Origin of the sequence: Amycolatopsis sp. NPDC001319 (assembly GCF_042896185.1) — a bacterium.
Classification (GTDB): domain Bacteria; phylum Actinomycetota; class Actinomycetes; order Mycobacteriales; family Pseudonocardiaceae; genus Amycolatopsis.
In genome coordinates this window covers 224,125-278,528 of the sequence record NZ_JBIAWY010000009.1, presented here as the reverse complement: position 1 = coordinate 278,528, position 54,404 = coordinate 224,125, and the positions used below count along the sequence as shown (strand labels likewise).

The following is a 54,404-nucleotide window of genomic DNA, read 5'->3' as shown; positions in this document are numbered from 1 at the left end:
GACGCCGATCAGGATCAGCGGCGGGTCCAGCGAAACGCTGTGGAACGACTGGCAGGTGAACCCGACGCGCTGCCCGTCGTCCGCGGTAGCGCCGACCACCACGACGCCGGAGGCGTAGCGCCCCACGGCGTCGCGGTACGCGCGGGAGTCGTCGAAGCTCGTCAACTGCCGCGTCACGGGATCCGCACCCCCTCGGCCAGGCGGGCGAGCTGCCCGATCGTGCGGGCGTAGCGCGCGGCCGCCTCTTCGGCGAGGGTGTCCAGCGCGTCCATCGAGGACGTCTCGAAGTACCACCCGGCGCCGGGGACCACGGCGCCGAGCTCGGTCAGCAGCGGCGCGAGGTGGCTGTCGACGCCCATCGCGTGGGCGGGGCTGCCCCCGGTCATCACGGGGATCGCCGTCACCCCGGTCAGCGCGCCCGCCGCGTAGCGGTCCAGGAACGCCTTGACCAGGCCGGTGTAGGTGGCCTTGTAGGTCGGGCTCGCGATCACCACGAGATCGCTGCCGGCGACGCGCTCGTTCAACGCCGACATCACGTCCGAGGGCCACGTGAAGATCTCGGCGGAACAGTCGGCCAGGTCGATGACCTGGCGGTCCGCGTCGTCCTTCACCAGCCGGTCGAGCAAGGCTTCGGCGACCTGCCTCGTGCGCGAAGCGGGCTTCGGATTTCCAACGACAATGGTGGTTTTCATAGCTGCTCCGTTCGGCCCCGAAGGCCTCGGGCTTCGTCACGGCAACGCCGACGCTGACGAACTTCCTGCAGCTGGTACGAGATCTTGTGGCCCGTACAGCCCCGCGACAGCTCTTGTCACGGGCCGCGTCTTGGCGCGGAGTGACGATCACCTTAGCGCGGAGCGAGAATCCGTCACAATAACACCGAGGGGTCATGGCCCGGCCGGTGTTCGCCCGCAGAAACTGTCGATCAGGTCATCTCCGGCGGCTCGCCGCGCGGGCGCCAGTTCGCCGCGGAGCACGCCGAGGTGGCGTTCACCATTCCCGACGACGCCGATCCCAGGCCGTGAAAGCGCGGGCCGCGGAATACCGCGAAGAGGCGCGCAACAAATTCAGCAAAGAGATCCAGATCTGGCTTTCCACGTAGGTCGTGCAAAGGACACCACCGCCGAAGCCGAGGCCTACGTCCACTACGTCGTGACGCCGGGATCGCTTGCCGCACAGGCGATCCCGGCGGCTTCGGATCAGGGCGTCACGAGGTTGTGCTCCTGCAGGTACCGCAGGGCTTCGAGCCGCGAGCGCACGCCGAGTTTGTGGAAGCTGTGCTTCATGTGCTGCTTGACGGTGTTGAGCGCGATCCCGAGCTCGGCGGCGATCTCCGCGTTGCTCAGCCCGCTCGTGGCCAGCGCGAGCACCTGGCGCTCCCGCTCGGTCAGTCCCCCGTCGGCGCCCGCGGACGGCGCGGTGCCGGCCTGGGGTGCCCCGGAGGGCTCGGACAGGTCGATCGTGTCGATGTCCAGGTTCGTCGCGACGGGTCCCTCGAGCGGCGCCGCGGGTGCGCGCCGCTCGTAGGCCGCGGCGTTGGCCAGGCCGATCGCCAGGAACTTCGACAGCCGGTGGGCCATCTCCTGCTCCCGGGTGGTGAACGCCGGACGGCCGGTCCGGCGGGCGAAGGTCGCGGTGCCGACGGGCCGGCCCTCGGCGACGAGCAACGCGTAGAGGCAGTGCTCGAACCCGTAGTCGGCCAGGAGCCGGCCCACCGGCGAGCGCAGGTGGTCGGTGCGGCGGCCGTACAGGACCGCGTCGTGGACCGGGAACCGTGATGTGGTCGAGCGCTTGAAGTACGGGTTCGCCGGCCCGGAGATGGGCGCGAACTCGAGGAGCATCTTCACCGGCGCGCCCGTCAAGGACGCCACCCGGCCCCGGCAGCGGCGGTCGAGCTGGTGGATAGCGCCCGAGTCGCAGCGCAGGACGCGGACCAGCTCCGGCAGGGTCCGCTGCTGCACGGTGGCCGCGCGCAGCGAGCCGCAGGCGAGCTCGCCGAACCGCGCCACCTCCTGCCAGTCGAGACCGGTCATCGCGTGCTCCTCTCGCAGGCCGGCCTCGGTGCCGTCCCGGTTCGAGATGGTACGTACTCGGTGCAAGCGGCGGCCCTGGTGCGAACACGATGGTGTCAGCGAAAAAGGGCCGCCGCTGCGCTCAGTGACCGAAGGCTTCGTGCAGCCACCAGGCCCCGCCGTCGGACGTGATCTTGGCGTCGAGAACCAACGGCCGCCGCGGCGAAGACGAAACCCAGTCCTTGACCGCGGCGAGGTCGTCGGCCGAGCGCACGGTCAGGCCCGCGCAGCCGTGGCCCCGGGCCAGCGCGGCGAGGTCGCCGTCGGGGAAGGTGACGTTGTCCAGTCCCGCGGTGCCGGCGCCGAAGTGGTGCACTTCCGCGCCGTACATCGCGTCGTTGTAGACGACGACCAGCAGCGGAAGTCCCAGGCGCACGGCCGTTTCCAGCTCGGAGATCCCCATCAGGAACCCGCCGTCGCCCAGCGCCGCGACGGGCACGCGGTCGGGCTGCGCCAGCGCGGTGCCGATCGCACTCGCCAGCCCGAGCCCGACCGACTGGAACGCCTGGGTGAAGCAGAACCCGTACTCGTCCGGCACGTCGAGGTACATGCTCGGGTAGCCGAGGAAGTTGCCGGAGTCGACCGACACCGTCCGCTCGGCCGGCAGCAGCTCGTTGAGCCGCGCCGACAGCGTCCGCGGGTCGATGCGGTCCTCGGTGGACGCGTCGTCGAACGGGAGCTGGTTCCAGCGCAGCCCCGTGCGGAGGCGCTCGCCGAGCTCCGTGCGCCGGTAGCCCGTCTTCGGCTCCGCACCGCCGGAGCGGAGCAGGGCCGTGGCCGCGCGGGCGGTTTCCGCGACGCCGCCCCACAACCCGAGGTCGACGGCGCGGTGCCGGCCGATCGCCGCCGGGTCCAGGTCGACCTGAACCACGCGGGCGTCGGCCCCGATCAGCGCGCCGTGCCGCGTCGTCCACATGTTCAGCGCGCACCCGAACGCCACGACCAGGTCGGCCCGCGACACCAGTTCGATCGTCAGCGGGGAGGCGAAGCCGCCCGAGACGTCGATGCTCCACGGGTCGTCGTGGAACAACCCGCGGCTCACCGCCGACGTGGCCAGCAGCGCGCCCGCACGGTTCCCCAGCTCCCGGATCGCCTCGCCCGCCCCGGGCGAACGGCCGCCGCGGCCGACGATGAACACCGGCCGCGACGCCTCGCTCAGCAGCCGGACGAACTCCGCCAACGGCTCGGGCGCGGGCTGCGGCGCCGCGACCTCGGCCGGGACCGTCCCGTGCTGCTGCTCCGGCAGCTCCAGCTCCTGGACGTCGATCGGGACGTTGAGCACCACGGTCCGCCGCTGCTGCGCGCAGATCGCCAACGCGCGGGCCACGTCCCGCAGGGCCGTGCGCGCCGAGCCCACCCGCAGCGGCACGGCGCCGACCCCGGCGGCGAGCCCGGGCTGGTCGATGAAGAAGTTGGACGCGGGGTCGCCGGCTTCGGCCGTCAGCACCAGCAGCGGGGTCCGGCTCTTGGCCGCCTCGGTGATCCCGGTGAGCGCGTTGGTGTAGCCGCAGCCCTGGTGCAGCGACAGCACCGCGACCTCGCCCGACATGCGGGCGTAGGCGTCGGCCATCGTCGCCGCGCCGCCTTCGTGGCGCGCCGCCACGAACCGCGCTCCCCCGGCCACGAGTGCCTGGGTGAAGTGGAAGTTGCCGCTGCCGACCACGCCGAACGCGGCGCGCACGCCGTGCTCGGTCAGGTACCGGCCGATGGCCTCGTGCACCAGCATGGTCAGTTCGCTCCGTTCTCGACGATCGCCAGCACGCGGGCCGGGCTCCCGGAACCGCCGACGATCCGCAGCGGCGCCACGATCAGCAACGTGCCCGTCGGTGGCAGCAGGTGCAGGTTCTGCAGCTGGGTGATGCCGTACTTGCCGGCGCCGAGCAGGTACGAGTGCACGGGGAACTCGGGATCGAAGCCGAATGCCTGCCCGGCGTCGGTGCCGACGGTCTCGACGCCGAACCCGAGGATCGGGGTCTCCCGCGCCAGCCAGCGTGCGCACTCGGGATCGACGCCGGGGGTGTGCGGCCCGTCGTCGCCGGCGTTGAGGAACAGCTCCTGGTCGTGGGAGCGCGCGGCCCAGCCGGTGCGCAACAGCAGCCAGCCCTGCGGCAGGGAGCCGTGTTCGCGCTGCCATTGCTCGACGTCGTCGCGGCGCAGCAGGTAGTCCGGGTCGGCGGCGGCCTCGCACGACTTGTCGATCACGACGGCCGGCGCGACCAGGCGGGCCGGCGGCACGGACGCGACGTCCTCCAGATCGGCCCCGGTGACCCAGTGGCGCGGCGCGTCGAAGTGGGTGCCGACGTGCTCGCCGGTGTGGATGCCGTTCTGGTACGACGTGCGGCCGCGCTCGTCGTACTTCGCCAGCTCCTCCAGTCGGAATCGGGGAATCGGCGCCATGTCCGGGGGCAGGTCGAGCACGGGGGTGGCGGACGAGAGCGGCGCGGTGAGCTCGACGATCGACGCGTCACCGCGAGCGAGGGCGCCGACCAGCGCGGAAACGGATCCGGTGGTCTCAGGCGAAGAAGACATGAATTCATCGTGTGCGCGCGGGCACCGGCGCACCAATGCCTATCCCGGCCTGGTTATGCCTGTCTGGTTATACCGGGGCCGATCTGCTATACCTCGCCGGAAGAAAGGGTGAGGGCAGTGGACCAGCAGCGTTTCCTCGACGGCCGCCTCAAGATCCGGCACCTGGTGCTGGTGATCGCGATCGCCGAGAACGGCTCCCTGCTCGGCGCCGCCAAGGATCTGCACGTGACGCAGCCGGCGGTGACCCGGGCGCTGCGCGAGACGGAGTCGATCGTCGGGGTGGAGCTGTTCGTGCGCGGGCCGCGCGGGGTGCGGCCCACCGCGTTCGGCGAGATCCTGCTCGACCACGCACGGGCGGTGGTGAGCACCATGGCCTCCGCGCAGGACCGCATCGACGGGCTGCTGCGCGACGGCGCGGAGCCCGTGCGCGTCGGCACCAACCTCGCCGGCGCGTACGTGCTGCTCCCCTCGGCGCTCGTCCGGCTCAAGGCCGAGCACCCGACCCTCACGGCGACCGTGGTCGAAGGCCTGGGAGCCGATCTCGACGTCCGGCTCGCCCACGGCGAGGTCGACCTCCTCGTCGGCCGCCCGCCCGCCGGCACCGCGAGCCGGTTTCACCACGCGCCGCTGTACGAGGAACCCGTGGGCCTCGTCGCGCGCCGCGACCACCCGGCCATCGCCTCCGGACTGTGTTCCCTGGCGCAGTTGCAGGAGTTCCCCTGGATCCTGCCGGGCCGGCCCACCGCGCTGCGCGACGAGCTCGACGAGCTGTTCGCCCGCCACGAGGTTCCCTTGCCCCGCAACGTCATCGAGTGCTCGACGATCCTGACCATGCGCTCGATCCTGCTGCACACCGACGCGATCACGCCGCTGCCCCTGCTCATCGGCGCCGACGACGACGCCCTCGGCTACCTGCCGATCCGGCTGGAGACCGTGCCCCGCGCCATCGGCATCACCACGCTCGCCGGCCGCACGCCGTCGAAGAGCGCCCAGCTCCTCATCGGCCACCTCGTCGCCGAGGCGCAGCGGATCTCCGCGGAAATCGCCCGGCTCGATTTCGGATAATCCCAGGGGTTTATGGCCGCGGCGCCGTCGGCGGAAAACCCGGTTGACGTCCGCGGGCGCGCCGGAGAGGATGAGTCCACACCAGCGAACAAAGGGGCAGTCATGACGAACACGCGAGAGCGAGGGACGCAGCGCCGGAAGCCGGCCGCCGCGATCGTCGCCGTGTGCTCGTCCGGCCGGAAACCCTGGACTGCCAACGGCATCACCGTCGGCTCCCCACCCTGATGTGACACTTCGTCAGGTCGAGGGAGCCGCCCGTCGGGAAACCGATCCGGGCGGTTTTCTCTGTTTCGCGCGATCGATTTACCGGTGAGCTTCCGGAGAGAGCGCGGCGGTCTCCAAAACCGTTCGCCGAAGGTTCGACTCCTTCCACCGGTGCTTCGCGCCCCCATTTTTTCGGTGGCGTGTTCTTTGAAACTTTCACAACGGAGAGACACCTTTCACGCCGCTTGCCCGCGGCGTCGCGCGGTCGTGGTGAACTCGGCGGACACGTCGGTCTTCCAAACCGAAGCAGAGGGTTCGATGCCCTCCGGCCGCTCGCAGCAGCAGTTCGCCTCTTCAGCTCACCAGGCAGAGCACCCGTCTCGTAAACGGAAGGACCGGGTTCGAGTCCCGGAAGAGGCTCGTGACGACTCGCACGGCACCCGGTGCCGCGCAAGGGGATCAGCCTCGTAAGGGCTTACTCCCCGCTTCCGGATCGCTGGCTCAACGGCAGAGCAGCCGACTCTTACTCGGCGGGTTCGGGGTTCGACTCCCCGGCGATCCACTTCGCGCCGCGGGTCCGAGCGACCCGCGGTACGAGGGCCGCTAGCTCAACCGCGCAGAGCAGCCGACTTTTACTCGGCGGGTTCAGGGTTCGACTCCCTGGCGGCCCACCCTTTCCCCTGAGGCGCACCAGGCTGCGCACCCGACTGTTACTCGGGAGGTACCAGGTTCGAGTCCTGGCAGGGGAGCTCCCCGGGAGACGCGCCGGAGCGCAGACGATCCTTGCAAGATCGCCGCGGTGGGTTCGACCCCCACGTCTTCCACTCCGCACCACCTGCCCGGCCCCGCTCGGGAAGCCCGGATTCAACCCCCGGCAAGCAGGTCTCAACCAGCCGCACCCGGCTTTGCCGCTTTGTCGACGTTCGCCGGCCGCCGAAACCCGCCCCCGGGCCAGCACCGCGTTCGCCGTAACCGCCGGAAGTGTTGGGGCGCCCTCAGTCCTGCCGGAGGTCTCGTTCGAACCAGTGGTGGGCGTAGGACTCGTCGTTGAACGCGGCGACTTCGGCGAAGCCCGCGGTTTCGTAGAGGCGCCGTGCTTCGACGAGGGCCTTGTTCGTCTCCAGCCGCAGCGTGTGCGTGCCCCGGGAGGAGGCCTCCTGCGCCAGGGAGTCGAGCAGCCGGCGGCCCAGGCCGAGGCCCCGGACCGTCGGGGAGACCCACATGCGTTTGATCTCGGCGATCCCGGTGCCGGCGTGGAGCTTGAGGGCGCCGCAGCCCACCGGGGAGCCCTGCAGGGCCGCGACGAGCAGCAGGCCCGAGGGCAGGGTCATCTCGTCGTCACTGGCCGAGATGCTCCGCGCCGGGTCGAAGCCCGCGTCGAAGCGGTCGCCGAGCTCGGTGAAGTAGGACCGCAGGCAGTAGCGGGCGTCGGGGCTACGCGGGTCGGTGATCTCGATGCGGACGAGCGAGGCCGTGACGAGGTGCTCGACGTCGGCCATGGCGCGCACCAGACGTTCGCGCTGCGCGACGGTCAGCGGAGCCAGCATCGACTCGGCCAGCTCGTCCGACGCGTGGTCGAGCAGCTCGCGCTCGGCCAGACCGGCGGCGGTGAGCTTGGCGGTGCGCACCCGCCCGTCGCGGTCGCCGGGATCCGTGGTCACCAGACCCTGCGACTCCAGCAGCCGCAGCTGACGGCTGACATACCCGGAGTCCAGCCCCAGCCGGGCGCGCAGCACCCGGATTTCCGACCCGTCCGGCCCGATCTCCCACAACAGCCGCGACAGCCCGAGCGAGCGCTCCCGCGACAAGTACGCGTCCTCCAGCGCACCCACCCGCTGCGTGACGACGCGGTTGAACCGCCGGACGGCCCCGATCTGCTCCTCCATTCTCTGACCATAGTCAGAGAAATTCGAAGAGGGCAAGTCCGGGTTCGGCAAGGGAGGCCCCGTCAGGCCACCGAATGTCTACAGTGGATAATCGTCTCCGCCGGCACACGACCGAACAAAAGCAAGCCCTGGTCCCACCCCCTGAGAACCCTTGTGCCCGCCCGGACCGGCTCCTATGGTCCGTCAGACGTCTGACGTCTGAGGAGGCAGCGGATGGTGGCGAACCGTGTCGGCGGCTCGGCCGGCCGAACCGAGCGTGACGGACCAGCGGACTCCCAGGACGACCGCGACCGGCGGGCCGACCGGCGCCACCGGTGGGTGGTCCGCGGCGGGCAGTGGGGCGTCGGCGTGCTGATCGTCGTGCTGTGGCAGCTGGCCGGGCAGGTGTTCGGGGCGTTCACGGTGAGCAGTCCGTGGCTGATCGTCCAGCGCATCGTCGAGCTGGTCACCGGGGGCACGCTCTGGCCGGACCTGGGGACCACGCTGGCGGAGACGTTCGCCGGGCTGGCGATCGGCATGGTGATCGGCGTGGCGCTGGGCGTGCTGATCGCGCCGTCGAAAACCGTCGGACGCTGGTTCTACCCGTACATCATGGCGCTCTACAGCCTGCCGCGTGTGGCGCTCGCGCCACTGTTCATCGTGTGGTTCGGGATCGGCCTGGAATCCAAGATCTTCATGGTCGTGACCATGGTCGTGTTCGTCGCCTTCTACAACACCTACCAGGGCATGCGCGGCATCGAGCCCGACCTGATCGAGATGACGCGCAGCTTCCGCGCGCCGTGGACGGCCCGGCTGCGCTGGGCCATCCTGCCCTCGATCGCGCCCTGGATCCTGACCAGCCTGCGGCTGTCGATCGCGCTGGCGCTGATCGGCGCGGTGATCGCCGAGCTCGTCGGCGCGAGCCAGGGCCTGGGCTACTACATGGGTTACGCCGCCAACGTGCTCGACACCACCGGAGTCTTCGCGGGCCTGGTGATCATCACGGTGATCGCCATGCTCGCCGAACAGCTCGTCGCGCTCGTCGAGCGACGGGTCCTGCGTCACCGCGCCACCCGCTGAGGTCCCCTCCGAAAACGTCACAGATGAGGACACCACCGATGACCAAGCTCTCCCGCATCACGGCCACCGTGGCCGCGCTCGCCCTGGCCGCGACCGCCACCGCGTGCGGCAGCTCGTCGGCCGGCAGTGGCGGCGACACCAAGACGATCCGGGTCGAGCTGTTCTGCAGCGGCCTGGCGCCCATCGCCGCCGAGCTCGCGCAGAACAGCGGGATCGCGGCGCAGAAGGGCATCACGATCAAGCCCATGTGCGTCACCAGCGGTTCCACCGCCACCAACGCCCTCATCGGCGGCAGCGCCGACGTGTTCATGGGCGACATCGGCCACGTGGTGCTGGCGCAGAAGAAGGGCGTGAAGATGCGCGCCTACGGCGTGGCCAACGACCGCTTCTCCTACCTCATGGTCGCCCGCAACGACATCGCCTCGGTCAAGGACCTCGCCGGCAAGAAGGTGGCCGTCACCGCGCCGGGCACGTTGTCGGACACCGAGATGCAGAAGGCGGCACTGGACGCGGGGCTGAACCCGAAGAAGGACCTGACCGTCGTCAGCGGCGGGGCGGGCGCGACGATGCAGGCCGAGCTCAACGGCGGCCAGGTCGTGGCCGGGATGACGAGCCAGCCCGACACGCTGCAGCTGCTGCGGACCGGGAAGTTCAAGGTTCTGTGGCAGGAACCGGACTACCACTACGTCGACATCGTCGCGATGGCCGACCAGGACTGGGTTTCCGGGCACCAGGACCTCATGAAGACCTTCCTCGCCGCGATGGACGAGGCGTCCACCCAGGCCAAGGCCAACCCGGACCAGGCCACGACGTGGATGAAGAAGCAGGGCTACAAGATCAGCGACGCCGACCTCAAGACCATCGTCACCGAGGCCATCAAGAGCGTGCCCGACGGCCTCAAGGCCCAGGACGCGGTCGTGAAGTCCTCGACGGACTTGTTGGTGCGCACCGGCTTCCTCACCGACCCGGTTCCGTCCACTCAGGACATCTTCGACTACAGCCTGTTGCCCGCGAAGTAGCCGGGAGGACCACGATGACCGAAACGCTGACGTCCTCAGTCGAGTCCACCGCGGCCACGCCGAAGCTCAGCCTGCGCGGGGTCGGGCTCGGCTACCGCACCCCCAAGGGCCGGTTCGTCGCGCTCGAGGACGTGACCCTCGACCTCGCGCCCGGCGAGTTCGTGGCGCTCGTCGGGCCCAGCGGCTGCGGGAAGTCCACGCTGCTCAAGCTGATCGCGGGCCTGCTGCCCACGACCACCGGCGAGATCCGGCTCGACGGCGCGCCGGTGCCCGAAGGCGTGCCGGAAGGCGTGGGGCTGGTTTTCCAGTCCGACGCGCTGTTCCCGTGGCGCACGGTCGCGGACAACATCCGCTTTCCCTTGGCGATCAAGGGAGTCCCGGCCGAAGAGCAACGCGCCGAGGTGCGCCGGCTGGTCGAGCTGGTCGGGCTCACGTCGTTCGAGCAGAGCTACCCCAACCAGCTCTCCGGCGGCATGCGCAAGCGCGTCGGCATCGCCCGCGCGCTGGCGTACGACCCGGACGTCTACCTGATGGACGAACCGTTCGGGCCGCTGGACGCGCAGATGCGGATCCGCCTCGGCGGCGAGTTCCTCTCCATCTGGGAGAACCTCGGCAAGAGCGTGGTCTTCGTGACCCACGACGTCGAGGAGGCCGTGGCGATGGCCGACCGCGTGCTCGTGATGAGCCGCGGTCCCGGCACGATCAAGGAGGAGTTCCGCATCTCCCTGGACCGGCCGCGGCACTTCCAGGAAGTCCGGTTCGAACCCGAGTTCCAGCGCCTGCAGCGGGCGATCTGGCGAAGCCTGGCCGAGGAGTTCGACGAGTGATCATCGACTGCCACAACCACGTACTGGCCACCGCCCTGCCGCCCGGCCACGACCGGTTCGTGCGCGAGATGCGCGCGCCCGGGCACCGGCGGGCGGGCCGGCTGCCCGCGTACCGGCCTGCCACGGACGAGGACTGGGCCGGGCTGGAGGGCGACCTGGACCCCATCGACCCGGGCACGCTCGTCGACGACCACGTGAGCGCGGGGGTGGACCGCGCGACCGTGCTGGCCGTCGCGCCCTCGACCTACACCACCTACGGGGAACGCGGCACCATCGACCTCGGCCGCGTGACCGATGTGGACGGTCCGCTGGAAGTGGCCAAGAGCAACGACTACATCGCCTCGCTCACCCGGCGCCACCCCGAGCTGATCGGCATGAGCGCCGTGAACCCGAAGTTCCGCGGGGTCGAGTGGGCCCGCGACGAGCTGACCCGCGCCGTCGGCGAGCTGGGCCTGCAAGGGCTGAAGCTCTACCCCATGTACGACCACTACGCGCCCGCCGACCGCGACCTCGCCTTCCCGATCTACGAGCGCGCGGTCGAGCTCGGCATCGGCGTGATGGTCCACATGGGAACGTCTTCGGCCAAGGACACCGTGCTGGACTACGGCCGGCCCGGCGCGCTCGACGAGGTCGCCCGCCACTTCCCCGACCTGCCGCTGCTGGTGTGCCACGCCGGGTTCCCGTGGGTCGACGAGTGCCTGGCCATGGTGGCCCGCCACGACAACACCTACCTCGACATCAGCATGTTCGCCACGAAGTCCACGCAGCGCCAGCTCTACGAATTCCTCCTGCGCGCGCAGCAGCTGGGCTGCCCGCTGTCGCGGATCTGCTGGGGCACCGACTACCCCGGCGGCGGCAAACCGGCCGTCCTGCTGCCGAAGCTCACGCTCGTCAACGACGTCGCCGACCCCGGCGCGCCGATCTCGCGCCTGGACGTGGCGAACATGGTGGGCGGGAACTGGGCGCGCTTCGCCGGGCTGACCGACTGGAGCGAGCAGGAGACGCTGGAGCAGCTGGAGGAGTGGGAACCTCGGTGGCGCGCGTCGTGACAGCTCGTGATCACCCGTCTGCCTGGCCCAGGGTGGGTTCAGGACGCGGCGTGAGGTCATTACGCTCGGAGGGTGCCGATCGACTGTGCGTGTCGGCAGCGTTGCCGTACGACGGGCCGTGAGGCCGCCCCGGGGAGGACAACCGATGGTCATGCGTGAGCCGGAGCTGACACCCGTCTCCATCCAGACGGTCGCCGCGGACTCCTACCGGCAGGCCAAGGAGCGGATGCGCGAGGCGATCACGCGCTACGCCGCCGAGGGCCGCTACCGCCTGCCGTCGGAGGAGGAGCTGAGCACCGCGCTCGGCGTCAGCCGCGCGACGCTGCGCTCGGTGCTGCAGTCGCTGCAGAAGGAAGGCCGCATCCGGCGCCTGCACGGCAGCGGCACCTTCATCAACCGCCACACGATCGGCCTCGCCGCCAACCTCGCCGAGGCCAGCCCGTTCGTCGACCTGCTCACCCAGGCCGGCTACCGCCCCGCCGTCCGCACGCTCGACCAGCACCTCATCGCCCTCGACGAGGAGCTCGCCACGTCCCTCGAGCTCCCCGCCGGCGAGCGCGCGCTCCGGATCGAACGCGTCTTCGACGCCGACGGGAAGCCCGCGGTCCACAGCGTCGACCACGTCCCCGCCACCTTGCTCGGCGAACACCCGGAGGACAGCGACCCGCGGCGCTCCACCTTCGAGTTCGTCGAAACCGACACCGGCACACCGGTCTGCTACTCCGTCGCCGAGATCCGCCCCGTCCTGCCACCCGCCGCGATCGCCACGGCGCTGGGCCTCCCCCGCACGCGTCCCGTGCTGCGCCTGCGCCACACCCACATCCGTGCCGACGAGCTCCCGGTGGCCGTGACGGTGGTGCACGTGAATGACGATTACCTGCGGTTCTCTGTGATCAGGACGTATCTGGACCAGTGAGCCGAGCGCGCAGCCGCCTTCGGCCGAGCAAGGTGAGGGGGCTCAGGCCGGGTCGAGCACGAAGTCGTACCGGACCTGCTCGCCGCGGCCGTCGTCGGTCGCGGTCGGTGCGAGGATCAGCTCGTCCTTGACCGCCATGGCGATGTCGTCTTCGACGTGGTCACTGCCCTCGAAGTACAGCTGGGTGGTGATCGTGTGGTAGCCCTCGGCCGACACCCGGATGTGCAGGTGCTCGGGACGCCAGGCGTGCCATCCCGCCGCGGCGAGCAGGATGCCCGTGGCGCCGTCGATCGGGATCTCGTAGGGCGACGGGTGAACCGTGTCGATGGCGAAGTTGCCCTCGGCGTCGGTGGTGAAGCGGGCCCGCAGGTTCCATTCGGGGATACCGGGCGCGAAGTGCGAGTACAGGCCGTCGGCGTCGGCCTGCCAGAAGTCCACCACGGCGCCCTGGACCGGTTCCCCGGCCACGGTGCGGACCTGACCGAAGAAGTGCAGCGGCGTGCCGGGCTCGCCCTCGCGCATCGGCGGGGTGCCGGCCGAACCGAGTTCGGGCGCGTTTTCGACGTAGTACGGGCCCTCGATGCTGCCGACGGAGCCCTCCCGGTCCTCGGTCGCGATCTTCTCCACCTCGTGTTCGATGAACACGTCGAGGAACAGCGGCCATTCGCCGTCCTCGCCGAGCTTGATCAGCCACGCCTTGACCGCGTGGTACTCGGCGTAGGTGAGCTGGTACTTCCGGATCACCGCGCGCAGGGCCTCCAGCGCTTCGGTCGCCATGGCGTCCACCCGGGCCGTGTCGGCGGGCGTGGCCGAACCGCGGGCGCGGTCTCGCTGCTGGAACTGTTCCGTCGCCGACGAACCGGAGTCGGCGGCGGTGGGCGTGACGACGTCAGTCATCGCATTTCCTCTCTTCGGGGGCGGGCGTCGGCCTTGACGCCCGTTGCGGGTGCCGGTCCCGGCATCGGGACCGGGTGGGCCTAGGCGGGAACCGGGCTGCGTTTCTCGACCAGCACCGAGATCGTGGCGACGCCGAGCCCGAGGAGCGCGAGGCCGGCGGCGACGACGTTGGGAGCGGTCAGTCCGAAGCCCAGGCTGATCGCCAGGCCGCCGAGCCAGGCGCCCAGGGCGTTGGCCAGGTTGAACCCGGCGTGCATCGAGCCGGCGGCCAGGTGCGGAGCGCCGGCCGCGCCGTCGATGATGCGCAGCTGGGCCGAGGGAACCAGGGAGAACGTGGTGACGGCGAAGAGAAAAAGCACGATCGCGGCGCTGACCGGGTGGTGCATCGCCGGCACCAGAGCCAGCGCGATCACGATGTCGGCGACCAAGGCGCCCCGGATCGTCCGCATCGGGTTGAGGTCGGCCAGGCGCGCGCCGATCGCGTTGCCGGCCGTCATCCCGACGCCGAACATCGCGAGCAAAAGCGTGACCGCGGCGGCGGGATAACCCGCGACGTCGGTGAGCATCGGGGCGATGTAGCTGTAGCTGGCGAAGAGCGTCGCCCCGCCGAGGACGACGATGAGCAGGGTCAGCCAGACCGGGCGCCGTGCGAGAGCACGGAATTCGTCGGCCAGCCGGGGCCGGCCGCCCTCGGGACGAAGATCCGGGACCACGAACCGGATCGCGAACGCCGAGGCCAGGCTGATCACGCCGACCACCGCGAGCGTCCACCGCCAGCCGAGCAGCTGCCCGAGCAGGGTGGAGAGGGGGACGCCGAAGATGTTGGCCACCGTCAGGCCGGCGAACATCGTGGCCATCGCCCGGGCCCTCCGGTCCGGCTGCGCGAGCGAGCCGGCGACGATGGCCGCGATGCCGAAGTAGGCCCCGTGCGGCAGCCCGGACAGGAATCTCCCCAGCAGCACGAGCGGGTAACCCGGCACGATCGCGGTGAACAGGTACGCGGCGCCGTAGAGCGCGATCATGACGATGAGGGCCCGCCGCCGGGGCAGCCGGGTCGCGGCGGCGATGAGCAGCGGCGCCCCGACGACGACGCCGATCGCGTACGCCGAGACGAGGTGGCCGGCTTCGGGGATCGACACCCGCAGATCGTCGGCGACCTGCGGAAGCAGACCCAGAATGCTGAACTCGCCCGTACCGAGGGAAAACGCCCCCAGTGCCAGCACGAGCAGCGCGACGCGCACCGAGCGCACGTTTTCCCCTTTCCCATCACGAATCTCGGACCACGGTGTCGTGGACCGGCGACGCGGGCGGATTCGCCTTCCGCCCGAACGCTACTCAGCCGGCGGCGATGGCGTCGATCTCGATGCTGATCCGGTCGTCGAAAAGCCGGGCGACACCGATGAACGTGCTCGCGGGGACGTGGCCGGGATCGACCCACCGGTCCCGGACTTCCCGGAACGTGCGCAGCTTGTCCGCGTCGAGATCGGTCACGTACACGTTGATCCGCACGAGATCGTCGAACGTGACACCGGCGGCCGTCAAAGCGCGGTCCAGCTCCTTCAGGACCAGCTCGACGCCTTCCTCGAAGCTCTCGGGAGCCCCGCCGCCTTCGGGGAACCCGACCGCCCCCGAGATGAAGACCAGATCACCGGCCGCCACCCGGACGCTGTCGGAGATTCCCGGGATCTTCGGCGCTTTGACCCTGGTGATGCGTTCTTCGGACATCGGTCCGCCTTTCCGTGATCGATCTTTGCGTCTTCCCGTGCCGGTCTCAAATGACCGGAAGCACGACCCTGGCTTCCTTTTCGAGGCCGAGCAGGATTTTTCCGTAAGCGTCGAGCCCGGTCGCCGGCAAAGTGTGCGCGTGGCTCGCCGCCGTGGTCTGGTCGCGCCAGAATCGCTGCACCAGGCTCGACTCGGCGAACCCGCTCGATCCGTGCGCGAGAACGAGTGCCCCGACCGCCTCGGTGACGCATTCCACCGCGTAGCCGATCTTTCCCCGGACCCCGACGCGCTCGGGGAATCCCGGATATTCGCCGGCCTCGGCCCAGGAATAGAGCTGCTGCCCGATTTCCCTCGCCACGAGCTCGGCGGTGTCCAGCAGCAGAGCCGCGCGAGCCGTCGTCAGCTGGAAACCCACCGAGTCCGCCTGACGCGTGTACCCGGAATAAGCGATTCCCCGCGTCGACGCTTTCCCGACCACCGTGTCCAGGACAGCTCGCCCCATTCCCAGGTGCGGGCCGACCAGCTGCAACGCCAGGGCCGGCACGAACGCGGGTTTGTAGGACGCCTCGGGGTTCACCCCGGATCCCGGGTACTTTCCTTCGACCGCCTCGGCGAGCGGGAACACCCGGTGGTCGGGGACGAAGACGTCGGTCGCGACCTGGGTGTCGCTGCCCGTCCCCTTCATCCCGGCGACGAACCACGTGTCTTCGATCCGCAGATCGGCGGCCGGGATGAGGCCCATGGCCGCGCCGACCGTCTCACCCCGGTCGTCGACGAGCGGCATGCCCAGCAGCGACCAGTCCGCGTGGTGCGAACCGGTTCCGTAGCTCCAGCGCCCGGTCACCCGGTATCCCCCGTCGACCTTTTCCGCGGTCGAGGTGGGCGGCAGCACCAGTGAGATGACGGCGTCCGGGTTGTCCGCCCACACGTCTTGCTGCGCCTGCAGCGGCAGCAGGCCGACCACCCAGGATCCCGAGTTCACGACCCCGTAGATCCACGCAGCGGCGCCGTCGCCGTACCCGATCTGCCGCGACACCGCGGTCGACTCGACCGAGTTGGCGGCGTATCCGCCGAAGCGGGTCGGCACGGAAACGCGAAACGCCCCGGCTTCGCGCAGGCCGTCGACGACGCGCTGCGTGAGCTGCCTGCCCGCTTCCGCCTTGGCGCCGTCCTCCCGAAGGATCGGTTGCAGCGCCTCGATGTTGCGGACAACGGTGTCGATCTCAGGGGAAAGCCGGGACTCGCTCATGGGTCGATGCCCTCTCGGGAAAACAGGCGGGGAACCGCTCGACAGATGTGGCTAAGTGGCATAGCCACATTGACTTTAAGAGTGCGCCCACAACCCAGTCAAGGAGCCTGTCCGCCCCACCCGGACACCCCGGCCGCTCCCGGCGAGCGCGCGCCGATCGGCAACCCGGGGCCGGCCGAAAGTCAGCGGTGAAGCCAAAGTGCGCGCCGCCTGCACGCAAGGTCAGCGCGAAGCCGCCAGTCTCGCCCGTCGCCGCACGTGACCGGGATCAGCGCTTCAGGCTCGACTCGATCGCCTCGTTGAGGTGCTCGGCCATCCGCTGGTGGTGGGCGGCAACTGCCTTTCGCGCCGCTTCCGGATCACGGTCGAGCACCGCGCGCGCGATCGGCTCGTGCAGCGCCCGCTGCTCCTCGGCGCCGGTGGTCTCGAGCCACGACGGCGCGGACTCGGTGTCCACCCACTGCTGGAACTCGAAGGAAAGAACGGCCGTGTGCACGCTCTCGTACATCGCCGCGAGGTAGGGGTTGCCGGAGCTGCGGACCACCGTCGCGTGGAAGACCGTGTCGGCCGCGATCCACTCCGACATGGTGCCCGCAGACGACGTCAGCCGTGTCAGGGCCGAGAGCACCTCGGCGCGTTCCTCGGGATCGGGCGCGGTCGTCCGCCGCGCCGCCTCCTCGACACCGAGCGTCTCCAGCCAGAGGCGCAGCTGCATCAGGTCGCCGACCGAGCGGCGGTCCAGGTCGAGCATCAGGTTGACCGAGGCGGTCACCATCGACTCCGGACGGCGCACGACGTAGGCCCCGGAGCCTCGCCGGATCTCGACCAGCCCCATCAGCGACAGGCTCCGCAGGGCCTGGCTCACCGTCGGCCGGCTCGCGGCGAAGCGCTCGGCGAGCTCGCGTTCCGAGGGCAGCCGGGCCCCCTCCTCCACGTCCTCGCTGATGATCAACGCGCGAATCCGAGCGGCGACTTCGTCGGCAAGGCGGGTGGTCGGCAGCGGCGTGATGCCCTCCAGCGGCACCGGCGACGCGCGCCGCCGGTACGGGCGCTTCGGCGAAGGCTCGCTCACTTTTCTCCTCCCTGCGGGCCGGGACCCACGAGTCCTGCGGCTGTTGACAGTACCGCTCAATGACCCTCAGTATGTGGCATAGCCAATTGGCCACTTTTCCACTTCGCACGGGAGCCGTGATGCCAGCACCGCTGCACTTCTCAAGCCCCGGGGCGGCGTGGTCGGTGCGCGACCCGGCCGAACTCGCGCTGCGGATCCGCCTCCAGGCCGTCCGGATGGTGGCTCCGCAGGGGTTCGGCTATCTGGGGCAGGCCTTGTCCGCCGCGGAACAGGTCGCCGCGGTGTTCGCCGCCGCCCGCCCCGGCCGCGACCGGCTCGTCTGTTCCCCGGGCCACTACGTCATCGCGCCCTTCGCGGCGGCGACCGCGCTGGGGCTGCTGACCGAAGAGGCGGCGGCGACGTACGGGCGCAACGGCTCGGCGATCGAGGCCATCGGCACCGAGCGCTCACCGGTGGTGGACTACACCTGCGGCTCACTGGGACAGGGCCTGTCGGCGGCGGCCGGGTTCGCGTTGTCCGACCGGCTCCGCGGCGCCGACCGGCGGACCTACGCACTGGTCAGCGACGGCGAGCTGGAAGAGGGACAGCTCTGGGAAGCCGCGATCTTCGCCGCACACCACCGGCTCGCGTCGCTCACCGTCCTGCTCGACGCGAACAACTCGCAAGTCGACGGCCCCGTCGACACCATCACGACGCTCGAGCCGATCGCCGGCAAGTGGACGGCTTTCGGCTGGCACGCCGTGGATCTCGACGGCCACGACGTCGAGGCCGTGCTGGCCGCCCTGCGCGCGGCCGAGGCCGACGACCGCCCGAGCGTGCTGGTCTGCCGCACCTCCACCGGGCACGGCCTCGACTGCCTTCCCGACGACGCGGACGGCCATTTCATCAAGCTCCCGCCCGAGCTGGCCGAGGCCGCCGAGGCGGAGCTCACCGCGAAGCTGGAGGCCCACAGTGCGTAAGCCGCCCTACCCGATCGAGCTCAAGCCCTACGGCCGCGCGCTGCTGGCCCTCGCCCGCCGCCGCGAGGAAATCCTATGCCTCAGCGGAGATCTCACGCGGCAGACCGAGATCGACCTGTTCCGGGCCGAGCTGCCCCGGCGGTTCATCCACGCCGGCATGGCGGAGGCGAACATGATGGGACTCGCCGGCGCCCTCGCCCGCGAAGGACACCTCCCGTTCGTGCACACCTTCGGCGTGTTCGCCACGCGCCGGCCCTACGACCAGATCGCCAACGCGATCGCCTACCCGAACCTCCCGGTGCGGATCATCGGGTTCATGCCCGGGGTGTCCACTCCCGGTGGCCCGAGCCACCAGGCCATCGACGACGTCGCCCTCATGCGGGCGCTGCCGAACATGACCGTCCTCGACGTGGCCGACGCCGTCGAGGTCGCTCAGGTCGCCGAGGCCATTGTGGACCTTCCCGGCCCGGTCTACGTCCGGCTCAAACGCGGTGAGGTCCCGGTCGTCTTCGACGACGACCACGTCCTCGACACCACGCGGGCCGCCGTCCTCGCCGAAGGCAGCGACCTCGCCCTGATCGCCGGCGGCATGATGCTCGCGGCCGTTCTCGGTGCCGCACAAGCCCTCGGCGACGCCGGCGTCTCCGTCTCGGTGGTGAACGTCCCGGTGATCAAGCCGCTCGACACCGCCACGATCCTGGGTGCCGTCGCCGGCGCGAAGGGGGTCGTCACCGCCGAGAACCACTCGATCATCGGCGGGCTCGGCTCCGCCGTCGCCGAGGCGATCGCCGAAGCCGGCCTCGGCGGGCCGCTGCGCCGGGTCGGCATCCTCGACACGTTCGCGGAGGGTTCGCTCACGGCCCCCTACCTGTTCGACAAGTACGGCCTGTCGACCCAGCACGTCATCGACGCCGCCTGGTCGGTGCTCGCCCGGCCCGGCCCGGCTCCACGGGCGCCCGTCACCGAGGCCGAGACCGGCGAGTACTCGCCCGTCTGACCCACCGCCCGGCCCGAACCACCGCAGCACACCGCACGGAGGTACCTTTCCCATGCCCACCAACGATTCTTCGCCGTCGCCGGCCACGGGATCGCCCGCGTTCTACCACGCGAGCGAAGGCCCGACGCCGATCGGCTCGCCCGGTGCGACCGGCACCGTCGACTGGGAACGCCGCGTGGATCCCGACCGCCTGCGCCACGCCCGCCTGGCGCGCGCCCGGGCCGAGCTGGAGAAGTCGTCGCTCGGCGCGCTGATCCTGTTCGACATGAACAACATCAGGTACGTCACCGGGACCCACATCGGCAACTGGGCGCGGGACAAGTACTTCCGCTGCGTGCTGCTGATGCGCGGGCAGGACCCGATCCTGTGGGACATCGGCTCGGCCGCGAAAACCCACCAGATGTTCGCGCCCTGGCTGCCCACGGGGAACTGGCGAGCGGGCGTCTCGACGTGGCGCGGCGCGGTGCCGACCGACGTGGGCATCGAAGCCGGCAACGCCAAGCGGCTGGCCGACCTCCTGCGCGAGCACGGTCTCGCGGACGAGCCGGTCGGCGTCGACGTCGTCGAGCTGCCGGTGCTGCGCGCGCTGGAACGCGAAGGCCTGCACGTCGAGGACGGCCAGGCATTGTTGCTCGACGCCCGCGCGATCAAGTCGGCCGACGAGATCGCCCTGCTCGACCACGCGGCCGCGCTGGTCGACGGCGCCTACGAGGAGCTCTACCGCACCCTGCGGGCCGGGATCCGCGAGAACGACTGCGTCGCGCTGGTCAGCCGGTACCTCTACGAGAACGGCTCCGAGGAGGTCGAGGCCGTCAACTCGATCTCCGGTGAGCGCTGCAGCCCGCACCCGCACGTGTTCTCCGACCGCCTGATCCGGCCCGGCGACACCGCGTACTTCGACATCATCCACAGCTTCAACGGCTACCGCACCTGCTACTACCGCACGATGAACGTGGGCAGCGCGACCGCGGCGCAGCGAGCCGCCTACGCCCGTGCCCGCGAGTACATGGACAACGCGATCGCCGAGGTGCGGCCGGGCGCCAGCTCCGCCGACATCGTCCGGCACTTCCCCGCCGCCCAGGAATTCGGCTTCGCCACGGAGGAAGAAGCGTTCGGCCTGCAGTACTGCCACGGGATCGGGCTCGGGCTGTGGGAACGGCCGCTGATGAGCCGCTACCACTCCTTCGAGCACCCGATCGAGCTCGTGGAGGGCATGACCTTCGCGATCGAGACGTACTGGCCGACCCCGGACGGCTCCGCGGCCGCGCGGATCGAAGAGGAGCTCGTGGTCACGGCCGACGGCTGCCGGCTCCTGACCCGCTTCCCCGCCGACCAGCTCTACGTCGCGGGCACCCGTTACTGGACCGGCGTCGAGCTGCCGGCGGCCGGCGGCACGCACTGAACCAACCCGCCCTCCGGGGCGGTCGGCACCCCTCCACTGGACCAGCGGCGCCATCGAACAGTTCGAGCAGGGAGACATCAATGACGACGTCAGGCCCCACCGTCTCGGCGAAGCAGGACACACCGAGCCGGGAAGAATTGATCACCCGCGCGGACGACCTCCGGTCGCTGCTGTGGGAAGCCGCACCCGAGGCCGACCGCACCCGGAGGGTGGCGGACAAGACGTTCCAGGCCATCCGCGACGCCGGGCTCACGCGCTTGCTCGTGCCCCGCCGGTTCGGCGGGTACGACTCGGGCATGCGCACCTTCCTCGAGGTGACGATCGCGCTGGGCCGCGGCTGTGGCTCTTCGGCGTGGGTCACCGGGGTGCTCAACACGGGCAACTGGCTGGCCGCGAGCTACTCCGACCAGGCGCAGTCCGACGTGTGGGGCGAGAACCCCGCCGCAACGACGGCCGGCGTGCTGGCGCCGACCGCCGAAGCGAAGGCCGTCGACGGCGGGATCGTGCTCACCGGCAAATGGGGGTACGCCTCCGGGTCGAACCACTGCGACTGGGTCAGCGTCTGCTACCCCGGCACCTCCCCCGACGACCCGGGTATGCAGCTCGCGCTCGTGCCCGTCCAGGACGTCACGCTGGAGGACACCTGGTTCGTCTCGGGGATGCGCGCGACGGGCAGCAACACGGTCGTCGCCCACGAGGTCTTCGTTCCCGCGCACCGGTTGCGCCCGTTGACGCCGTTGTTCACCGGCGCCAACGCGACCGGTGGTGCCGGCCTGAGCGGGCGCGCGAGCCTGGCCGGCCTGTTGTCGCTTTCGCTCGCCGGGGCTCAGCTCGGACAGGCCGAAGCCGCACTCGACTATGTCCTGGAGAAGGCACCCAAACGCTCGATCACGACCACGGTCTACGGCTCCCAGTCCGAATCCGTCGGTTTCCAGATCGACGTCGCCGAGGCTTCGAGCATGATCATCGCCGCGCGCGAGATCACCCGGCAGGCCGCGGACATCCTCGACGACTACGCGGCCAAGGCCGAGCTTCCCCCGGAGACGGTCCGGACGCAGCTGCGCGTGAACCTGGCTTGGGCGGCCCGGCAGGCGTTCCTGGCCGTCGACCTGCTCATGTCTGCGCACGGATCCTCGGCGTTCGCCGAGGTGAACCCGCTGCAGCGGATCTGGCGCGACGCCGGCATCGCCTCCCGGCACGCCGCCTTCTTCCGCCGGGTCACCCAGGAGCTGCACGGCAAAGCCCTGCTCGAGAAGAACCCGTCCGCGATCAGCTTCCTCGTCTGAAAGGACACCCGACTGTGATCGACATCCACGCGCACTGGTTTCCCCCGGCGCTCACGAAGGAGTTCACCCGCGTCGGCAATCTGAAGGTCTGGCCCGAACACCGGCCCGAGCTGGCCGGCCGCGCCGAGGAGCTCGCGGCCGACGGGGTGCGCCTGCAGGTGGTGGGGCTCGGCCACAACCAGCCGTACCACACCGACTCCGCTGTCTCCGTGCACTGCGCACGCTTCGCCAACGACCTCTACGCGACCATGGCGGCCGATTTCCCGGGCCGGTTCTCCGCGTTCGGCGCGGTCCCGTTGCCGCACCCGGAGCACGCGGTCGCGGAAGCCGTGCGCTGCCTGGACGAGCACCGCTTCGCCGGCATCGGCGTCGGCACCACCGCGCTCGGCCGTTCGCTGGACGACCCGGCCTTCGCGGAGCTGTGGGCCGAACTGGACCGCCGCCGCGCGGTCGTTTTCGTGCACCCCGTCGGCACCCCGGACACGTTCTCCACCGGGCTCGACGCGTTCATGATGGGACCGAAGTACGGCGGCCCCATGGAGGCCACGCTCGCGACGACCCGGCTGGTCGTGTCGGGTGTGACCCGCCGGTACCCGAACATCCGGTGGATCATCGCGACCATGGGCGGCTCGATCGGCTACCTCTGGCGGCGGTTCGAGGAAATCACCGAAACCCTCCACCAGGACGAATGGCTGGCGACGAATCCGCGTCAGGAGCTCAAGAAGCTCTACTACGACACGACCCTGACCGACGACCCCGCCGCGATCAAGCTCTTCGCCGACTCCTTCGGCGCCGACCGGCTCGTCCTCGGCACCGACGCGCCCCGCGTCCGAGCCGGCGACTGGGCCGACCGCATCAAGGCCGTCCCCGGCCTCGACGACCACCAGCTGCGCGCCGTCCTGAACGACACCGCGGCCTCCCTCGGCATCGGCGCTTAGCCGGCGGGAACCGGGCGCACCGGCTGTGGATGAACGCGCGAGCCCGGCTTGTGCTTCCGCGGCTGCGGCCAGGAAGCACGCATGGGTCGATCCGCGACCAACGAAAGGAGAACTCCGATGCCCGAAGACGTGCAGGAGCGGTTTCGCGAGGTCATGGCGCACGTGGCCACGCCGGTGTCCGTCGTGACCGCGTTGAGTGACGGCGGAAGTCCTTACGGCAGCACCGTCAGCGCGTTCTCGTCGCTGTCGCTGCGGCCGCCGATGGTGCTGGTGTCGCTGATCAAGGCGTCGCGGCTGCTGGCGGTGATCCGGGAGACGGGCCGGTTCGGGCTGAACGTCCTGGGTTCGTCGCATTCCGCGCTGGCCCGGACGTTCGCGACCAGCCGCACGCCCGAGGAGAAGTTCGCCGGCATCGAGTGGGGAGTCGACCACGGCGTGCCGCGGTTTGCGGGTGCGCTCGGCTGGCTCGCGTGTTCCGTGGAGCAGGAAGTGGAGGGCGGCGACCACATCGTCGTGTTGGGGTCCGTCCTCGCGGTGTCGGGGTGGGCCGGGGAGCCCCTCACGTACCACCGTCGCTCGTTCGGCACGCACGTGAAGCTGGATCGCTGACGCACCGATCACACCGCCGGCCGGAAACCGCTGCGGTGGAACACCAGCGGCGCGGCATCAGCGGCGTGGGCCGCCGAGTGCAGGCGGAGCAGGACGAGCGTGTGGTCGCCGGCGGCCACCGCGCGTTCGATGGTGGTGTCGAACCACGCGACGCCGTCGTCGAGGGTGATGGCGCCGTCGGCCGTGGTGGTGAGGGGGAGGCCGGTGAAGCGGCCTTCGGCGGGGCCGGCGAGCTGCCGGGCGACGGCGCCGTGGTGGCCGGCGAGGACGGTGACGCCCAGGCGGGGCGCGCGGCGCAGCGCGGGCCACGTGCGCGACGCGGTCGCGACCGAGAAGGAGACCAGCGGCGGCGCGAGCGAGACCGACGTGAACGAGCTCGCCGCGAGACCGACAGCGCGGCCGCCGACCGACGCGGCGATCGCCACCACGCCGGTCGGGAAGGCGCCGAACGCGGCGCGCAGCAGGGTGGGGTCGAGCCCGGGCTCACCAGGCACTGGACTCGACCGAGATCACCGGCACCAGTTCGTTACCGAGGGTTTCGAGGAAGCTGACGACCTCGGCGGCGACGGAGCGGTGCTGCCGGTCGTTGAGCACGTCGTGGTGGGCGCCGCGGACCACGGACAGGCGGGCGCGCGGCGCGGACTTCACCGTGCGGGCCAGCGTTTCGCGGTCGGCGAGCGGGTCTTCGTCACCGATGAGGACAAGCTGGGGCAACGGAGGGGCCGCCCGGTAAGCCGCGCGAAGCAGCGCGTCGGGCACCGGAGTGGCCAAGGCGCCGCGCTGGGCCGCCGGCTGTGCGTCGAGCACCCCGCGGTGGGCCGGGCAGCTCGTGCGGACGTCGAGCTCGTCGTCCCAGCCGCCGGCCACCTCGGCGGGACCGGGCAGGCCGGCGAGCACGAGCGCGTCCGGCCACCACGGTTCCGTGCCGGCGCCCGATCCGGCCAGTGCCGCCAGGGCCACGGCGCCGGAGTCCGCGCCGGCCAGCACCAGCGGGCGCTCGGTGACGTCGGCCGTCGCCGCGGTGAGCCGGCCGGCGAAACGGGCCAGATCCAGGTCAGGCGTGTCGATGACCCGGACGCGGTAGGCGTCGGCGGCCAGCCGCGTGCCGAAGCGCGTGTACGCCGCGCGCGTTTCGCCTCGGCCCGGCACGACGAGCACCGTGCCCCTCGTGCGCAGCTCCGCCGGGGCGGGGAATTCTCGAAACAGGCTCACCGGCCGGCTCCTTCCAGTTGCCGCTGCCAGCCGAGCGCGGGCGCGATCTCGGTGGCGATGGTCTCGAGCGCACGGACCGCCGTGTCGTGGTCCGGGATCGCGGGGTTGAACTGCGTGATCAGATCGGTCGCCACGGGCAGCACCCGCTCCCGTTCGAACGCCGCCACGATCTCGTCGGGATGGCCGTAGAACGCGTGGAACCGCCGCAGCGACTCCTCGAGCCCGACGTCCGCCGGGAAAACCCCGCGCGAGCCGAACCCCAGCGCCGCGCGGTGGACGTCATCGCCGATCTGCGCGAGCGCCGTGCGCCGGTCGGCCGCGGGGAAAACCAGGCGCGACAGCCCGATGCGCGGGGTCCGCGGCTCGCGCCAGGCCGCCAGGTACGCGTCGGCCCACGGGCGCTGCACCTCGTCGGTCAGTTCGTCGTAGCCGTAGGCGGCCCGGTTGAGCAGGAGGTTCGAGCCTTCCCGGGCCGCGTGGCCGGCGCCGCCGGCGCTGAACACGCCCTGCCACAGCCGATCCCCGAACCCGGACGCCGGCGGCTGGATCGTGAACCCCGGCGTGCCGACCTCCTCGCCGGCCAGCGCGGCCCGCAGCACGGCGAGGCCTTCGGTGGTCAGCTCGCGTTTGCGGGTGACGTCACGGCCGAACGCCGCGTACTCCGTCTCACTCGCCCCGCTGCCCACGCCGACCTCGACGCGGCCGCCGGACAGCGTGTCGACGACGGAGATGTCCTCGGCCAGCCGCACCGGATCTTCCAGCGGCAGCACGGTGATCGCCGTGCCGAGCCGGATCCGGGTGGTGCGCGCGGCGGCGTGGGCGAGGAACGTCCACGGCGACGACAGCCCGCCGCCGGCCGGGGGCACGTGGTGCTGCGCCACCCAGCCGACGTCGAAGCCGAGCTCGTCGGCGACGACGAAGAGCTCCTGGGCGTTGCGGTAGACCTCGGCCAGGTCGGTACCGCGGCCCTGCACGTGGGTGAGGAAGCCGAGCCTCATCGCACGCCCGCGGCGACCGGCGCCGAACGCTCGGCGGTGTAGCGGTTCTCGGGGATCGGCAGGCCGAGGTTCCCGCGCAGCGTGGTGGCTTCGTACTCGGTGCGGAACAGCCCGCGCTTCTGCAGCAGTGGCACCACGCCTTCGACGAAATACGTCAGGTCCTCGTCGTTGCGGAACGCGAGGTTGATGCCATCGAACGTGCCGGCCGCGAACCATCGCTCGATGGTGTCCGCGACGGTTTCCGGGGCGCCCACGAAGGGCGATTCCCGCCGCTCGCTGAAGGTTTCCACGACCTGGCGCAGCGAGAGCTGCTGCGTCCGGGCCCTCTCGATGATCTTGGCGGCACCGGTGCGCCCGCCGCGCTCGGCGAGGTGCGCGACGTCGGGGAACGGCGCGTCGAGGTCGTAGACGCTGAAGTCGTGGGCGCCGAACGCGCGCCCGAGCAGCGCGAGGCTGGCGCCGAAGTCGGTGTCCTCCTCGGAAATCCGCGCCGCGCGCTGCCGCGCCAGCTCGTCGGTGCCCCGCACGACCGGGCCGCCGTGGATGAAGATCTTGATGTGGTCCGGATTGCGGCCCGCGGCGGCGGTGCGCCGCTTGATGTCGGTGTAGTACTCCTGCGCCTGCTCGATCGGGCCGCCCGGCGCGTAGATGCCTTCGGCCACCTGCGCGGCGAGGTCGCGGCCCTCCTCCGACACACCGGCCTGGAAGATCACCGGCCGGCCCTGCGGCGACCGCGACAGGTTCAGCGGCCCGGCGACGCGGAAGTGCTCGCCGACGTGCTCCAGCGCGTGCAGCTTGGCCGGGTCGAGGAACACGTCCCGCTCGACGTCGGCCGGGAAGGCGTCGTCCTCGTAGGAGTCCCACAGCCCCTGCGCGACGCGCACCGACTCCAGCGCACGGCTGTAGCGGGTGGTGTAGTCGAGGTGTTCTTCGAGCCCGTAGTTGCGGCTGGTGCCGGTGTCGAAGCTGGTCACGACGTTCCACCCCGCGCGGCCGCCGCTGATGTGGTCGAGCGAGCCGAAGCGGCGCGCGAGGTTGAACGGCGAGTTGTAGGTGGAGCTGGCCGTGCCGACGAGCCCGACGTGCCGCGTGTGCGTGGCCACGGCAGAGAGCAGGGTGAGCGGTTCGAGCCGGTTGAGGTAGTGGGCCGGGTAGCCGGCGTTGATGAACTGGCTGTCCACGATGAACAGCGCGTCGAACAACGCGTGCTCGGCCGCCTGGGCCTGGCGGATGTAGTAGCCGATGTCGATTGAGGAGTTCTTCGCGACGCTGGGGTCTTTCCACAGGCCGTGCTGGCCGGGGCCGCCGACGCCGTAGGGGTGCAGGGCGAGGTGGAGCTTGCGGGGCATGGGAAACGTCCTTCCGTGATGATCAGGTGTGCAGCAGTGCGCGCAGCGCCTCGCGCTCCGCGCGGCCGGCGGAAGCGGTGTGCAGCGTCGGCGCCGAGCTGACGAGCAGGCGCGTGTACGGGTGGCGCGGGGCGGCGACGACCTCGCGGGCCGTGCCGAGCTCCACGAGCTCGCCGCGGTAGAGCACCGCGACGCGGTCGGCGACCCCGGCGACCGAGCCGAGGTCGTGGGAGATGAACACGAGCGCGACGCCCGCGTCCCGCAGTTGCTTGAGGATCTCCAGGATCTGCACGCGGTTCGCCGCGTCGAGCGCGCTCACCGGCTCGTCGAGGAACACGAGCTTCGGCTCGGTGATCAGGGCCCGCGCGACCGCGACGCGCTGGCGCTGCCCGCCGGACAGCTCGCCGGGCAGGCGCATGAGCAGGTCCTCGTCGAGCCGGACCCGCTCGACGTACGTGCCGGCCCGCGCCAGCGCTTCGGCGCGGGGCACGCCGCGCACCAGCAGCGGTTCGATCAGCGAGTCCGCTGTGGACAGTTCGGGGTCGAGGCTGCGCAACGGGTCCTGGAACACGTACTGCACCACGCCACGGCGGCGCAGCGCCCGCCACTGCCGGACGCCGTAGCCGGTGACGTCCGTGCCGTCGAGCACGATCCGGCCGGCCGACGGGCGCACCAGCCCCAGCACCGCCCGGGCCAGGGTCGACTTGCCGGAGCCGGTCTCGCCGATGACCCCGACGATCTCGCCGGGCGCGACCGTCAGCGACGCACCGGCCAGCGCCCGACGCCGCCGCCGTCGGTGTCCATAGTGGACTTCCAGGTCCGTGACCTCGAGAACGTCGGTCATCCTCGGACCTCGCCACCGGCCAGGAACCGGTCGAGCCCGTACTGCTCGTGCTCGCCGATCAGCAGCTTCGTGTACGCGTGCCGCGGATGGTGCAGCACGCGGCGGGTCGGGCCCTGCTCGACGATCTCGCCGTCGCGCATCACCAGCACCTCGTCGCACAGCTGGGCCACCACCGCCAGGTCATGGGACACCACGAGCAGGGCCAGCCCCGAGCTCTCCCGCAGGTCGGCGAGCAGGTCGAGGATCTCCGCCTGCACGGTCACGTCGAGCGCCGTGGTCGCCTCGTCCGCGATGAGCACCTGCGGCTCGGCGGCGATCGCCGCCGCGATCAGCACGCGCTGCAGCATCCCGCCGGACAGCTCGTACGGGTACTGCGTGTACACGAGCTCCGGGTCGCGCAGGTGCACCGCGGCCAGCAGCTCGATCGCGCGCCGCCGGGCCGCGCGCCGCCGGTGGCCGAGCTTCACCCGCAGCACCTCGGCGACCTGCGCGCCGACCGGGATCGACGGATTCAGGTACGACGCGGGGTCCTGGAACACCGCGCTGATCGTCGAGCCCCGCAGCGCGGTGAGCTCGGGCGTCGACAGCTCGGCGAGGTCGCGGCCCGCGACGTGGATGCTGCCGCCGGCCACGGTGAACCCCGGCGGGAGGATGCCCAGCACCGCCCGGCACGTGAGCGTCTTGCCGCTGCCCGACTCGCCGACGAGGCCGACGGACTTGCCCGGCGTGAGGTCGAGGCTCACCCCTTTCACGACCTCACGCCCACCGGCGTCGTGGCGGATCCGCACGTCACGCACCGCGAGCACGGGCCTGGCGACCCCGCTCTCGGCGGGCGCGGCGCTTTCGGTGAGGGCGGTCATGCCGTACCTCCGGCTGCGACTCGGCGGGTGGTGACCCGGGTGCGCGCCGCCGCGCCCGACACGTCGCGGATCGCGTCGGCGAGCAGGTTGGCGGCCCACACCGTGGCCGTGATCAGGAGCGCGGGCGCGACCGGCGCCCAGGGCTGGTAGGTGAGGTACCCGAGGTCCGAGGCCAGCAGGCCGCCCCAGGTCGGCGCGGGCGGCTGCACGCCGATGCCGAGGAACGTCAGGCTGGAGACGATCACGAACCCGACCCCGACGGTCTGGGCCAGCGCCACCGCGATCGGCGGCAGCACCTTGGCCCACACGTGCCGCCGCACGATCCAGCCGAGCGAAGCACCGGAGATCAGCGCCGCCTCGACGTACTGCGACCGCGCCACGGCCAGCGTCGCGGCCCGCGACACCCGGTAGAACAACGGCGACACGAGCGCGCCCGTGACCACCATCGCCTGCGTGATCCCGTTGCCCAGCAAAGCCGTCACCGCGACCGCGAACAACAGGAACGGCAGCGCGACCAGTGTGTCGGCAAAGCGCAGCGTGGCCCATTCGAACGCGCGCCCGAGGTACACCGACAGGATGCCCGGCACGGTGCCCGCCACCAGCGCCACCGTGGCGACCTCCAGCGAGGCCAGCACGCTGACCCGCGACCCGGCCAGCAGCCGGCTGAACACGTCGCGGCCGAGGTTGTCGGTGCCCAGCCAGTGGCCCGCCGACGGGCCGGCGAGCGTGGTGCCGCTCGCGGCCAGCGGGTCCTGCGGCGCGAGCAGCGGGCCGAGGATCGCGAGCAACGCGACCACGACGAGGATCGTCACCGCGATGCGCCCCGTGCGGAGGGCGAGGATCCGTCCCAGCACGTCACACCCCCCGCTGCGAAGCCGGCGTCACGCGCCCGAGGACGACGTTGACCAGCAGGTTGAAGGTCACGACCAGCGCGATCGACACCACGAGCACGCCCTGCACCGCGGGCACGTCACCGCCCTGGGCCGAGTCGTTGGCGAAGCGGCCGAAGCCCTGCAGCCCGAAGATCCACTCGGTGACCACCGACGCGCCGACCAGCGCGGGGAACTTCAATCCGAGCGTCGCGAGCGCCGGCCCGATGCCGTTGCGCAGCACGTGGCCGAAGAAGACCCGCCGGGGCGAAAGGCCGCGCACGACCGCGCCGAGCACGTAGTTCTCCTCGTACGCGCTGACGAGGCCGGTGCGCAGCTGGCGCGCGACGTCGGCCATCACGTCGAAGCTGAGCGCCAGCGCGGGCAGGGTGATGTGCGCGAGCCACGGGCCGGCGCCGTCGGTGACCGGTGCGTACCCGGCCGACGGGAACAACCCCAGCCCGACCGCGAACACCGCCACCAGCACGATGCCGACCACGAACGCCGGCAGCACGGACACCGTCGTGACGAACCCGGTCACGGCCCGGTCCACCCAGCTCCCGCGGCGCAAAGCGGCCACCGTGCCGAGAGCGAACCCCGCCACGACGCCGACGACCAGCGCGAACACCGCCACCGACAGGCTCACGCCCAGGCCGAGGCCGATCAGCGTCGAGATGTCGGCGCCGTTGACCCAGCTCGTGCCGAGGTCGCCGTGCAGGACGGCGGTGAACCAGTGCCAGTACTGCACCAGGAAGGGCTGGTCGAGGCCCCACTGGCTCTCGATGTTGGCGATCGCCTGCGGGGTCGCGTCCTCCCCCAGCTGGATGCGGGCCGGGGACAGGCCGCTGAGGGCGCGCAACGCGAACGTCACGAAGGTGGCCACGAAGAACACCGGGACGAAGATCGCGACCGAGCGGGCCAGGGTGCCGGGCAGCCGGCGGAGCGCGGAAGGGAGGCGCAGCCGGGTCTCAGCGGCCACTGATCGTCACCCCCGTCCAGTCGAGGTGCGCCGGGTTCTTCGGCAGCGCGGAGATCGTCTTGCTCTTCGCGATCAGGTTCGGCGAGGAGTAGGTGAACACCAGTGCCCGGCTCGCCAGCCCGGCGCGCGTGGCCGCCTGCAGGACCTGGGCGTAGTCCGGGGCGTCGAGCGGCGTGCGGCGGACCTTCGCCACGGCGTCCTCGAAACCGGCGGGCTCGTACGGGCTGGAGAGGTTGAGCGGGCCGTTCGGTCCGAAGTGGGCGGTGAGCGTCTGCACCGCGGAATCGCGCCCGGTGGTGCTGTAGAGGGAAAGCGTGAGGTTCTTGGCGAAGAACGGCGTGGCCCAGTTCTTGTCGATCTTGATGTTCGTGGTGATGCCGACGGCGGCCAGCTGCGACTGAACGATCTCTGCGTCGGGCTGGGAATCCGGCACGACGAGGTCGAGCTTGATGTCGCCCGGTTCGTACCCCGCCGCGGCGAGCAGCTGCCGCGACTTCGCCGGGTCGTAGGGGTACCGGTCCTTCGACTGCGGGTCGTAGGCGACGTAGCCCTCGGGGAAGGGCTGGTCGGTCGCCTCGCCGTAGCCGAAGGTGAGCTTGTCGACGAACTCCTTGCGGTTGACCGCGTACCGCACGGCGTCGACCACTTGCGGGTTGTCGAACGGCGCCTTGTTCACGTTGAGGCTGATGTTTGCGGCGTTGAACCCGGGCTGCACGAACACGTCGAGACCGGCCTTCTTCGCGGCGTCGGCCTGGCTGGGGTCGATGTCGGCGAAGTTGTAGACCCCGGTCTGCAGCCCGGAAACGACCGTCGACGCGTCGGGCGCCGAGGTCAGTTCGACATTGTCGATGTGGATGTTCGCGGCGTCCCAGTAGTCCGGGTTCTTCTTCAGCACGGCTTTCGTGCCCGGGATGACCTGCGTGACGGTGAAGGGGCCGGCGCCGACCGGGTTCTGGTCGAGCTTCTTCGGGTCCTGCGCGGCCTTCGGGCTCGCGACCTGCAGCACGCGTTCGCCGAGCAGCTGCGGGATCTGGTAGTCGACCTGGGAGAGGTGGACGACGACGTCGAGACCGTCGGCGGTCACCGACTTGATGGACGTGAGGTCACCGAACAAAGCGGAGTTCTTCTGGTTCTTGGCCCGTTCGATCGCGGCCTTCACCGCGGTGGCGTCGAGCGCGGTGCCGTCGGAGAACTTCAGGCCCGGGCGCAGGTGGAACGTGACCTGATCGCCGGCCGCGTCGTACTCCCAGCTCTTCGCCAGGTCGGGCACGGCGTTGCCCTTTTCGTCGGTGCGGGTGAGCGACGCGTAGACCAGCGCGAGCTCGCGGAACTGGGCGCCGCTGCCACCGACCACCGGGTCCCAGTGGGTCGGGAAGTACGAGGAGGCCCAGCGCAGCGTGGCTCCGCCGGAGGCCGCGGCGCCGGAGCCGCACGCGGTGAGCCCACCACCGAGGACGGCCGCGAGGGCGAGAGTGAGTGCGGTGCCGCGCAGGCGGCGCGTGGTGCGTGGGGACATGGGGGATCTTCCTGTGCTCGGGGGACAACGCGGGCTCCGGCGTCCACAGTGGACGCCGGTTCTGGGCAGGCGGACGGGGACGCACTTCGGTGGGCGTCGGGGAAAGTGCGAGTGCTCGTCTCAGCGAGGACAGATCGCGGTGCCGCAGCGGGCGTTGTCCAGCCAGCGACAGCAGGTGAGCAGCACGCTCGGCGCGTCGGCGGACCGGTTCATGACAGCGAGCATGACCCGTTGTGCCACAGGATGTCCAACGACGTTTCACGATGCGGATTCATCACGATTCGCGATGGTTCGCGAGGTAAGTTCCGACGCATGGAGCAGGTTCTGGACATCGTGCCGCTGCGCAGCTTCGTCGCGGTCGCCGACCGCGGCGGGTTCCAGCGCGCGGCCACGCACCTCCACCTCAGCCAGGCCGCGGTGAGCCAGCACGTGCGCCGGCTCGAAGCCGCCACCGGCCGGCAGCTCGTCGAACGCAGCGGCCGCCGGTCGCGCTTCACCGCCGACGGCGACCTGTTGCTCGGACACGCCCGCCAGATCCTCGCGATGCACGACGAAGCGCTGCGCGCGTTCGACGTCGCGGACGACGAGACCGTGGTGATCGGGTCGACGGAACACGCCGCCGCCCAGCTCCTGCCCCGCCTGACGGCCGTGCTCGGCACCGCGCTGCCCGGTCACCGCGTGCGCTACCGCCTCGACCGCGGCACGGCCCTGCGCGACGCGCTCGGCAGCGGCCGCATCGACCTCGCCCTGCTACTGGGCGCCACCGACGACCCGCGCGCCGAACCCGTCGGCGAGCTCGACCTGACGTGGTACTGCGCCCCCGGCTGGACCCGGCCCGACGGCCCCGTGCCGCTCGTCGCCTTCGACAACCCGTGTGCGTTGCGGACCCGGGCGTTGGAAACCCTGTCCGCGTACGGAATCCCCGCCGCCATCGGCGCCGAAGCCAACCAGCTCGCCGGCGTCCACGCGGCGGCCGCCGCCGGCCAGGGTGTCGCCCTCCTCGCGACCCTCGGCACCACCCCCGAGGGTCTCGTCGAATGCGACGACCTGCCCCCGCCCGAACCACTCCCCCTCGCCTGCTGGCGCCGCCACGGCCTCGACGCCGCCGTGTCCGGCCACGCCGTCGGCTCCCTGCGCCGGCTGCTCACCACCACCCACCCCCTCGCCCGAGGAGCCTGAATGTCCGTGCTGCACGTCCCCGCCGGCTCCGGCGACGGCCGGTTCGTCCGCACCCCCAGCGGCGCCCTGGTCCCCGCCGAGATCGACCCGTTCCACCGCTCGTTGAAACACGTCGCCCCCAGCGGCCTGCTCGGCCAGACCACACAAACCCCGGGCATGAAACGCCTCGAGGCCATCAGCGGCAAAACGGTGGGCGCCCGGGCGCTGTGGATGGGCCAGACCCACGTCCCCGCGTCCACCGCGTCGGCCAACCACCACCACGGCGAGTCGGAGACCGCCATCTACATCGTCTCGGGCAACCCGACTTTCGTCTTCCTCGACGTCGACGGCGACGAGCCGGTGGAACGGCCCATCGAGACCGGGCCGGGTGACTACGTGTTCGTGCCGCCGTTCGTGCCGCACCGGGAGGAGAACCCGGACCCGGAGAACGAAGCCGTCGTGGTGATCGCCCGCACGACACAGGAGGCCATCGTGGTCAACCTGGCCGAGCTCGACTGGTCACGGGTGCGGATCGGCGAACCACACTGACAACGCGAACGCGGTGGGTCCCGCCGCGCTGTTGACCACGAGTGCGATGGCGGCGAACAGCCGCTCGTTCTCGGCGCGCAGGTAGAGGTAATCGGCGGTGCTGACCAAGAAATCGCCGTGACGGGTGACCATGAGGTAGCCGTGAGGAGTGACCTCGGGTACACCGTAGGGCACTCGCGGCGCGGCGAGCACGGCGACGACGGCACCACCGGCGATCGCGGCCAGAGCTCCCCACCGCAGCAGGGCGGGGAGCTTCCGCCAGAGGTGGCGGGCCATCGTCGAGGCGGGCACCTCCGGACGGTTGAGCGCGAGTTTCGCGGCGGCGATCCCGACCACCACGAAGATCCCGGCAACGGCCGCGAACAACACCTGCTGCGGCAGGTGCGGCGCTCCGGGCGTCAGCGAATCGACGACACCGACGACAGAGGCGACCGCCGCGAGGCCGCACCACAGCGCGATCACCCGCACGGGTCAGCCCAGGACACAGTCGCCGCATTTCGGGCCGTCGTGGTTCGGCGCGGCGCGGTAGATGAGGCAGCAGCTGCGGCGGCGGAAGCGGCCGTCCTCGTGGGTGGCGGTGTCGGCGAGGACCGGCAGGACTTCCAGGCGGTCGCGGAAGCGGTGGATGTCGTCCGTCCACGCGGGACGCTCTCGGCGGAGCATCGTGACGGCGCCGTTGAGGGCGGAGGCGACGTTGCCGCGGCGGATGGTCGCCGAGAGCGAGAACCCGGCGAGAGCCTGGTCCAGCCGGCGCAACGGTCCACTCAGGACCCGGTGGGCGAAGAGCGCGACCACGTCGTCGTCCACAGCATCGGTTTCGGGCAGCGAAAGCGGAACCGCGCCGCCGGTCGTCGGCTGCCACCAAGCGGTGGAGAAGTCGGGGACGACGCCGGCGCCCACGGCGAGTGCGAGGGCGGGCGACAGGAGGCGCGCCGCGAGGCCCAGGTGGGTCACGGAAGCGGCGACCCGGAGCTCCACGTCGCCACCCCCGGCGGCGAGCACGGCGCGGACCTGCGTCACGCGCTCGCGCAGCACGGGTCCGTCGTCGAGGACTTCGGAGAGCGGACGCCACGGCGCGGCGGGCTCGTCGCCCGCGGCGTGCGTGTCGAAAGCGAAGAACGGGTTCACACCGCGACGGCGACCGACAGGCAGGTGGAGGCCGACGGGCAGGAGGTGTTCAGCCTGGCCATGTCCGGTTCTCCTTCGGGATGACGCGTCCCTTGCCGGTGGAACAGGTGACGGCCCCTCGACCTGACTCGCCCACCGGGTACACGATGGGCTCACAGTGGCGCGACCGTGCCGGACTCTCACCGGCTTCTCGAAGCCGTCACGCGGCCAGAACGGTACGGCGGCGTCGGCGGGACCGTCAATCACCTGGCACCGCGGCGGACTTCGGTTCGTCCCTCGTTGCCCGGTTCGGGCCGCTGCCCGAGACGGAAACGCATCCGGCAGACCACCGCGTCGGAGCGGCGGCGCAGGGCGCGGGCGAGCACGGCGCCGCGGCGGTTCTGCAGGATGCGCTGCCACGGGTGGTCCGGCTCGACTTCCGCGATGAGGACGAAGACGTGGCAGCCGGAGTGGCCGCGCAGGTGCTCGACGAGGGGCTCGCCCAGCCGCCGGCGTTCGTCGTACAGCTGCACGAGCGGCACGCCGGGGTGCCAGAGGTCCCAGGACGCCACGAACTCCCGCGCCGCGGCCTCCTCGCCCGGGTGGGTCACGTGGACGGCTTCGACGCGCTCGCCCAGCGAAAGGGCGGCGGCGAGCGCGTCGCGCGTCAGGCGGGACACCGTGTGCACGGGCACGACGACCAGTGACCGGTTCGGCCGCGGCGGGGGCGGGGTGCGCCCGAGCCCGAGCCGGTCGCCGATGCGACGGTAACTGCGGTGCACCCACTCCATGCCCGCGACGAGCAGCGGCAGCGCGACGACGATGAGCCAGCCGCCTTCGCCGAACTTCGTCGCGGTGACCACGATCGCGGCGATGCCGGTGAGCAGCGCGCCGAACCCGTTGAGGACGGCTTTGCCGCGCCAGCGTGGCGGGCGAATGCGCAACCAGTGCCGCACCATGCCGATCTGCGAGAGGGTGAAGCCGACGAAGACGCCGATCGCGAACAGCGGGACGAGGGTGTTCGTGTCGCCGTTCGCGACGACGAGCAGCAGCGCCGAGGTGATCGCCAGGAAGCCGACGCCGTAGCGGTAGACCTGGCGTTCGGCGCGCAGCGCGAAGACGTGGGGCAGGTTGTTGTGCTTCGCGAGCAGCTGGGCCAGCACCGGCAGCCCGCCGAACGACGTGTTGGCGGCCAACGCGAGCAACACCACGGTGGAGAACTGCACCAGGTAGAACCCGAACCCGTTGCCGAGCGACGCGGTGGTGACCTGCGAGAGCACGGTGACGCCGTCGACGGGGTGGATGGCGAACTTCCCGATCAGCACCGCGATCCCGATGAGCATGACGGCCAGCAGCACGCCGAGCGCGATCTCGGCCCGCTGGGCCCGGCGCACCCGCGGCCGGCGGAACGACGGCACGGCGTTGGCGATCGCCTCCACGCCGGTGAGCGCGGCGCAGCCGTTGGCGAACGCCTTGAGCAGCAACAGGATCCCGACGGTCTGCAGGCTGACCCCGGGCGCCGGCGCGGCGACGGCCGCGGCGGGCCCCGTGCGGACCAGGCCGACCACGACGACCGTGAGGATCGACCCGACGAACATCGCCGTGGGCACGATGAACGCTCGCGCGCTCTCCGCGATTCCGCGCAGGTTCACGCCCGTCACCAGCGCCAGCACCCCGAGGCACAGCCACAGCGTGTAGGGCAGCAGCGCGGGCACGGCGGACGTCAGGGCCGCCACGCCGGCGGCCACGGACACCGCGACGTTGAGCACGTAGTCGACGATCAGCGACGCGGCCGCGACCAGCGACGCGCGGCGGCCGAGGTGGACCCGGCTCACGCCGTACGCGCCGCCGCCGTCCGGGAACGCGGCGATCACCTGCCGGTACGACAGCGTCAGGACCCCGAGCAGCAGCGCGATCGCGAGCGTGACCGGCAGCGTGAACCCCAGCCCGCTCCCGCCCGCGACGGCCAGCACGATCACGATCGCTTCGGGGCCGTACGCCACCGACGCCATCGCGTCCAGGGACAGGGCGGCCAGCCCGCCGACGACGGAAAGCCGGTGCCTCTCACCACCACTTTCGGCGGCGTCGCCGGTCTCGCTGCTGTCGCTGGCGGGAAGCGTCGTAGTCACACCGCACAGATTGGGATTCACCCGTCCGGGCGGTGCTCGTCGTTGACGTTTCCTTGACGGTCCTTTCCACCAAGTGAACGGGCACCTGATGCGTGGCCGCCCACGGTGTTCAGCGGCCCCTCGGCCGCTGGGAGTCTGCGCCTCGATGGTGAGTGGCTCTCCCTCCTGGAGAAAGGGCCGCCGGCCCGGTATTCGTGGAGAGGGACAACCGGTCTGCTACTTGAGCGAATCTGCCGAGGTCAAGATGGACTACCGAACGGTCATCACCCGGGTTCTCGACGGCTGGAAGGACGGCGTCGACGCGCACCGACCTGACGAGGTCGCGAACTACTTCACCGAAGACGCCCTCTTCCAGGGCGCGCACCCCGGCTATTCCGTCGGGCGGAAAGGCGTCGAGGAATACTACGAAGAACAGCCCGTCGGATTGACGGTCGTTTACGAGATCCGGGAAATCCGCCCCCTCGCCCAGGGCGTGCTTTCCGCCTACGTCGATCCGGTGTTCACCCGCCCCGACGGCACCGAGCTCCGGTTTCACCTGACCGTGATCCTGCTCCAGCAGGCCAGGGGCGACTGGTTGATCAGCCACTACCACGTGTCCAGGATCGTGGAATGACGGTCGGGGACATCTGTCCCTTGTGGATTCGAAGAGAACGCCCCGGGGCCGCGGACGAACGAATGTCCGCGGCCCCGGTTGCGGCGTCGGTCAGTGACCCGCGCTCTGGCCGCCGTTGACGTTGAGGATCTCGCCGGTGACGAACGACGCGTTTTCCAGGTACAGCACGCCTTCGACGATGTCGCTGACCTCGCCCATGCGGCCCAGCGGGTGCAGGCCGGCGCGCTCGGCGTAGGTCTCGGGCGGGTTCAGCGCCGTCTTGTGGATCCCCGGGGCGACGGCGTTGACGCGGATCCCGCGCCCCGCGTATTCCACGGCCAGGGACTTCGTCACCGCCTGCAGGCCGCCCTTGGTCAGCATGGACACCGACGCCGGCACCACCGCCACCGGGTGGTCCACGAAGCTGGTCGTGATCTGCACGATGTGCCCGCCGCCCTGTTCGAGCATGTGCGGCAGCACCTTGCTGGTGACGGCGAACCAGCCGCCCAGGTTCACCGACACCAGCCACTGGAAGTCCTCGGCCGTGAACTCGGTGAACGGCTTCGCCGCGAACACCCCGGCGTTGTTGATCAGCGTGTCGATCCGGCCGAACCGCTCGATCGCCGCGGCCACGACCCGCTCCGACGTCGCCGGGTCGGTGAGGTCACCCGCCACCGCCACCACGCCGGCGTCACCGGACTCCTCGACCGAGCGCGCCGTGGCGACCACCGCGTAGCCCAGCTTGCGGTACCCCTCCACGATCCCCGCACCGAACCCCTGCGACGCGCCGGTGACCACGGCCACCTTCTGCCCGCTGTTGCTGCCCATCATTTCCGTCCTCAGGTAGTAGACCGGTTGTCTACGACCAGGACTACGCCGCGCCCGCGGGCCCGGCCAGAAGACAAAAACACCCACCAGCGAGGCGGAAGCTCCCACGGCAGCGGCAACCGGCCGGCGACCCGGATCCCGTCCGGGCGGCCGGCCCGTGTGGACGGTCGTTACTCCTTGCCCTTGACCGCGGAGGCCGCTGCCGTCACCTGCTCGGCGCTGTCGCCGTCGACCTTCTCCTTCGTGACTTTCGCCGCGTGCAGGAGGGCCTTGTCGACCTCGACGACCCAGCGTTCCTCGAAGAGCGCGACGATCCCCGAGCTGTCCGGTGGCAGCGTGTCCTCCACCTCGGCTTTGATCGCCTTCTTCTCCGCGTGCGACAGCAGCCCGCCGAGCCCGCCGCCGAGGCCGGCACCCACCAGCGCGCCGGCGAGCAGCGACGGCGGGAAGATCAAGCCGACGACCGCGCCGCCGACGGCGCCCCAAGTGGCGCCCTTGCGGGTGGTGTGGAAGTCGTCGTCGACGTGGATCTTGCCGTCGCCGTGGCGGCTGACGAGGATCAGGCCCTTGACCTTGATCACGTCCTCGTGGGCCAGCTGCTTGAGCGCGGCCCAGTCACCGCGGGCCGCGTCCGGGTCCGAGTAGGCGGCGATGTACAGGTCGACAGGCGCGTCGTTGTGCGAGGCCATGGCCGGTCTCCTCCCGAGTTGCTCGGCCGCGAGCATGCCGTCATCCGGCCGCCCGGCACCTCACCCGCACCGGGTGGGATCACGAAGGCGCCGGCGAAACCGGTTTCGCCGCCGCGCGTTCTTCGGCGGCGTAGGCCTCGGCTTCGGCGTTCGCGCGGTAGTCGGCGGTCTCGCGCTGCAGCCGCCGGCGCACCGCGGGCTGCTGCGCCAGCGCGATCGCGAACACCGTCAGCAGCACCCACATCACGACGCAGCTCAGCACGATCGCGATCGCCGGCAGCACGACCGCGTCCAGCCGTTCCGTCAGCGCCCGCGCGGCGAGCACGCGCCAGACGAGCATGAAGTTGACCAGGTAGCCGACGGCGGACGCCACGCCGAGCGCGATCAGGAACTGCTTGAGCGTGCCCGTTTTGCGGCGCTTCAACAGGGGTTCGTCGCGGTTCGGCAGCGCGATCGAGAGCACGTTGCCCACACCGAGCCACAGCAGGATGAAACACACCACCAGCGTGCACGCGCGCGCGAACGCCCCGAACTCCCCGGCGCGCCAGGCCAGCAGGGCGCTGAGCGCGAAGCCGATCGGCGCGACGATGCACACCAGCGCAAGGTTCTTGATCACCAGCACGTGCCACAGGCGCGCCCCGGTGTCCAGCGCCGCCCGCACGCGCATGGCGTCGAAGCTCATCGCGTTGACGCAGACGGCGCCGCCCATCACGTACGAGATCGTCCACAACCCCAGGTACGGCAGCCATTTCTGGTCCTGGTCCCACCGGAACAGCCGCAGGTACCCCAGGTACAGCAGGCCCAGGCCGAACGCGACCCCCAGCGCCCGGACGGATTTGCGCGGCTTGCGCGTGAGCACGTACCGGATCTCACCGACGAGCCCGTGCGCGAGCGCCGGTCCGTGGCGGCTCACGGGGTTGCTGCCGTGCAGCGGCACGTGCCCGTCGACGGCCACCGCGTCCGGCTCGTCCTCCCCCGCCCGGATGCGCGCCAGCCGCGCCTCCAGCACGGCCCGCGCGGCGTCGGTCAACGCCATCCGCGCGATCGCGACGGCGGCCACCCCGTCGCGTTCGGCCTGCGCGGCGTCCTGGTGTGTCACAGTTCCGGGTGTCGGGACCCCCGCTTGGTCTTCCTGCGGGTCGGCGTCGACGTGGTTCTGCCTCAGCCGCGCCCATTCCGGCGACAGCCGCGCGGGATCGACGTCGCGGCGCATCTCCTGCCGCTGTTCCTCCGAGGCCGCGCGTGCTTTGCCGATCATGCGGCGCACGTCGTCCTCGTCCTTCCACTTCGCCGCCATCGCGTTCTTCTCGGCCGCCGCCGCGCGCTGGACCAGCTCCACGAGATCGTCGACCGCTGCCATACCCCAATCGTAGGAGCGGTGGACAGACCAGTACAGAGGCGCTTTTCCAGCCGTACACTCCAGGGGTCGCGGAGGTGGGACGATGAGCGTTCAGGAGCAGCAGGCACTCGATTCCCTGTACGAAATCGACAACGTGCTCACGGTCGACATCACCATGCCCCAGTCCGACTGGGACGCGGTGCGCACCGAGGAGCCGGCCGGCGGGCGGTGCAACTTCGACTGGACCGGCGGCAGCCGCTTCACCTGGCGGAAGGCGACTTCCGTCGAGATCTCCGGGACGCGGTTCCCGGCGCGGACGTCGTTCGCCGAGGTGGGGATCAAGAAGAAGTCGTTCTGCGGTTCGTTCGACAATGACAAACCGTGCCTGCACATCGATTTCGGGAAGTTCCGCGAAGCCAACAAACCGCTGATCGCGAACCTCGTCGGCTCCCGGTACCTGACGCTCAACAACTCCGTGCAGGATTCCTCTTTCCTGCGCCAGCCGCTCGGCTACAAGCTGTTCGAGCTCGCCGGGCTGCCGCATTCCCGCTGCAATTTCGCGCGCGTCCGCGTGAACGGCACCCTCGTCGGCCAGGTCGCGCCCGGCGTCTTCGTGAGCGCCGAACCGATCATGCCGCGCTACATCGAGCGCAATTTCGGGAACATGAAAGGAAATCTGTACGAGCTGGAGCACAAGGACGACTTCACCGACGCCCGGTTCGACTTCATCGGCGTGGAGGACCTTTCGGAGTTCGAGAACAAGGCCGACCTGCGCCTGGCCATCGACCACGTCGCTGCCCACGGCCTGAGCGGGGCCGCCGAAGTGTTCGACCTCGACCAGTTCGTGAAGCTGTTCGCGATGGAGTTCTTCCTCAAGCACTGGGACGGCTACACCGGCAACACGAACAACACCTACGCCTACAACGACGTCGAGGCCGTCGCCGCGCCCGGCGTGGGCAACGTGAAGTTCAAGCTCATCCCGTGGGGCGTCGACCAGACTTTCCAGCCCTCACGCCACTTCACGGTCCGCACCAGCGGCCTGCTGGCCCGCCTCGTCCACGACGACGCCGGCCGCCGCGCCCAGCTGCTGGACCAGATCCGCACCTACCGCGACACGGTCTTCGGCCGCAAAACCCAGCAGGAAGTGCTGACCCCGCTGCTGGAACGCATGGGCGCCGTCCTGACGAACCTCGGCGTGCCCGACGTGGCGGCCCAGCTCATCGCCGTCCGCAAGCAACTGCGCCTCGCCACCTCCGCCGGCTACCTCTGCGCGGGCCTGCCCGGCCCCGACGGCGCCTACGTCCGCGAAGACGCCACCAACGACTGCCTCCACGCGAGCACCGAACCCGTCCCCGGCGCGCCCTCGAACTTCGAGGTCGTCCACCGCCCGCGCCCGGCCACCGTCGAGGACGCCGACCTGTGGTCCTTCGGCCTCCTCGGCGCCGGCACCTCCCTGACCGCCAAGGCCACCGGCCGCCCCCTCCACGCGAGTGACACGACCACACCGCTGGGCCACCAGCTGCTCTGCACGTGCGCCACCGACAACTCCGACCACGCCGACGAGTTCACCCTCACCGCCCTCGACCCCGTCGGCAACCCGACCAGCTTCAGCGGCTTCTTCACCCTCACCAGCGTCCGCACCGGCCAGGGCGTCAGCTTCGGCGCCGATCCGACGCCGGGCGGGAGTCCGCGGGTGTACCAGGATCCGGCGCCGTCGAGGCTGTACTTCACCTGAGAGCGCCTCGCCGGGCTGGAGACTTCCGGAAAGTGAACCACCGACGTCGAGGAGATCCAGGGCGCTTTCCACAATGGACGAACTCGGGCCCGTGCCGGAACCCGGGCAGAAGTACGCGTCGACCTGTCTCGCGCCGGGCGCGGTGTTCGCGATGACGTGGCACGGCGGCAGCTACGCCGACTACGTCGACGCGCGTGTGGTGTTCCGCCAGTACTGCTGCCCGTCGTGCTGGACGGCGCTGTATCCGGGCGTCGCGTCGTCCCGGCGGACCGCCCGCACACGCTGGCGGCGCTCGGCCATCACGCCACGGCGGCGGCCGGCTGAGTTCCGCGGTCAGTGCCAGTGAAGAAGCCCGGGTCCCTCGGCCTGGGCTTCTCGCTTGCCCGCCGGACTCGAACCAGGAGCCCCCCTGGTGTTCATGCCGGGTTCACGGCCACGGACGGACGGAGTCACCACTGGCGGCAAGAGTGGGCGGGCTCCCGTTCCGGCAAGAAAGGACCCGCCCATGAGACTGCGCAGAACGTTGGTGGCGCTGACGCTGACCGCCGCGGCCGCGACGACGCTGACCGCGCCGGCGATCGCGGACCCGGCGCTCGACGTGACCGGCAGCCAGCAGGTCGCGCCCGGTGTCCGGCTTTCGTCTTTCACGACCGCTTCGGCGAGTGCCGCGACCATCCAGGGTGAGCTGCTGACCGTCGACCTGCGCAACCCGCGCGTCTCGGTGGACCTGCTGCACCCGCCGGCGGTGGCGCAGGCCCAGACGGTGTCGCAGATGGCGAACGCGCAGGGTGCGGTGGCCGGCGTGAACGGCGACTTCTTCAACAACACCGAGGCGCAGCACCCCGGCGTCGCCTTCACCGACTCCTCCGACGGCCCCGAGATCGCCGACCGGCGCGTGCTCAAGGCCGCCGTCCCGAACGGGCAGCGGTTCGGGCCCGGGATGCCGCCCGGGGTCACGACGGAGGCCGTGCTCGGCGTCGGCGTCGACCGGGTGGCGCGGCTGGGCACGGCGCACCTGGAGGGCAGCGTCCGCATCAAGTCGGCCACGTACTCGCTCGGCGGCCTGAACCAGTACGCGATCCCGGTCGGCGGCATCGGCGCCTACACCAGCGCGTGGGGCGCGACGTCCCGCGCCCGCTCGGTCTGCGGCACCGACACCAGCCGCGGCGCCGCGTGCAGCACGGACACGACCGAGGTGACACTCAGGCACGACCGGGTCGTCGCGGTCGGCGGCACCGTCGGCGCCGGCGCGATCGCGCGCGACGAGACCGTGCTGGTCGGGCGTGAAGGCGGCGCGGACGCGCTGCGGACGCTCCAGGTCGGCCAGCACGTCACGACGCAGTACACCCTCTCGACCGGGCACGGCGTCCCGTTCCGCTTCGCGATCGGCGGCTTCCCGATCCTGCGCGACGGCACCGTGGTCGCCGGCCAGGACGCCAAGACCGCCGCGGTCCGCACCGGCGCCGGCTTCAGCGCCGACGGCCACACGCTGTACCTCGTCGCGGTGCAGGCGAAACCCGGCACCAGCGGCGGCATGACCACCCCCGAGGTCGCCCAGCTCCTGCAGCAGGCCGGCGCCGCCAACGCCGTGAACCTCGACGGCGGCGGTTCGACCTCACTCGTGGCCCGCGACCCCGGCGCGAACACCGTCACGGTCCGCAACCACCCGACCGACGCCGCGGGCGAGCGTTCGGTCGCGAACGGAATCGGGGTCTTCGTCCGCTGACGCTCGCCAGGCCCGGCTGCCTGCGCAGCCGGGCCTTCGCGTCAGATGAGAGGATCGTGACGGCGGTCACAGCCGGCCGATGTCGGAGCCGCGCCGCGGGCTCCGTCCCAGGGGCACGAGCGGCCACGAGGGCCGCGCGACACGGGAGGCAACCATGACGATCCGCCGATTCGACCACACCGGCTTCGTGGTCGAGGACCTCGCGGCCGCCGTCGCGTTCTTCGTCGAACTGGGGATGGAGCTGGAGGGCGAGACCAAGGTCGAGGGCGAATGGGTGAACCAGCTCGTCGGCCTCGACGACGTCCGGGCCGACCTCGCCTTCCTGCGCGTCCCGGACGGCGGCGGCCGCATCGAGCTGTCGGCGTTCCGCTCGCCGCTGCCCACCGCGCCCGCGCCGCGCGCTCCGGTCAACGTCCCGGGCATCCCCCGCCTCACCTTCGTCATCGACTCCGTCGACGACACCCTCGACCGCCTGCGCGCCCACGGCGCCGAGCTCGTCGGCGAGATCGCGCGGTACGAGGACTACTGCCGCTACTGCTACGTCCGCGGTCCGGCGGGTGTGATCATCGGGCTGGTCGAGGAACTGGGCTGACGCCCTTGCCGGATGCGTTCGCACAGGCCCGGCGCGCGGACGCATCCGCGGTTCAGCGCACCCCGAGCAGCGCCGCGATCCTCGGCGCCTCGGCGGTCTTGAACCGCACCTCCACGCGGCCGCCGCGATCGGCGTGGAAAGTGGCCGGCTCGTACCCCAGCACCAGCCGCCGCTCCCCCACCCGGACGGTCACGCCGAAGGGCCGCCCCTCGCGCAGCGGCACGTCGAGGTGCCTGCCCTTCTGCTCACCGCCGGTGAGCCACACCAGCAACCGCCGCCGCGTCACCACGAGCGCGCCCGCCGTCGCGTCGACCGCCCCGAACCGCCACACCCCCGGCGCCCGATAACCGTGGTAGCGCACGGATCCGGTGAGCCCTTCGGCCAGGTACACGACTCCCTCGCCCTGCACCTCGGCCCGCACCGCCCCGGGCAGCCGGCCGGATCCGAGCAGGGCCCGCGCGAAGAAGTTCACGCTCCCACGGTAAGCACGCCGCGCGCGCCCGCGAGGGCACTTTCACCGCCCTGACAGTCGACTCGTCACACATCGCGGCCGGCGGGTACGCCGAGCGGCGTCTGCTGGAGAATCCGGCCACGGTGTGCTGCCTTGAGCCCCGCCGCAAATCTGCCGCGCGCCGAGCCGGTGCATGAGGTCGCCGATCACCCGGCGCACCGGGGATGCTGAAGGGCATGCGCAGGTAGGCACTCAGCACGTTGACGATCGTTTGCCGTTGGCTCGGGTTGTTCTGGTTGAGGCGTTCCAACGCAGAAAGACCGGCAAGACGCACCGGAGCTTTGTCCGAGCCGAGTTGCGCAGCCGCCGTGGTGTACAGCTCGGTGATCCGGCGCGCGTCCGCGTCGGCCTCGGTCGCGTCGGTGACCCGCTTCTGCTGCTCCTGGTCACGGTCCTGCTGCCGCAAGCCGAGCTCGGCGTGTCTGAGAGCGATCTCGGTGGCCCGCTGTCGGCGGGCGGCGAAGAGCGGCGCCTCGTACTGCTTCCCGCCTTTGCCGGCCGTCAACAAATCCGCCCCACTACGCCGGTTCCTCATACCGGATCTCGTACCTGGCCGCGATCGGGTTGACCTTCCGTGGATCCAGCGCCCCGTCGGTCAGTACCGAGGGGCCGGCTTCGAACAGGTCCTCCAGGTAGCACTCCCAGCCGCCCGGGGAGGAGATCTGCAGGACGCGCGGTGGTGGTGCCGAGACGGCGCGCAGGGCGTGCGGGATTCCGTGCGGCAGCAGGACGAACGTGCCCTTGGTCGCGGTGAGGTGGCGGTCGTCGAAGTCGACGCCGAGTTCGCCGTCCAGCACGTAGATGCACTCGTCGGCGAGGTGGTGGGTGTGCCGGGGGATGTCGCGGGCGAGGACGACCTCCAGCAGTGAGAAGCGGCCTTCGGTGTCCCCGGTCAGCGCCTTGGCCGCGAACGCGGGCGGCAACGGCACGCGCCCGGGCCGGGCCTCGCCGGGTTCGAGCAGCAGGAAACGATCACCGGACATGGCTGGTCAGCCCCCATCGTGTCATAATCGGAACCGGAGTCCTAATCCGTTTATTCACCGAGTGTACGCACGGGAGGATCGCCGATGTCAAGCTCGCCGGCGCGCAAGCCGAGGGTCGACGCCAGCCGCAATCGAGCCCGCATCCTGGCGGCGGCCCGTACGCTGCTCGCCGAGCGCGGTGACGAGGTGCAGCTGCCCGAGATCGCCCGCGTGGCCGGGGTGGGCGTCGGCACCGTGTACCGGCACTTCCCCACCCAGGGCGACCTCATCGAGGCCGCGGCCGAACTGCGCTTCGCCGAGATCGAGGACTTCGCCCGCACCCGCCTGCTCCGCGCCGAGCCCGGGCACGCGCTGGCCGGTTACCTCCAGCACGTCGGCGAGGTGCTGGCCGCCGACCGCGGGCTGTCGGCGTCGCTCGAAGCCGCGCGGCGGTCGGCGGCCAGCGAACCGCGGGGCGAGAGCCAGGCCCGGCTCGAAGCCGTCGTCAGAGAGCTCATCGAGCGCGACCGCGGAGCCGGCGCGCTCCGCGACGACTGCACCGTCGCGGACGTGTACATGATCGTCGGGTCGATCTCGGCGACCATCCGCAGCGAAGCGGGTGATTGGCGCCGCCTGCTCGACATCGTCGTCGAGGGACTGCGCCCGCGCCCCTGACGGAAAGCGCCTTCACCGGTCGTCGAGCCTCGTTAGGGTGGCCGTCATGACGTCACGACCGGCTCCGGCCACCTTCGTAAGGCGCTTCGACCACGTCGGCATCACCGTCGCCGACCTCGACGCCGTGACCGCGTTCTTCGTCGGCCTCGGGCTGGAGGCCGACCCGAAGATGGCCGTCGAAGGCGAGTTCCTGGACACGGTGATCGGCATGACGGGCGCCCGCACCGAGATCGTCATGCTGCGAGCGCCGGGCGGAGGGACGACCTTGGAGCTCTCGAGCTTCACCCGGCCGGACCACCTGCCGGGTTCGCCCGCCGCGCCGGCCAACGAGCTCGGCCTGCGCAACATCGCCTTCGAGGTGCAGGACGTCAACGCCGCAGTCGACCACGCCGCGGCCGCCGGCTACGGCCTCGTGGGCGGCATCGCCGAATACGAAGGCGTGTGGCGGATGGCCTACGTCCGCGGGCCCGAAGGAATCATCGTCTCGCTGGCCGAGCACATCGAGAAGTAGGGAGACCTCATGAGCACGACCGTGACCGACGAACAAATCCAGGCCCTGGCAGCGACCGCGAAGCCCTACAGCGTGGCGCTCCTCCGGTGGGGACCGGAGCGGACCACCGCCGGCGCGGACGCCATCGAACTCGAACACCAGCGACGGATGGTGTCGCTGCGCGCCGACGGAGTGATCGCGATCCTGTGCCCGGTCGCCTCCGACACCGTGGCCGGCGTCGCGATCATGACCGTGCCGGCCGAAGAAGCCGCGCAGATCATGGCCGAAGACCCCTGCGTGCGAGCCGGGATGATGCACTGCGAGGTCCACCCGTGCCACGGATTCCCCGGAGACGCCCTGCCCGCGTGAACGATCCGGCGTACCCGTGGCAGTGCCGGTCAGGAACCGTGGGCCATTCGCGAAACGTCGTCCCACTTCTCCCAGCCTTCGAGGCGGTGCGCGTACTCAGCGCGCACCTCGTCCAAGCCTCCGACGCCGAACAGGACCCGCAGCGGCGGCTCTTCGGCGTCGACGAGTTCCAGCACGGCCCGGCCGGTGGCCGTGACGTCGCCGGGGACGATGTGCGCGGCGCCGGAGAAGAGGGCCTGGCGGGCATGCGCATAGGCGGCGTCCTCGCGGGCTTGGGGTGAGGAGCTCATCAGTCCCGAGGGGAAGACGATCGGCTCGATGAGCGTCACCTTGATGTTGTAGGGCGCGACCTCGGCGGCGAGCGACTGGCTGATCGCCTCCAGCGCCCACTTCGACGCGTGGTACAGCCCGAGCGCCGGGTACGCGACAACCCCGCCGAGCGAGGAAACCTGGAGAATCCGGCCCCGGCCACGGGCACGCATGCCCGGCAGGACGGCCCGGGTGGTCCACAGTGGACCGAAGTAGTTCGTGTCCATCTGGGCGCGGGCCTGCTCGTCGGTGACTTCTTCCACGGCGCCGATGAGCATGTGGCCGGCGTTGTTCACCAGCACGTCGATGCCACCGAAGTGCACCTCGGCCGTGGCCACGGCTTCCCGGACGGCCGTCGCGTCCTGGACGTCGAAGCCCAGTGGCAGCACCTGGTCGCCGTACTTGTCGACGAGCGGCTTGAGCGACGCGGCGTCCCGGGCCGCCGCCGCGAGCCGGTCGCCGCGCTCCAGAACGGCCTGCGCCCACGAAGCGCCCAGTCCGCGCGACGCCCCGGTCAGGAACCAGGTCCTCGTGTCGTGTTCGGTCATGACGTACTCCTCCGTCGTGGTGGGTGGGCGCTTCCGGCCCCTCACTCACCACTGTCCGATGCGGACGGACACCCAAGCAGAGCGAGCTCTTCCCGGGGACCGCCGATCCCTGGCTGACCGACGGTGCCCCGGGGGACACTGGGCCCATGGATTCCGGACCGCTCTCCCACTTCCTGCGGGTGCGCCGCGAGGCACTCACCCCGGCCGCGGTGGGGATCGTGTCCGCGACGCAGCGCCGCACCCCCGGCCTGCGCCGCGAAGAGGTCGCCACCCGCGCCGGCATCTCCACCGACTACTACACCCGCCTCGAACAAGCCCGCGCCCCACAACCAACCCCCTCCGTCCTACGCGGCCTGACCCGCGCACTACGCCTGACACTCGACGAACGCGACCACCTCTTCCGCCTCGCCGGACACACCCCACCCGACCACCTCCTCGCCGACGACCACGTCTCCCCCGTCCTCCTCAGCCTCCTCGACCGCCTCCACGACATGCCCGCCCAAGTCAAGACCGACCTCGGCGAAGTCCTCGCACAAAACACCCTCGCCACCGCCGTCTTCGGCGACCACACCCGGCTCGACGGACCCGACCGCAGCGCCGTCTACCGGTGGTTCACCTCAACTGACGCCCGCGCCGCCTACCCGCCCGAGGACCAGGCCCAGGAATCCCGGATTCTGGCCGCCGACCTGCGCGCGGCCCTGGTGCGGCGAGGCGACGCGCGAGCCCGCGCACTGGTCGACACGCTGCTGCAGAACAGCCCGGAGTTCTCGCGCTGCTCGGGGTGCTCGGGGTGCTCGGGGTGCTCGGCGCCAGCCAGGACCACTGACAGCCGACCGCTCCCCAAATAGGACACTTATTCGACGATCGTCTTCAAAACGTGGCACATGCCATACTGAAGACGAGCTCGTTGACGGAGGTGGTCGGTGAAAGCCCGCTCTTTGATGTTCGACCTGTTCGGCGACTACCTGCGCTACCGGGGCGGGGAGGCCCGGCTGCGCCACCTGGTGGCCCTGATGGCGTGTTTCGACATCCCCGAACCCACGGTGCGGGTGGTCGCCACCCGCCTGCGCAAGGAAGGCTGGCTCACCAGCCGCCGCGAAGGCCGGGAGACGGTCTACGCGCTGAGCGAGACGGCCTGGCACATGCTCGACGAAGGGCGCGACCGCATCTTCGACCGCGTGCGCGGCCCGTGGGACGGGCAGTGGCACATGGTCATCTACTCCGTGCCCGAGTCCGAGCGCGCCCTGCGCGAGCAGCTGCGCAAGAAGCTGGCGTGGTTCGGCTTCGGCCCCCTGTCCTCGTCGGTGTGGCTGAGCCCGCACGACCGCGCGGACCAGGTGCGCGAGGCGTTCGCCGGCGAGCCGTCGGCGCGCCTGGACGTGTTCCGGTCGCAGTCCGGCGGCCCCGAGGAGGACCGCGACATCGCCGCGCGGGCCTGGGACCTCGCCGACCTCGACCGCGACTACGCCGCCTGGCTGGCCGACCTGCGTCCGCGCCTGCCGCGGTACCGCTCCGGAACCCTGCCGGGCGCCGAAGCGCTGGCCGAGCGCATGCGCCTGGTCTACGAGTACCGCCACTTCCCGTTCCGCGACCCGGACCTGCCGCCGGAGCTGCTGCCGGCGGGCTGGCACGGACGCCAGGCCCACGACGCCTTCCTCGAGGCCCACGGCCTGCTGCGGCGGGCGGCCGAGGCGTACGTCGACGAGCTCATCGAGCAGGACGCGCCGGCGTCGGAGAAGGCGGGCTGACTCGGCAACCTATGCCACTTTGTAGACGGACGTCTTCAGAGTGTTGTACGTTTGAGGCACAGCGCGCCGACGCGGAGGCGTGCGTGATCGACGTGGAGCACTCGTCGCGGCATCGGCCGGTCCCTCGGCGACCACGGCGACGCCACCGCGACGACCCCGTCACGAAGGAGGAGACGCCGGCATGACCTCGACGCCCGAGCTCACCGCGGAGGAGAAGGCCCAGCTCGACGAGCTGTACGCGGCCTTCGACGCGGCGCACATGACTCCACTGTGGACACAGATCGGCGGCTTGATGCCGACCAGCCCGCGCCCGGACGCCGTGCCGGCGCTGTGGCGGTGGTCGACGCTGCTGCCGCTGGCCGAGCGCGCGGGCGAGCTGGTCCCCGTGGGCCGCGGCGGTGAGCGCCGGGCGATCGCGCTGCGCAACCCGGGCCTGCCCGGCACGCCGTACGCGACACCGACGTTGTGGGCCGCGATCCAGTACCTCGGCCCGCGCGAAGAGGCGCCCGCCCACCGGCACACCCAGACCGCGTTTCGGTTCGTGGTCGAGGGCGAGGGCGTGTGGACCAATGTGGAGGGTGACGCGGTCGCGATGCGCCGCGGCGATCTGCTGCTCACCCCGGGCATGCACTTCCACGAGCACCACAACACCACCGACAAGCCCATGGCGTGGATCGACGGGCTCGACATCCCGCTGGTCCGCTACCTCGACGCCGGCTTCTTCGAGTTCGGCCCCGATGTGCTGTCCACCAAGGAAACCCCGGCCGTCTCCCGCAACGAGCGCCTCTGGGCCCACCCCGGCCTCACGCCCGTCGGCGCACCCACCCCCAAGGCGTCTCCCCTGATGGCCTACCGCTGGGAGCACACCGACGCGGCCCTGCGCGCCCAGCTGGAACTTGAGGACGAGGGCCACCCCGGTGTCGTCGAGCCCGGTCACGCGGTGGTCCGCTTCACCAACCCCGCCACCGCCGGCGACTGCCTGTCGACCATGCGCTGCGAAATGCACCGCCTGCGCCCGGGCGCTTCGACCGCGGCGGTCCGCACGGCGGGATCGGCCGTGTGGCAGGTGTTCGACGGGTCGGGTGAGGTCCGCGTCGGCGCCGAGACCTACCCCGTCGGCAAGGGCGATCTGTTCGCCGTCCCGTCGTGGGTGCCGCTGTCCTTCCGCACCGAATCGGGACTCGACGCGTTCCGGTTCTCCGACGACCCCGTGTTCGAGGCCCTCGGCCTCTCCCGCACCGCCCGTGAGGAGGATTCCGCGTGAAGCTCGCGACCATCCGCACCCCGAGCGGCACCACGGCCGTCCGGGTCGACGACGACGCCGCCGTCGAGCTCGGCGCACCCGACCTTGGCGAGTTCCTCGCCCGGCCCGGGTGGAAAACGGCCGCCGAGCAGGCGAACGGGCCGCGGCACGACCTGGCGACGCTCGACTACGCACCGCTGATCCCCCGGCCGGAGAAGATCTTCTGCGTCGGGCTGAACTACCGCACCCACATCCTCGAGATGGGCCGCGAGCTGCCCGAGTACCCGACGCTGTTCGCGAAGTTCTCCCGCGCGCTCGTGGGCGCCCACGACCCGGTGGTCCTGCCTGCGGGCTCCACCGAGGTCGACTGGGAAGCCGAGCTCGGCGTCGTCATCGGCGCCGAGGTCCGCCACGCCACGCCCGAGCAGGCGGCGGCCGCGATCGCCGGCTACACCGTCGTCAACGACGTGACCGCCCGCGACTTCCAGTACCGGTCGGTGGAATGGTTGCAGGGCAAGACCTTCGAACGCAGCACGCCCGTCGGGCCGTGGCTGGTGACCGACGCCCAGCCCGGTGAGATCACCTGCGTCGTCGACGGAGACGTCATGCAGAAAGCCGACACCGGCGATCTGGTGTTCAGCCCCGCCGACCTCGTCGCCTACCTCTCGCAGCTCATCACCCTCGTGCCCGGCGACCTCATCGCCACCGGCACGCCCGGCGGTGTGGGCCACGCCCGCAAACCACCGCGCTACCTCGGCGAAGGCGCCGAGCTGGTGACGCGCGTCGAGGGCATCGGCGAGCTGCGCAACACCACGGTCAAGGAGGCCTGATGCGCGTCGCCGTCGCGGGAGGCGGCCCCGGTGGGCTGTTCTTCGCCACGCTGATCCGGCGGGCCGACCCGTCGGTCGAGGTCACCGTGTTCGAGCGCAACCGGGCCGACGACACGTTCGGGTTCGGCGTGGTGTTCTCCGACCGGACGCTGGCCGGGATCCACGAGGCCGACCCGGTGCTGCGTGAGGCGCTGGCCGAACACGGCCGGCACTGGGACGAGATCGAAGTGCGGCTCAAGGGCGAACGGATCCGCTGCGGCGGCAACGGAATGGCCTCGATCGTCCGCAAGACGCTGCTGGCGCTGATGCAGGCCCGAGCCCGGGACGCGGGTGCGGACCTGCGCTTCTCCACCGAGGTCGCGCTGGAGGATCTCACCGGCTACGACCTGGTCGTCGCGGCCGACGGCACCGGCTCGCGCATCCGCGAGCAGCTCGACCGCCAGGGCTACGGCGACCTGGACACCGACGTGGAGACCGCGACGGCGAAGTTCATCTGGTTCGGCACCGACTACCTGTTCGACGGGCTGACCTTCGTGCACGAACGCAGCGAAGACGGCGTTTTCGCGGTGCATGGCTACCCGATCTCCGACGAGGTCTCGACGTTCATCGTCGAAACCGACGAACCGTCCTGGCGGCGCGCCGGCCTCGACGAGTTCGACCCGGCACAGCCGCCGGGCGTGAGCGACCTGGTGTCGAAGAACTACCTCGAAAAGCTGTTCGCCGACCAGATCGACGGGCACCGGCTGCTCACCAACAACTCCCGCTGGGGCAGCTTCCGCACCCGCCGCACCCGCCGGTGGCACACGCTCACCCCGCGCCCCGTGGTCCTGCTGGGCGACGCCGTGCACACCGCGCACTTCTCCGTGGGCTCCGGCACGAAGATGGCCATGGAGGACGCGATGGCGCTCGCGGGCGCGCTGGCCGAGCACCCGGACGACCTGGCCGCCGCGCTTGCCGGCTACGAGGAAGCCGCGCAGCCGTCGGTGCGCCGGATCCAGGACTCCGCGCGCCCGAGCCTGTCCTGGTGGGAGCACTTCGGCCAGTACTACGACGTGTTCGAGCCGTGGCAGTTCGCGTACCACTTCCTCTCCCGCAGCATCACCGACGCGCGCCTCGCGCGGCGCGCCCCGGACTTCGTCGCCGCCACGCACCGCGGCTGGGAACGCGAGCACGGCGCCGAACCCCTCGACACACCGTTCTCGGCCGGCGACTGGTCGGTGCCGGGCCGGCTGGTCGAGGTCGAGCTCGCGGCGGACGGCACACCGGTTCGCGCCGCCGGCCTGCCGCTGTCGGCCACGCCGCGGTCCGGCCCGTGGGGCGCGGTCCTCGCCGCGCCCGACCGCGAAGCCGGCCTGCCCGCGGCGTACGACTCCCTGACCAGCCTGGCGGGCGCGGCGCTGGTCGCGGTCCACGGCGGGACGGCGCTGACGCGGCTGCTCGTGTGCGAGCGGGCCCGCATGGTCGAAGGGATCCCGGCGCTGCTGGTCGATCCCGGGCTCGACCGCGATCAGGCGCTCACCACAGTGCTGTCCGGCCGCGCCGACCTGGTCGGTGGTGTCGCGTGAGCGGCCCCGGACCCGGGCTGAGCCCGCTGTTCGCGCCGCGCGGCATCGCCGTCGTGGGGGCGTCGCGGTCGCCCGGCAAGCTCGGCGCGACGCTGGCGCGGTCGCTGGCTCCGTTCGCGGCCCGCGGCGGGCACCTCGCGCTGGTCAACAGCCGCGACGAGACGATGCACCCGACGGTCCGCGCCGCGGCCGACGCCGGCCCGGTCGACCTCGTGATGATCTGCGTTCCCGCGGCGGCCTGCGCCGACGTGGTCGCCGACGCCGCGGAAGCGGGTGTCCGCGCGGCGGTCGTGTGCGGTGGCGGGTTCGCCGAGGCCGGCGGGCCG

At 71.2% G+C, this 54,404-nt stretch carries 58 protein-coding genes, 6 tRNA genes and 1 riboswitch (2 of these 65 only partly in view); of the genes, 35 read left to right on the top strand and 29 right to left on the bottom strand.

The features are described from left to right. From ACFY1H_RS32390 to ACFY1H_RS32370, 5 genes are all read right to left on the bottom strand, one after another. Positions 1–177, bottom strand: the 5' portion of a protein-coding gene (locus tag ACFY1H_RS32390) for a flavin reductase family protein (protein WP_386952744.1). It extends 345 nt beyond the left edge of the window; the window shows 177 of its 522 coding nt (coding positions 1–177); its start codon is at positions 175–177; its stop codon lies beyond the left edge, outside the window. Then, a complete protein-coding gene (locus ACFY1H_RS32385; protein WP_386952741.1) occupies positions 174–692 on the bottom strand; it encodes an NADPH-dependent FMN reductase in 519 nt (172 codons plus the stop codon). Before ACFY1H_RS32385 ends, ACFY1H_RS32390 begins: the two co-directional genes overlap by 4 nt. 504 nt (positions 693–1,196) lie before the next feature. Then, complete coding sequence (locus ACFY1H_RS32380) at positions 1,197–2,030, bottom strand: LuxR C-terminal-related transcriptional regulator (RefSeq protein ID WP_366582726.1); 834 nt, start codon at positions 2,028–2,030, stop codon at positions 1,197–1,199. A 121-nt stretch (positions 2,031–2,151) separates the two neighbouring features. Next, entirely contained in the window at positions 2,152–3,795 is a 1,644-nt protein-coding gene (locus tag ACFY1H_RS32375) for a thiamine pyrophosphate-binding protein (protein WP_386952738.1), read from the bottom strand. A 2-nt stretch (positions 3,796–3,797) separates the two neighbouring features. Beyond that, positions 3,798–4,598: a cyclase family protein gene (locus ACFY1H_RS32370; protein ID WP_386952735.1), complete on the bottom strand. Its 801-nt coding sequence runs from the start codon at positions 4,596–4,598 to the stop codon at positions 3,798–3,800. Between the two features lie 117 nt (positions 4,599–4,715). Here ACFY1H_RS32370 and ACFY1H_RS32365 point away from each other — a divergent pair, with 117 nt between their 5' ends. The 8 genes from ACFY1H_RS32365 (at position 4,716) to ACFY1H_RS32330 (ending at position 6,616) form a co-directional block, all read left to right on the top strand. After that, on the top strand, positions 4,716–5,663 hold the full coding sequence (locus ACFY1H_RS32365) for a LysR substrate-binding domain-containing protein (protein ID WP_366582723.1): 948 nt from the start codon (positions 4,716–4,718) through the stop codon (positions 5,661–5,663). A 102-nt stretch (positions 5,664–5,765) separates the two neighbouring features. After that, the gene (locus ACFY1H_RS32360; protein WP_386952732.1) at positions 5,766–5,888 is read left to right on the top strand and encodes a hypothetical protein; all 123 of its coding nucleotides are present in this window, start codon (positions 5,766–5,768) and stop codon (positions 5,886–5,888) included. 80 nt (positions 5,889–5,968) lie between these two features. Next, positions 5,969–6,041: transfer RNA gene (locus ACFY1H_RS32355), tRNA-Trp, on the top strand. Positions 6,042–6,128: 87 nt separating this feature from the next. Further along, positions 6,129–6,201 (top strand) — tRNA-Gly (locus ACFY1H_RS32350). A 14-nt stretch (positions 6,202–6,215) separates the two neighbouring features. Then, positions 6,216–6,287 (top strand) — tRNA-Thr (locus tag ACFY1H_RS32345). 70 nt (positions 6,288–6,357) lie between these two features. After that, positions 6,358–6,429, top strand: a tRNA-Lys gene (locus tag ACFY1H_RS32340). A 35-nt stretch (positions 6,430–6,464) separates the two neighbouring features. Next, positions 6,465–6,538 (top strand) — tRNA-Lys (locus tag ACFY1H_RS32335). Positions 6,539–6,543: 5 nt separating this feature from the next. After that, positions 6,544–6,616 (top strand) — tRNA-Asn (locus tag ACFY1H_RS32330). A gap of 246 nt (positions 6,617–6,862) precedes the next feature. Here ACFY1H_RS32330 and ACFY1H_RS32325 read toward each other — a convergent pair. Continuing rightward, complete coding sequence (locus ACFY1H_RS32325; RefSeq protein ID WP_386952729.1) at positions 6,863–7,753, bottom strand: GNAT family N-acetyltransferase; 891 nt, start codon at positions 7,751–7,753, stop codon at positions 6,863–6,865. 213 nt (positions 7,754–7,966) lie between these two features. Here ACFY1H_RS32325 and ACFY1H_RS32320 point away from each other — a divergent pair, with 213 nt between their 5' ends. The 5 genes from ACFY1H_RS32320 to ACFY1H_RS32300 all read left to right on the top strand — a co-directional run bounded on the left by ACFY1H_RS32320 (position 7,967) and on the right by ACFY1H_RS32300 (position 12,623). Further along, a complete protein-coding gene (locus tag ACFY1H_RS32320; RefSeq protein ID WP_366582720.1) occupies positions 7,967–8,812 on the top strand; it encodes an ABC transporter permease in 846 nt (281 codons plus the stop codon). Positions 8,813–8,850: 38 nt separating this feature from the next. After that, a complete protein-coding gene (locus ACFY1H_RS32315) occupies positions 8,851–9,831 on the top strand; it encodes an ABC transporter substrate-binding protein (protein WP_366582719.1) in 981 nt (326 codons plus the stop codon). 14 nt (positions 9,832–9,845) lie between these two features. Continuing rightward, entirely contained in the window at positions 9,846–10,658 is an 813-nt protein-coding gene (locus ACFY1H_RS32310; RefSeq protein WP_366582718.1) for an ABC transporter ATP-binding protein, read from the top strand. After that, the gene (locus tag ACFY1H_RS32305) at positions 10,655–11,707 is read left to right on the top strand and encodes an amidohydrolase family protein (protein WP_386952727.1); all 1,053 of its coding nucleotides are present in this window, start codon (positions 10,655–10,657) and stop codon (positions 11,705–11,707) included. The genes ACFY1H_RS32310 and ACFY1H_RS32305 overlap by 4 nt, the downstream gene beginning before the upstream one ends. 145 nt (positions 11,708–11,852) lie before the next feature. Beyond that, positions 11,853–12,623 carry a GntR family transcriptional regulator gene (locus ACFY1H_RS32300; RefSeq protein ID WP_366582716.1) on the top strand — a complete coding sequence of 257 codons (771 nt, stop codon included), beginning with the start codon at positions 11,853–11,855 and terminating at the stop codon, positions 12,621–12,623. A 42-nt stretch (positions 12,624–12,665) separates the two neighbouring features. On the opposite strand, the gene catA is transcribed toward ACFY1H_RS32300, so the two are convergent. The 5 genes from catA to ACFY1H_RS32275 form a co-directional block, all read right to left on the bottom strand. Further along, complete coding sequence (gene catA, locus ACFY1H_RS32295; RefSeq protein ID WP_366582715.1) at positions 12,666–13,520, bottom strand: catechol 1,2-dioxygenase; 855 nt, start codon at positions 13,518–13,520, stop codon at positions 12,666–12,668. Between the two features lie 80 nt (positions 13,521–13,600). After that, entirely contained in the window at positions 13,601–14,770 is a 1,170-nt protein-coding gene (locus tag ACFY1H_RS32290; RefSeq protein ID WP_366582714.1) for an MFS transporter, read from the bottom strand. Between the two features lie 85 nt (positions 14,771–14,855). Continuing rightward, complete coding sequence (locus ACFY1H_RS32285; RefSeq protein WP_366582713.1) at positions 14,856–15,245, bottom strand: RidA family protein; 390 nt, start codon at positions 15,243–15,245, stop codon at positions 14,856–14,858. A gap of 46 nt (positions 15,246–15,291) precedes the next feature. Further along, the gene (locus ACFY1H_RS32280) at positions 15,292–16,494 is read right to left on the bottom strand and encodes an acyl-CoA dehydrogenase family protein (protein WP_386952721.1); all 1,203 of its coding nucleotides are present in this window, start codon (positions 16,492–16,494) and stop codon (positions 15,292–15,294) included. A gap of 268 nt (positions 16,495–16,762) precedes the next feature. Continuing rightward, on the bottom strand, positions 16,763–17,566 hold the full coding sequence (locus ACFY1H_RS32275; protein WP_366582711.1) for a FadR/GntR family transcriptional regulator: 804 nt from the start codon (positions 17,564–17,566) through the stop codon (positions 16,763–16,765). Between the two features lie 119 nt (positions 17,567–17,685). Here ACFY1H_RS32275 and ACFY1H_RS32270 point away from each other — a divergent pair, with 119 nt between their 5' ends. The 6 genes from ACFY1H_RS32270 (at position 17,686) to ACFY1H_RS32245 (ending at position 23,757) form a co-directional block, all read left to right on the top strand. Further along, positions 17,686–18,525 (top strand): 1-deoxy-D-xylulose-5-phosphate synthase N-terminal domain-containing protein, encoded by an 840-nt coding sequence (locus tag ACFY1H_RS32270; protein WP_366582710.1) that lies wholly within the window; start codon positions 17,686–17,688, stop codon positions 18,523–18,525. Further along, complete coding sequence (locus ACFY1H_RS32265) at positions 18,518–19,522, top strand: transketolase family protein (protein WP_386952717.1); 1,005 nt, start codon at positions 18,518–18,520, stop codon at positions 19,520–19,522. Before ACFY1H_RS32270 ends, ACFY1H_RS32265 begins: the two co-directional genes overlap by 8 nt. A 52-nt stretch (positions 19,523–19,574) precedes the next feature. Continuing rightward, positions 19,575–20,924, top strand: coding sequence for a M24 family metallopeptidase (locus ACFY1H_RS32260; RefSeq protein ID WP_386952714.1), 1,350 nt, complete (start codon positions 19,575–19,577; stop codon positions 20,922–20,924). Positions 20,925–21,004: 80 nt separating this feature from the next. Continuing rightward, a complete protein-coding gene (locus ACFY1H_RS32255; protein WP_386952711.1) occupies positions 21,005–22,210 on the top strand; it encodes an acyl-CoA dehydrogenase family protein in 1,206 nt (401 codons plus the stop codon). Positions 22,211–22,224: 14 nt separating this feature from the next. Beyond that, positions 22,225–23,148, top strand: a complete 924-nt coding sequence (locus ACFY1H_RS32250) for an amidohydrolase family protein (RefSeq protein WP_386952709.1) — start codon at positions 22,225–22,227, stop codon at positions 23,146–23,148. 117 nt (positions 23,149–23,265) lie between these two features. After that, positions 23,266–23,757, top strand: a complete 492-nt coding sequence (locus ACFY1H_RS32245) for a flavin reductase family protein (RefSeq protein ID WP_386952706.1) — start codon at positions 23,266–23,268, stop codon at positions 23,755–23,757. Positions 23,758–23,765: 8 nt separating this feature from the next. On the opposite strand, the gene ACFY1H_RS32240 is transcribed toward ACFY1H_RS32245, so the two are convergent. Genes ACFY1H_RS32240 through ACFY1H_RS32200 form a run of 9 tightly spaced genes read right to left on the bottom strand, consistent with a single transcriptional unit; the run spans position 23,766 to position 32,384 of the window. Beyond that, positions 23,766–24,251, bottom strand: a complete 486-nt coding sequence (locus tag ACFY1H_RS32240) for a flavin reductase family protein (RefSeq protein WP_366582704.1) — start codon at positions 24,249–24,251, stop codon at positions 23,766–23,768. Beyond that, positions 24,241–24,969 (bottom strand): alpha/beta hydrolase, encoded by a 729-nt coding sequence (locus tag ACFY1H_RS32235; RefSeq protein WP_386952702.1) that lies wholly within the window; start codon positions 24,967–24,969, stop codon positions 24,241–24,243. Before ACFY1H_RS32235 ends, ACFY1H_RS32240 begins: the two co-directional genes overlap by 11 nt. After that, the gene (locus tag ACFY1H_RS32230; RefSeq protein WP_386952699.1) at positions 24,966–25,967 is read right to left on the bottom strand and encodes an LLM class flavin-dependent oxidoreductase; all 1,002 of its coding nucleotides are present in this window, start codon (positions 25,965–25,967) and stop codon (positions 24,966–24,968) included. The genes ACFY1H_RS32235 and ACFY1H_RS32230 overlap by 4 nt, the downstream gene beginning before the upstream one ends. After that, on the bottom strand, positions 25,964–27,316 hold the full coding sequence (locus ACFY1H_RS32225; protein ID WP_386952696.1) for an NtaA/DmoA family FMN-dependent monooxygenase: 1,353 nt from the start codon (positions 27,314–27,316) through the stop codon (positions 25,964–25,966). The genes ACFY1H_RS32230 and ACFY1H_RS32225 overlap by 4 nt, the downstream gene beginning before the upstream one ends. A gap of 22 nt (positions 27,317–27,338) precedes the next feature. After that, positions 27,339–28,160, bottom strand: a complete 822-nt coding sequence (locus ACFY1H_RS32220) for an ABC transporter ATP-binding protein (protein WP_386952694.1) — start codon at positions 28,158–28,160, stop codon at positions 27,339–27,341. Beyond that, a complete protein-coding gene (locus tag ACFY1H_RS32215) occupies positions 28,157–29,020 on the bottom strand; it encodes an ABC transporter ATP-binding protein (RefSeq protein WP_386952691.1) in 864 nt (287 codons plus the stop codon). Before ACFY1H_RS32215 ends, ACFY1H_RS32220 begins: the two co-directional genes overlap by 4 nt. Next, positions 29,017–29,874, bottom strand: coding sequence for an ABC transporter permease (locus tag ACFY1H_RS32210; protein WP_386952689.1), 858 nt, complete (start codon positions 29,872–29,874; stop codon positions 29,017–29,019). The genes ACFY1H_RS32215 and ACFY1H_RS32210 overlap by 4 nt, the downstream gene beginning before the upstream one ends. Position 29,875: 1 nt before the next feature. After that, positions 29,876–30,868, bottom strand: coding sequence for an ABC transporter permease (locus tag ACFY1H_RS32205; RefSeq protein WP_386952686.1), 993 nt, complete (start codon positions 30,866–30,868; stop codon positions 29,876–29,878). Next, positions 30,858–32,384, bottom strand: coding sequence for an ABC transporter substrate-binding protein (locus tag ACFY1H_RS32200; RefSeq protein ID WP_386952683.1), 1,527 nt, complete (start codon positions 32,382–32,384; stop codon positions 30,858–30,860). Before ACFY1H_RS32200 ends, ACFY1H_RS32205 begins: the two co-directional genes overlap by 11 nt. A 312-nt stretch (positions 32,385–32,696) precedes the next feature. Here ACFY1H_RS32200 and ACFY1H_RS32195 point away from each other — a divergent pair, with 312 nt between their 5' ends. Together ACFY1H_RS32195 and ACFY1H_RS32190 are read left to right on the top strand one after the other, a co-directional pair. Next, positions 32,697–33,563 (top strand): LysR substrate-binding domain-containing protein, encoded by an 867-nt coding sequence (locus ACFY1H_RS32195; protein WP_386952681.1) that lies wholly within the window; start codon positions 32,697–32,699, stop codon positions 33,561–33,563. Then, positions 33,564–34,091 (top strand): cupin domain-containing protein, encoded by a 528-nt coding sequence (locus tag ACFY1H_RS32190; protein ID WP_386952678.1) that lies wholly within the window; start codon positions 33,564–33,566, stop codon positions 34,089–34,091. It abuts the gene before it with no gap. Here ACFY1H_RS32190 and ACFY1H_RS32185 read toward each other — a convergent pair. From ACFY1H_RS32185 to ACFY1H_RS32175, 3 genes are all read right to left on the bottom strand, one after another. Continuing rightward, a complete protein-coding gene (locus ACFY1H_RS32185) occupies positions 34,062–34,559 on the bottom strand; it encodes a hypothetical protein (protein ID WP_386952675.1) in 498 nt (165 codons plus the stop codon). The genes ACFY1H_RS32190 and ACFY1H_RS32185 overlap by 30 nt on opposite strands. A gap of 3 nt (positions 34,560–34,562) precedes the next feature. Then, on the bottom strand, positions 34,563–35,219 hold the full coding sequence (locus ACFY1H_RS32180; protein WP_386952672.1) for a (2Fe-2S)-binding protein: 657 nt from the start codon (positions 35,217–35,219) through the stop codon (positions 34,563–34,565). Positions 35,220–35,313: 94 nt separating this feature from the next. Beyond that, positions 35,314–35,435: riboswitch (cobalamin riboswitch) on the bottom strand. 26 nt (positions 35,436–35,461) lie between these two features. Continuing rightward, complete coding sequence (locus ACFY1H_RS32175; protein WP_386952669.1) at positions 35,462–37,327, bottom strand: APC family permease; 1,866 nt, start codon at positions 37,325–37,327, stop codon at positions 35,462–35,464. Between the two features lie 244 nt (positions 37,328–37,571). Here ACFY1H_RS32175 and ACFY1H_RS32170 point away from each other — a divergent pair, with 244 nt between their 5' ends. Next, positions 37,572–37,940, top strand: coding sequence for a YybH family protein (locus ACFY1H_RS32170; protein ID WP_386952666.1), 369 nt, complete (start codon positions 37,572–37,574; stop codon positions 37,938–37,940). Positions 37,941–38,030: 90 nt separating this feature from the next. Here ACFY1H_RS32170 and ACFY1H_RS32165 read toward each other — a convergent pair whose 3' ends face one another. The 3 genes from ACFY1H_RS32165 to ACFY1H_RS32155 all read right to left on the bottom strand — a co-directional run bounded on the left by ACFY1H_RS32165 (position 38,031) and on the right by ACFY1H_RS32155 (position 40,796). Continuing rightward, the gene (locus ACFY1H_RS32165) at positions 38,031–38,747 is read right to left on the bottom strand and encodes an SDR family oxidoreductase (RefSeq protein WP_366582698.1); all 717 of its coding nucleotides are present in this window, start codon (positions 38,745–38,747) and stop codon (positions 38,031–38,033) included. A 170-nt stretch (positions 38,748–38,917) separates the two neighbouring features. Continuing rightward, positions 38,918–39,436, bottom strand: a complete 519-nt coding sequence (locus ACFY1H_RS32160) for a DUF1269 domain-containing protein (protein ID WP_366582697.1) — start codon at positions 39,434–39,436, stop codon at positions 38,918–38,920. Positions 39,437–39,515: 79 nt separating this feature from the next. Then, positions 39,516–40,796 (bottom strand): hypothetical protein, encoded by a 1,281-nt coding sequence (locus ACFY1H_RS32155; RefSeq protein WP_386952661.1) that lies wholly within the window; start codon positions 40,794–40,796, stop codon positions 39,516–39,518. A gap of 82 nt (positions 40,797–40,878) precedes the next feature. Here ACFY1H_RS32155 and ACFY1H_RS32150 point away from each other — a divergent pair, with 82 nt between their 5' ends. The 4 genes from ACFY1H_RS32150 (at position 40,879) to ACFY1H_RS32135 (ending at position 44,828) form a co-directional block, all read left to right on the top strand. Next, entirely contained in the window at positions 40,879–42,510 is a 1,632-nt protein-coding gene (locus ACFY1H_RS32150) for a CotH kinase family protein (protein ID WP_386952658.1), read from the top strand. Between the two features lie 73 nt (positions 42,511–42,583). Next, positions 42,584–42,856 (top strand): hypothetical protein, encoded by a 273-nt coding sequence (locus ACFY1H_RS32145; protein WP_386952655.1) that lies wholly within the window; start codon positions 42,584–42,586, stop codon positions 42,854–42,856. 159 nt (positions 42,857–43,015) lie between these two features. Further along, a complete protein-coding gene (locus ACFY1H_RS32140; RefSeq protein WP_386952652.1) occupies positions 43,016–44,236 on the top strand; it encodes a phosphodiester glycosidase family protein in 1,221 nt (406 codons plus the stop codon). Between the two features lie 154 nt (positions 44,237–44,390). Continuing rightward, entirely contained in the window at positions 44,391–44,828 is a 438-nt protein-coding gene (locus ACFY1H_RS32135; protein ID WP_366582692.1) for a VOC family protein, read from the top strand. Between the two features lie 52 nt (positions 44,829–44,880). On the opposite strand, the gene ACFY1H_RS32130 is transcribed toward ACFY1H_RS32135, so the two are convergent. Then, positions 44,881–45,300, bottom strand: a complete 420-nt coding sequence (locus ACFY1H_RS32130; RefSeq protein WP_366582797.1) for a hypothetical protein — start codon at positions 45,298–45,300, stop codon at positions 44,881–44,883. 557 nt (positions 45,301–45,857) lie between these two features. Beyond that, on the bottom strand, positions 45,858–46,322 hold the full coding sequence (locus ACFY1H_RS32125) for a cupin domain-containing protein (RefSeq protein WP_386952648.1): 465 nt from the start codon (positions 46,320–46,322) through the stop codon (positions 45,858–45,860). 84 nt (positions 46,323–46,406) lie between these two features. Here ACFY1H_RS32125 and ACFY1H_RS32120 point away from each other — a divergent pair, with 84 nt between their 5' ends. The 3 genes from ACFY1H_RS32120 to ACFY1H_RS32110 are packed head-to-tail and all read left to right on the top strand — an operon-like array spanning position 46,407 to position 47,835. Next, positions 46,407–46,976: a TetR/AcrR family transcriptional regulator gene (locus ACFY1H_RS32120; protein WP_386952645.1), complete on the top strand. Its 570-nt coding sequence runs from the start codon at positions 46,407–46,409 to the stop codon at positions 46,974–46,976. Positions 46,977–47,022: 46 nt separating this feature from the next. Further along, the gene (locus ACFY1H_RS32115; protein ID WP_386952642.1) at positions 47,023–47,487 is read left to right on the top strand and encodes a VOC family protein; all 465 of its coding nucleotides are present in this window, start codon (positions 47,023–47,025) and stop codon (positions 47,485–47,487) included. 9 nt (positions 47,488–47,496) lie between these two features. Further along, a complete protein-coding gene (locus ACFY1H_RS32110) occupies positions 47,497–47,835 on the top strand; it encodes a hypothetical protein (protein ID WP_386952639.1) in 339 nt (112 codons plus the stop codon). 29 nt (positions 47,836–47,864) lie between these two features. Here ACFY1H_RS32110 and ACFY1H_RS32105 read toward each other — a convergent pair whose 3' ends face one another. After that, the gene (locus tag ACFY1H_RS32105) at positions 47,865–48,692 is read right to left on the bottom strand and encodes an SDR family NAD(P)-dependent oxidoreductase (RefSeq protein ID WP_386952636.1); all 828 of its coding nucleotides are present in this window, start codon (positions 48,690–48,692) and stop codon (positions 47,865–47,867) included. 146 nt (positions 48,693–48,838) lie between these two features. Between ACFY1H_RS32105 and ACFY1H_RS32100 the strand changes: the two genes are divergently transcribed. The 6 genes from ACFY1H_RS32100 to ACFY1H_RS32075 form a co-directional block, all read left to right on the top strand. Next, the gene (locus ACFY1H_RS32100; RefSeq protein ID WP_386952633.1) at positions 48,839–49,540 is read left to right on the top strand and encodes a helix-turn-helix transcriptional regulator; all 702 of its coding nucleotides are present in this window, start codon (positions 48,839–48,841) and stop codon (positions 49,538–49,540) included. Between the two features lie 75 nt (positions 49,541–49,615). Further along, complete coding sequence (locus ACFY1H_RS32095; protein WP_366582685.1) at positions 49,616–50,440, top strand: PaaX family transcriptional regulator C-terminal domain-containing protein; 825 nt, start codon at positions 49,616–49,618, stop codon at positions 50,438–50,440. A gap of 181 nt (positions 50,441–50,621) precedes the next feature. After that, the gene (locus ACFY1H_RS32090) at positions 50,622–51,704 is read left to right on the top strand and encodes a cupin domain-containing protein (protein WP_386952631.1); all 1,083 of its coding nucleotides are present in this window, start codon (positions 50,622–50,624) and stop codon (positions 51,702–51,704) included. Continuing rightward, positions 51,701–52,513: a fumarylacetoacetate hydrolase family protein gene (locus ACFY1H_RS32085; RefSeq protein ID WP_386952628.1), complete on the top strand. Its 813-nt coding sequence runs from the start codon at positions 51,701–51,703 to the stop codon at positions 52,511–52,513. Before ACFY1H_RS32090 ends, ACFY1H_RS32085 begins: the two co-directional genes overlap by 4 nt. Further along, positions 52,513–54,078, top strand: coding sequence for an FAD-dependent monooxygenase (locus tag ACFY1H_RS32080; protein ID WP_386952625.1), 1,566 nt, complete (start codon positions 52,513–52,515; stop codon positions 54,076–54,078). The genes ACFY1H_RS32085 and ACFY1H_RS32080 overlap by 1 nt, the downstream gene beginning before the upstream one ends. Then, positions 54,075–54,404, top strand: the 5' portion of a protein-coding gene (locus ACFY1H_RS32075) for an acetate--CoA ligase family protein (protein ID WP_386952622.1). It continues 1,731 nt past the right edge of the window; only the first 330 of its 2,061 coding nucleotides appear in the window; the start codon lies at positions 54,075–54,077; its stop codon lies beyond the right edge, outside the window. The genes ACFY1H_RS32080 and ACFY1H_RS32075 overlap by 4 nt, the downstream gene beginning before the upstream one ends.

Bases quoted from the DNA above. Each gene is read 5' to 3' on its own strand.
- ACFY1H_RS32270 (WP_366582710.1), top strand. From the start codon at position 17,686: ATGCCAGCACCGCTGCACTTCTCAAGCCCCGGGGCGGCGTGGTCGGTG.
- ACFY1H_RS32150 (WP_386952658.1), top strand. From the start codon at position 40,879: ATGAGCGTTCAGGAGCAGCAGGCACTCGATTCCCTGTACGAAATCGAC.
- ACFY1H_RS32285 (WP_366582713.1), bottom strand. From the start codon at position 15,245: ATGTCCGAAGAACGCATCACCAGGGTCAAAGCGCCGAAGATCCCGGGA.
- ACFY1H_RS32315 (WP_366582719.1), top strand. From the start codon at position 8,851: ATGACCAAGCTCTCCCGCATCACGGCCACCGTGGCCGCGCTCGCCCTG.
- ACFY1H_RS32100 (WP_386952633.1), top strand. From the start codon at position 48,839: ATGGATTCCGGACCGCTCTCCCACTTCCTGCGGGTGCGCCGCGAGGCA.
- ACFY1H_RS32360 (WP_386952732.1), top strand. From the start codon at position 5,766: ATGACGAACACGCGAGAGCGAGGGACGCAGCGCCGGAAGCCGGCCGCC.
- ACFY1H_RS32230 (WP_386952699.1), bottom strand. From the start codon at position 25,967: ATGAGGCTCGGCTTCCTCACCCACGTGCAGGGCCGCGGTACCGACCTG.
- ACFY1H_RS32140 (WP_386952652.1), top strand. From the start codon at position 43,016: ATGAGACTGCGCAGAACGTTGGTGGCGCTGACGCTGACCGCCGCGGCC.
- ACFY1H_RS32110 (WP_386952639.1), top strand. From the start codon at position 47,497: ATGAGCACGACCGTGACCGACGAACAAATCCAGGCCCTGGCAGCGACC.
- ACFY1H_RS32195 (WP_386952681.1), top strand. From the start codon at position 32,697: ATGGAGCAGGTTCTGGACATCGTGCCGCTGCGCAGCTTCGTCGCGGTC.
- ACFY1H_RS32125 (WP_386952648.1), bottom strand. From the start codon at position 46,322: ATGTCCGGTGATCGTTTCCTGCTGCTCGAACCCGGCGAGGCCCGGCCC.
- ACFY1H_RS32310 (WP_366582718.1), top strand. From the start codon at position 9,846: ATGACCGAAACGCTGACGTCCTCAGTCGAGTCCACCGCGGCCACGCCG.
- ACFY1H_RS32375 (WP_386952738.1), bottom strand. From the start codon at position 3,795: ATGCTGGTGCACGAGGCCATCGGCCGGTACCTGACCGAGCACGGCGTG.
- ACFY1H_RS32120 (WP_386952645.1), top strand. From the start codon at position 46,407: ATGTCAAGCTCGCCGGCGCGCAAGCCGAGGGTCGACGCCAGCCGCAAT.
- ACFY1H_RS32280 (WP_386952721.1), bottom strand. From the start codon at position 16,494: ATGAGCGAGTCCCGGCTTTCCCCTGAGATCGACACCGTTGTCCGCAAC.
- ACFY1H_RS32320 (WP_366582720.1), top strand. From the start codon at position 7,967: ATGGTGGCGAACCGTGTCGGCGGCTCGGCCGGCCGAACCGAGCGTGAC.
- ACFY1H_RS32380 (WP_366582726.1), bottom strand. From the start codon at position 2,030: ATGACCGGTCTCGACTGGCAGGAGGTGGCGCGGTTCGGCGAGCTCGCC.
- ACFY1H_RS32260 (WP_386952714.1), top strand. From the start codon at position 19,575: ATGCCCACCAACGATTCTTCGCCGTCGCCGGCCACGGGATCGCCCGCG.
- catA (WP_366582715.1), bottom strand. From the start codon at position 13,520: ATGACTGACGTCGTCACGCCCACCGCCGCCGACTCCGGTTCGTCGGCG.
- ACFY1H_RS32220 (WP_386952694.1), bottom strand. From the start codon at position 28,160: ATGACCGACGTTCTCGAGGTCACGGACCTGGAAGTCCACTATGGACAC.
- ACFY1H_RS32165 (WP_366582698.1), bottom strand. From the start codon at position 38,747: ATGGGCAGCAACAGCGGGCAGAAGGTGGCCGTGGTCACCGGCGCGTCG.
- ACFY1H_RS32325 (WP_386952729.1), bottom strand. From the start codon at position 7,753: ATGGAGGAGCAGATCGGGGCCGTCCGGCGGTTCAACCGCGTCGTCACG.
- ACFY1H_RS32115 (WP_386952642.1), top strand. From the start codon at position 47,023: ATGACGTCACGACCGGCTCCGGCCACCTTCGTAAGGCGCTTCGACCAC.
- ACFY1H_RS32080 (WP_386952625.1), top strand. From the start codon at position 52,513: ATGCGCGTCGCCGTCGCGGGAGGCGGCCCCGGTGGGCTGTTCTTCGCC.
- ACFY1H_RS32300 (WP_366582716.1), top strand. From the start codon at position 11,853: ATGGTCATGCGTGAGCCGGAGCTGACACCCGTCTCCATCCAGACGGTC.
- ACFY1H_RS32090 (WP_386952631.1), top strand. From the start codon at position 50,622: ATGACCTCGACGCCCGAGCTCACCGCGGAGGAGAAGGCCCAGCTCGAC.
- ACFY1H_RS32200 (WP_386952683.1), bottom strand. From the start codon at position 32,384: ATGTCCCCACGCACCACGCGCCGCCTGCGCGGCACCGCACTCACTCTC.
- ACFY1H_RS32155 (WP_386952661.1), bottom strand. From the start codon at position 40,796: ATGGCAGCGGTCGACGATCTCGTGGAGCTGGTCCAGCGCGCGGCGGCG.
- ACFY1H_RS32105 (WP_386952636.1), bottom strand. From the start codon at position 48,692: ATGACCGAACACGACACGAGGACCTGGTTCCTGACCGGGGCGTCGCGC.
- ACFY1H_RS32215 (WP_386952691.1), bottom strand. From the start codon at position 29,020: ATGACCGCCCTCACCGAAAGCGCCGCGCCCGCCGAGAGCGGGGTCGCC.
- ACFY1H_RS32170 (WP_386952666.1), top strand. From the start codon at position 37,572: ATGGACTACCGAACGGTCATCACCCGGGTTCTCGACGGCTGGAAGGAC.
- ACFY1H_RS32370 (WP_386952735.1), bottom strand. From the start codon at position 4,598: ATGTCTTCTTCGCCTGAGACCACCGGATCCGTTTCCGCGCTGGTCGGC.
- ACFY1H_RS32190 (WP_386952678.1), top strand. From the start codon at position 33,564: ATGTCCGTGCTGCACGTCCCCGCCGGCTCCGGCGACGGCCGGTTCGTC.
- ACFY1H_RS32385 (WP_386952741.1), bottom strand. From the start codon at position 692: ATGAAAACCACCATTGTCGTTGGAAATCCGAAGCCCGCTTCGCGCACG.
- ACFY1H_RS32255 (WP_386952711.1), top strand. From the start codon at position 21,005: ATGACGACGTCAGGCCCCACCGTCTCGGCGAAGCAGGACACACCGAGC.
- ACFY1H_RS32145 (WP_386952655.1), top strand. From the start codon at position 42,584: ATGGACGAACTCGGGCCCGTGCCGGAACCCGGGCAGAAGTACGCGTCG.
- ACFY1H_RS32225 (WP_386952696.1), bottom strand. From the start codon at position 27,316: ATGCCCCGCAAGCTCCACCTCGCCCTGCACCCCTACGGCGTCGGCGGC.
- ACFY1H_RS32160 (WP_366582697.1), bottom strand. From the start codon at position 39,436: ATGGCCTCGCACAACGACGCGCCTGTCGACCTGTACATCGCCGCCTAC.
- ACFY1H_RS32245 (WP_386952706.1), top strand. From the start codon at position 23,266: ATGCCCGAAGACGTGCAGGAGCGGTTTCGCGAGGTCATGGCGCACGTG.
- ACFY1H_RS32135 (WP_366582692.1), top strand. From the start codon at position 44,391: ATGACGATCCGCCGATTCGACCACACCGGCTTCGTGGTCGAGGACCTC.